This window comes from Actinoplanes octamycinicus (assembly GCF_014205225.1).
GTDB lineage: Bacteria > Actinomycetota > Actinomycetes > Mycobacteriales > Micromonosporaceae > Actinoplanes > Actinoplanes octamycinicus.
On sequence record NZ_JACHNB010000001.1, the window covers coordinates 629,563 to 687,233 of the forward strand.

Here is a 57,671-nt window from a genome sequence, read left to right on the forward strand (position 1 = left end):
ACATCTCGATGAGAGTTTCGTGTAACTGGGAAGGCATGCCATAGACGCTAGCCAACTTGTCGGGCGTGCACTAGTCGTACGACAGGGTGTCACGCGCGTCACAGGTGTGCGGAAAAACGCGAAAGCCGGCGGAGAGGAACTCTCCGCCGGCTTCTCGGTGGTGGGTCAGGCGACTCGGTGGACCCAGCCGAAGGTGTCCTCGGCACGGCCACGCTGGATGTCGACCAGCTGTTTGCGGAGGTCCATGGTGACCTCGCCGGGGCCGCCGTCGGCGACGGTGAAGTCGCCGTCCAGGCTGCGGATGGTGCCGATCGGGGTGATCACGGCGGCGGTGCCGCAGGCGAAGGCCTCGCGGACACGGCCGGAGGCGGCGCCGTCGCGCCACTCCTGGAGGCTGACGGCGCGCTCCTCGACGCGGCGGCCGGCCCGCTCGGCCAGCTTGATCACCGAGTCGCGGGTGATGCCGGGCAGGATGGTGCCGGTCAGCGGCGGGGTGACCAGGGTGCCGTCGTCCAGGACCAGGAAGACGTTCATGCCGCCGAGCTCGTCGATGTACTTCCGCTCCACCGCGTCCAGGTAGACCACCTGGTCGCAGCCGTGCTCGATGGCCTCGGCCTGAGCGGAGAGGCCGGCCGCGTAGTTGCCGCCACACTTCGCCGCGCCGGTGCCGCCGGGGGCCGCCCGGGTGTAGTCCGGGGTGACCCAGACCGAGACCGGCTTGACGCCGCCGGAGAAATACGGCCCGACCGGGGAGGCGATCACCAGGAAAAGATATTCCAGGGCGGGGCGCACGCCGAGGAAGACCTCGCTGGCGTAGGCGAACGGCCGCAGGTAGAGGCTGCCGTCCTCGTCCTCCGGCAGCCACTTGCGGTCGATCGCGATGATCTCGTGCAGCGACTTGAGGAAGATCTCCTCGGGCAGCGCCGGCATCGCCATCCGCTGAGCGGACAGCGCGAACCGGGCCGCGTTGGCCTCCGGGCGGAACATCGCCACGCCGCCGTCGGGCAGCGTGTACGCCTTCAGCCCCTCGAAGATCTCCTGGGCGTAGTGCAGGACCGCGCTGGCCGGGTCCATCGGGATCGGGGCGCGGGCCTCGACCCGCGGCTCATACCACCCCTTGCCGTCGGCATACCGCACGGTGACCATGTGGTCGGTGAAGATCCGGCCGAATCCGGGGTTGGCCAGCAGCGCGGCGCGCTCGGCGTCCGCGACGGGCGCCGGGTTCGGACGGATCTCGAACTCGAGGCTGTCACCACCGCTCATGACAAAGGGACCTGCTTTCTGCGGAAAAGTTCTGAGGGGGCACCCGTAGTGCGCCCATGAATCTACCCCGAACGGTCGTTAAAACCATGACCCGCAGAGGGATTTGGGAACGGGTGCCGTGCCGTCAGAGCGCGGCGGCGACCCGGTCACCGACCTCGTCGGTGCGCAGCGCGGCGCCCGGCGCGCGGGACGCCACCTCGGCCGCGACCGCCTCGGTCACCCGGGCTGCCTCGGCGTGCCTGCCCAGGTGCTCGAGCAGCAGCGCGGCGGAGAGGATCGCGGCGGCCGGGTCGGCGATGCCCTTGCCGGCGATGTCCGGCGCGGAGCCGTGCACCGGCTCGAAGGTCGACGGGAACTTGCGCTCCGGGTTGACCGAGCCGCTGGCCGCCATGCCGATGCCACCGGTGACCGCGGCGGCGATGTCGGTGAGGATGTCGCCGAACAGGTTGTCGGTGACCACCACGTCGAACCGCTGCGGGTTGCTGACCATGAACATGCTGGCCGCGTCGATGTGCTGGTACTCCGTGGTGACCTCGGGGAACTCGGCGGCGACCGCGGCGAAGGCGCGGGACCACAGGTTGCCGGCGTGGGTCAGCACGTTGGTCTTGTGCACCAGGGTGACGTGGCGGCGGTCGCGGCGCTGGGCGCGGGCGAACGCGTCCCGGATCACCCGCTCGACGCCGTGCCGGGTGTTCAGGCTCTCCTCGGTGGCGATCTCGGCGGGGGTGTCCTTGTGCAGGACGCCGCCGGCGCCGACGTAGAGCCCCTCGGTGCCCTCGCGGACCACGACCATGTCGATCTCGCCGGGCTTCACGCCGGCGAGCGGGCTGGTGGTGCCGGGCCAGAGCTTCGACGGGCGCAGGTTCACATACTGATCGAAGTCGAAGCGGAGCTTGAGCAGCAGGCCGCGCTCCAGGACGCCCGGCGGGACGCTCGGGTCGCCGATCGCGCCGAGCAGGATGGCGTCGTGGCCGGCCAGCTCGGTCTGGACCGACGCGGGCAGGACCTCGCCGGTGCGGTGGTAGAGGCGGGCGCCGAGGTCGTACTCGTTGTAGTCCACCCCGGGCAGGACCGCGTCGATCACCTTGCGCGCCTGCGCGGTCACCTCGGTACCGATGCCGTCGCCGGCCACCACCGCGATCCGCGCCACGCTCACGATTCTCTCCCTGCCACGTCCGGATAATCAGCACTCACGGTAACGCTAGATCCCGAAGCCCGGAACGATGGTCCCAGCTTTTGAACGCCCGGGGCGTTTTCGCTGGATGATCTTCGGGTCGGGCGCGGGCTTTCCGGACTTGTTGCGGACGCTCCGCGGAATCCACCGGGCCCGCCGGACCCCGGCGGACCCCTCCCGGGCCCTCCCTCCGGACCTCCCCCGGACGCGAACAACCCCCGGACCGCGGCAAACGGTCACGGGGGTTGATGCGACGAGTACGCGTGGCTCGGTCCCGCCGGAAGCGCGCGGCCCCACGACGGACTCCGTCACCCGAAGACGTGTCCACCCGGGACGTGCGGCTGGGGACAACGCTAGCGATGCGGACTAATGACGCGCAAGACGCATCCCCGCGTGTCGGCCCACGGGTTCTCACCCTGGGGCGGTGGTGATGGCACCATGCGCCGGTGAGTTTCGACCTAGTGGTGTGGGCGATGGACCCCGCGGCGGCGCCGGATCAGGTGCGTGCCGCCAATGCGCGGTGCGCCGAGGGCGTACACCCGCAACGCCCGGCCGACCCCCGTGTCGTCGCCTTCTACGACGCCTTGACCAGTACTTATCCGGACCGCGGGCCGCGTGCGACGGGGCCCGGCTCGCCGTGGGCGAGCGCGCCGCTGCACGCGGCCGCGGACCACATCCAGATGCGGCTCGACGAGAGTTGCCCGGACGTGGTGCTGGAGACGATCGAGCGGCTGGCCGCCGAGCTGAACCTGGACCTGCTGGACCTGCAGGACGGCACGGTCTACCCGCCACCGCTGCGCGTCGGCTAGTCGGCGCGCAGGTCGACCGCGGCTTCGTGGGAGGAGCCGATCTCGGCGGCGACCTCGGCCAGCAGGTCGGGGTCGACCGACGAGTCCACGGTCAGCGTCATCAGCGCCTCGCCGCCGGCCGCCCGGCGGGCCACCTGCATCGCGGCGATGTTGACCCCGGCCCGGCCCAGCGTGGTGCCGATCCGGCCGACCACGCCGGGATGGTCCCGGTAGCGGAACAGCAGCAGCACGCCGTCGGCCGGCAGGTCCAGCTCGAAGCCGTCCACCTCGACCAGCTTGCCGGCCGCCCCGGCTACCGCGACCGGGCGGCCGTCCGGCAGCGCGCCGCGCACCGTGATCAGGCTGGAGTGTTCGCCGGCGTCCTCCGACGTCGCCAGCGCCACCTCGACGCCCCGGTCGGCGGCGAGTTGCGGGGCGTTCACGTACGTCACCCGCTCCTCCACCACCGACGCGAACAACCCTTTCGTGGTGGCCAGCCGGAGCACCGTGACGTCGTGCGCGGCGACCTCCCCGGCCACCTCCACGGTCACCCCGGCGGCCACTCCCCCGGCCACCGCGGTGAACACCCGGCCGAGCTTCTCGGCGAGCGGCAGCAGCGGCGTGACCTCCTCGTCGACCGCGCCGCCGGCCCGGACGTTCACCGCCTCCGGGACGAACTCGCCGCGCAGCGCCAGCCGGACGCTGCGGGCCACCGCCAGCCCGGCCTTGTCCTGCGCCTCGACGGTGGAGGCGCCCAGGTGCGGGGTGACCGTGACGCTGTCGAAGGCGAACAGCGGCGACTCGGTGAGCGGCTCGGTCGCGAAGACGTCCAGCCCGGCGCCGGCCACCCGGCCGTCGGCGATCGCCTCGGCCAGCGCCCGCTCGTCGACCAGGCCGCCGCGGGCCGCGTTCACGATCCGCACCCCCGGCTTGACCTCGGCCAGTTCCTTCTCGCCGATCAGGCCGACGGTCTCCGGGGTGCGCGGCAGGTGCACCGAGATGAAGTCGCTCTCCCGGATCAGCTCGTCCAGGGTGACCAGCCGGACGCCGAGCTGGGCGGCCCGGGCCGGCTGCACGTACGGGTCGTAGGCGACCAGGTGGGCGCCGAACGCGGCCATCCGCTGGGCCACCAGCACCCCGATCCGGCCCAGCCCGACCACGCCGACGGTCTTGCCGTAGATCTCGACGCCGGTGTAGGCGGAGCGCTTCCAGCGGCCGGCCTTGAGCGCGGCGCTGGCGCTCGCGGTGTGCCGGGCGGTGGTCAGCAGCAGCGCCACCGCCTGCTCGGCGGCGGAGATGATGTTGCTGGTCGGCGCGTTCACCACCAGCACGCCCCGGACCGTCGCGGCCGGGATGTCGACGTTGTCCAACCCCACCCCGGCCCGCGCCACGACGCGCAGGTGCGGTGCGGCCGCCAGGGCCTCGGCGTCGATCCGGGTCGCGCTCCGGACGATCACCGCCTCGGCCTCGTGCAGGGCGTTCAGCAGCGCGGGCCGGTCCGTGCCGTCCACCGTCCGGACCTCGAAGTCCGTGGTGAGCACGTCGATCGCGGCGGGCGCCAATTCCTCGGTTACCAGGACGATGGCAGTCATCGACTCTCCATCCAGGTGCGTCGGTATTGACGGACCCAAATGGTACGGAGCTTCCCGGACACCGGTTCAGTTCATTCACGCGATCGAGGGTTTCCGGAACCACCCGCGGACCGTGAAGAGGGCGGCGATCGCTCTGGACGCGCCAGCGGCCAGATCGCCGGCCTCGGCCCGCGCTACTTAAAGAGAATTTGGTGTACGACCGCGGCCCGGCCAGGCTTGGTCGAGGTGATCGGTAGGGTGCTCAGGCCCGCGCTGCCCACTCATATGGCGGGGTGTGGCTCTCTCCCGGCTTGGACCCTGCCGGTCACCGTGGCGCGGAGTGGCTGAAGAGGGGTTTGCCCAGCTGTAAGTAGCGTTGCCCTCCCGCTGGTGTGGTTCTGCCGCGACGACGGGAAGGTCAACGGGTACATGGGTCAGCTGATCATTGGAGTCGATCCGCACAAGCGGTCCGCGACGATCGAGATCATCAACGAGCGTGAACAGGTGCTGGCCCGTGGCAGGTACGGCACCGACACCGGTGGCTACCAGCAGATGCTCGCCGCCGGCCGCCGTCACGCCGGCCGGGTGTGGGCGGTCGAGGGCTGTAACGGCATCGGCCGGCACCTGGCCCAGCGGCTGGTCGCCGACGGCGAAACCGTGCTGGACGTCCCGGCGAAACTCGCCGCGAAAGCCCGCAACTTTGACACCGGGCACGGCCGTAAAACCGACGGTCACGACGCGCACCACATCGCGGTGACCGCCCTGCGCACCCCGGGCCTGCGCCGCGTTCACGCCGACGGCGCCACCGTCGCGCTGCGGCTGCTGGCCGACCGCCGCGACCAGCTCGGCGCCACCCGCACCGAGACCATCAACCGGCTGCACCAGCTACTGCTCGAACTGATCCCCGGCGGCGCGAAGAAGAACCTGACCACCGACCAGGCCCGCACCCTGCTCGAACGCGTCAGCGTCCCGGCCGGCGACATCGTCACCGCCACCCGCTATCAGCTGGCCGGCGACCTGGCCGACGAGCTCACCACCCTGGACACCAAGATCAAAGCAGCCAACCGGCAGCTGAAGACCGTGCTGGCCGCCACCGGCACCCAGCTGACCAGCCTCAACGGCATCGGCCCCTCCGGCGCCGCCCGCCTGCTCGGCGACATCGGCGACATCAGCCGCTTCCCGACCCGCGGGCACTTCGCCACCTGGAACGGCACCGCCCCCATCGACGTGTCCTCCGGCGACAACCATCATCACCGGCTCAACCGGGCCGGGAACCGGCGCATCAACCGGGTCCTGCACATCATGGCCATCACCCAGCTCCGCTTCGACACCCCCGGCCGCGCCTACTACCAGCGCAAACGCGCCGAAGGCAAAACCGCGATGGAAGCCATGCGAGCGTTGAAACGACGCCTGTCCGACACCGTCTACCGCCAAATGATCAAAGACGACCACACGGCACAACAGACAGCGACGGGTCCGGGAGGACACACGGGGGCGACTCTGAACTCCAGCGCGGCCGACCCAAACCCCAAGATCGACACTTCGGAAAAGTCACAACCCGGACCCGCCAACCACCACCCTAAAACACCCCTCACACCAACCCCTTGACAGAGGGGTGCCGGGAGCATGCGATCCGCACCCCGCCGGGCCTGCGTATATGAAGAAATTGACCTTGATTTTGGGCAGAGAAAAGCGCCTGGCCGACATCGACCAGGCGCTGATCCGACAAACTATGCGGTTTCGGTGATCGGGCGGTCGACCCAGCTCATCATGCCGCGCAGCTTCTTGCCGGTGACCTCGATCGGGTGCGCCTCGCCCTGCTCGCGGTACTTCTTGAGCTCGGCGCCGCCGTTCTCGTCGTCGGCGATCAGGCGGCGGGTGAACTCGCCCGACTGGATGTCGGCGAGGATCGCCTTCATCTCCTTCTTGGTCTCCGCGTTGATCACGCGGGGGCCGGAGACGTAGTCACCGAACTCGGCGGTGTCCGAGACGCTGTAGCGCATCCGGGAGATGCCGCCCTCGTACATCAGGTCGACGATCAGCTTGAGCTCGTGCAGGCACTCGAAGTACGCGATCTCCGGGGCGTAGCCGGCCTCGGTGAGCACCTCGAAACCGGTCTGCACCAGCGCCGCGGTGCCGCCGCAGAGGACAGCCTGCTCGCCGAACAGGTCGGTCTCGGTCTCCTCCTTGAACGTCGTCTTGATGACGCCGGCGCGGGTGCCGCCGATCGCCTTCGCGTACGACAGGGCGAGCGCCTGGCCGGTGCCGTCCGGGTCCTGCTCGACGGCGATCAGGGCGGGCACGCCCTTGCCGTCCACGTACTGGCGGCGGACCAGGTGGCCGGGGCCCTTCGGGGCGACCATCGCGACGGTCACGTCGGCCGGCGGCTTGATCAGCTCGAACCGGATGTTCAGGCCGTGGCCGAAGAAGAGCGCCTTGCCCGCGGACAGGTTCGGCGCGATCGACTCGGCGTAGATCTTGCGCTGCGCGGTGTCCGGCGCGAGCACCATGATCACGTCGGCCCAGGCGGACGCCTCGGCCGGGGTCTTCACCGTGAGGCCCTGCTCCTCGGCCTTCGGCCGGCTCTTCGAGCCCTCCTGCAGACCGACCACGACCTCGACGCCCGAGTCACGCAGCGACAGCGAGTGGGCGTGGCCCTGGCTGCCGTAGCCGATGACGGCGACCTTCTTGCCCTGGATGATCGAGAGGTCGGCGTCGCCGTCATAGAAAACTTCCGCGGTCATTACTTGCCTTTCTAAGCGGCGCGGAGCGCCGGGCCGGTGGTGATGGAACGAGAGCCGCGGCCGATGGCCACGAGACCCGACTGGACCATCTCTTTGATGCCATAGGGCTCGAGGTCACGCAGCAACGCATCAAGTTTGTCGGGGTTGCCGGTGGCCTCGATCGTCAGGGTGTCCGGAGCGACGTCGATCACTCGCGCCCGGAACAGCTCGACGGTCTCGAGCACCTGGCCGCGCTGCGCCCGGTCGGCACGCACCTTGACCAGAAGGAGCTCCCGCTGGACCGACTGCGCCGGGTCCAGCTCCACGATCTTCAGGACGTTCACCAGCTTGTTGAGCTGTTTGGTGACCTGCTCGAGCGGCGACGACTCGGCGTCGACCACGATCGTGATGCGGCTGACGTCCGGGTTCTCCGTCTCGCCGACCGCCAGGGAGTCGATGTTGAAGCTGCGCCGGGAGAACAAGCCGCTGACCCGGGCCAGCACACCGGGCTTGTTCTCGACCAGCACGCTCAGCGTGTGCTTGCTCGTCATCAGAGGTCGTCCTCTTCGAAGGTGGGACGCACGTCCCGGGCGAACATGATCTCGTCGTTGCTGGTGCCGGCCGCGACCATCGGCCACACCATGGCGTCCTTGCCGACCGTGAAGTCGATGACCACCGGCGCGTCGTTGATCTCCATGGCCTGCTGGATGACCTTGTCGACGTCGTCCTTCGACTCGCAGCGCAGGCCGATGCAGCCGAGTGCCTCGGCCAGCTTCACGAAGTCCGGGATCCGGTGCTTGTGCGTGCCCAGCTCGGTGTTGGAGTAGCGCCCGTCGTAGAACAGGGTCTGCCACTGCCGGACCATGCCCAGGTTGCCGTTGTTGATCACGGCGACCTTGATCGGGATGCCCTCCAAGGCGCAGGTGGCCAGCTCCTGGTTGGTCATCTGGAAGCAGCCGTCGCCGTCGATCGCCCAGACCTGGGTGTCCGGCTGGGCCACCTTGGCGCCCATCGCGGCCGGGACGGCGTAGCCCATGGTGCCGGCGCCGCCCGAGTTGAGCCAGGTGCCCGGCTTCTCGTACTTGATGAACTGGGACGCCCACATCTGGTGCTGCCCGACGCCGGCGCAGTAGATCGCGTCCGGGCCGACCAGCGCGCCGATCCGCTCGATCACGTACTGCGGGGCCAGGGTGCCGTCGGTCGGCTCCTCGTAGCCCAGCGGGTACCGCTCGCGGATGTCGTTGAGCGTGGTCCACCAGGCCGGGTACTGCTCGACGCCGCCGGCGGTGGACGACACCGCGGCGATCAGCTCGTCGATCACGTGCCGGGCGTCACCGACGATCGGGACGTCGGCGTGCCGGTTCTTGCCGATCTCGGCCGGGTCGATGTCGGCGTGCACCACCTTGGCGTCCGGCGCGAACGAGTCCAGCTTGCCGGTGACCCGGTCGTCGAAGCGGGCGCCCAGGGTGACCAGCAGGTCCGCTTTCTGCAGCGCGTAGACCGCCGGGACGGTGCCGTGCATGCCGGGCATGCCCAGGTGCTGCGGGTGCGAGTCGGGGAACGCGCCGAGCGCCATCAGCGTGGTGACCACCGGCATGCCGGTGAGCTCGGCCAGCTTGCGCAGGCCGTCCGTGGCGCCGGCCTTGAGGACGCCGCCGCCGACGTACAGCACCGGGCGCTTGGCCTGGGCGATCAGCCGGGCCGCCTCGCGGATCTGCTTGCCGTGCGGGTGCAGGGTGGGCCGGTAGCCGGGCAGGTCCAGGGTGGGCGGCCAGGTGAACGTGGTCTGCGCCTGCAGCACGTCCTTCGGGATGTCGACCAGGACCGGGCCGGGCCGGCCGGTGGCCGCCAGGTGGAACGCCTCGGCGACGATCCGGGGCAGCTCCTCGGCGGTCTGGACCAGGAAGTTGTGCTTGGTGATCGGCAGCGTGATGCCCTGGATGTCCGCCTCCTGGAAGGCGTCCGTGCCGATCGCCGGGCGGGCCACCTGGCCGGTGATCGCGACGATCGGGACCGAGTCCATGTAGGCGTCCGCGATCGGGGTGACCAGGTTCGTCGCGCCCGGGCCGCTGGTCGCGATGCAGACGCCGACCTTGCCGGTGGCCTGCGCGTAGCCGGTGGCCGCGTGCCCCGCGCCCTGCTCGTGCCGGACCAGGATGTGCCGGACCTTCGAGTCGAACAGCGGGTCGTAGGCCGGCAGGATCGCGCCACCCGGAATGCCGAACGCGACCTCGACGCCGAGCGCCTCGAGCGACCGGACGAGCGCGCCGGCGCCGGTGGTGGCTACCGGCGCCGTGACGGCCGGAGCGGAGTTCGCAGCCGCCGCGACGGTGGCCGGAGTGACTCGGTGGGCGAGGGTTTCAGGCGTGGGTCTCGTCATGGCAGTTCAGACCTTTTCGGGTTGGCGTCCAGCACTTGAGCAACAAAAAAGGCCCACGTGCAGAAGCACGGGACCTAGCGCACCCTCCTGATGGTCAGGAGCGGTGCGCTTTAGATAAGTACTCGGGACGCGAAGCACATGCGGCTAACCTTGCCTCATCTCACGGTCCGAGTCAACTGATCCCACATTTTGATCACCAACCGACGCGGAGAATTCCGGATCGGTCGGCAACAACGCTCTGAGCTGCCGCATCCCGGGACCGAGGCGGACCAGCTGGCTACGGGCCGCGGCGTTCGCCGACGGCGCCGGGCGCGGCGCCGGAAGCGGCCGCGGGCCGCTCGGGCGCAGCGACAGCAGCCGCGACTCCAGGTGCTCGGCCGGCACCCCCCAGCCGAACAGCGACCCCTGGCCCAGCCGGCAGCCCGCCTCCTCGACCACCTCACGCTGGGCCGGCGTGCCGATCCCCTCGGCCAGCACCTCCAGCCCGAGCCGGTGCCCCAGCCGGACCACCACGTCGACCAGCGGGGCGGCGGTCCCGGTCCGGGACTCCGGCTCGGCCACCAGCGCGTGATCGATCTTGAGAATGTCCACCGGAAGAGTGCGCAGCTGGGTGAGCGACGAATAGCCGGCGCCGAAGTCGTCCAGGGCGATCCGCACCCCGGTCTCGCGCAGCTCGGCCAGCCGGCGGACCAGCTCCTCCATGTCGGTGGCGACCGCGTGCTCGGTCACCTCCAGCACCAGGCGCTGCGGCGGCACGCCCAGCTCGGTGAGGATGTCGGCGACCTGGGCGGCGTAGTCGGCGTTGTGCAGCTCCTTGGGCGACAGGTTCACCGACATCCAGATGTCGTGGCCGGCCGCCAGCCAGTCGGCCAGCTGCCGGCAGGCATTCTCCAGCACCCAGGCGCCGATCCGGTTGATCAGGCCGGACTCCTCGGCCACCGGGATGAACTCGTCCGGGCGGACCGGGCCCAGCTCCGGGTGGGTCCAGCGGAGCAACGCCTCGCAGCCCACCGGCCGCATCGACGGCAGCGCCACCACCGGCTGGAAGACCAGGCGCAGCTGGCCGCGGTCGATCGCGTGGCGCAGCTCGCCGGTCAGCGTGCCGCGGCGGCGCAGCAGCTCGTCGTAGCCCGCCTGGTACTGCTCGACGCGGTTCTTCCCGCGCTGTTTCGCGTAGCGCAGCGCCAGGTCGGCGTCGTGCAGCAGCTCGCCGGTGGAGGCCACGCCGACGCTGGCGGAGAGGAAGATCTGACCGCCGTCCACCTCGTAGGGCTCGCCCAGCACGGCGAGCAGCCGGTGCGCGGCCAGCACCGCCTCGTCGGCGTCGCCGTGCATCAGCACCGCGAACTCGTCGCCGCCCAGCCGGGCCGCCACGTCGCCGGCCAGCAGGTTGCGCTTGAGCCGGGCGCCGACCTCGGCCAGCACCGCGTCGCCGACGTCGTGGCCGCGCAGGTCGTTGACCGTCTTGAAGCCGTCCATGTCGATGCCGATCAGGGCCCGCTCCTGGCCGCCGGCGAGCAGGGCCAGCCGCAGGCCCCGGCGGTTCGCCAGGCCGGTCAGCGGGTCGGTGTGGGCCAGGTCGCGGAAGTGTTTCTCCCGCTGCCGCAGCTGGACCGTGTAGCGCCGGACGTCGTCCAGCGCGAGGAACTGCCGGGCCACCAGGGCCAGGCCGACCACGCTGATCCCGAAATATCCGTACGCGTCGAGCGTCCCGCCCCGCGCCAGGTGCCAGCCGAGGGCGCCGACCACGCCGAGCATCGGGATCACCGCGTACGCCCCGCCGCGCTCCAAAACGTCGCCGGTCGCCTGGACCGGCCGGTCGGCGGCCCGCACCGCCCAGGCCACCAGGATCAGCCCGGCGCTGAGCAGCAGCACCGAGGTGAGCACCAGCTCGTCGCCGCGCCGGCAGATGCCGCCGGACACCCCGGCCGAGGCGATCGCGGTCAGGCTCACCCCGGCGCCGACCCGGACCGAGTGCCGCCGCGGCCGGTGCCCGTGCAGCGCCAGCACCCCGGTCAGGCCCAGCCCGAGCACCGCGAGCAGGGCCGGCAGGATCACCGCGACGCACTGATAGGGGGTGGCCGAGCCGAGGATCCGGGTCGGGCGGGCCAGCAGCACCCAGCCGACGAACCAGATCGCCGCGGCGATGACCAGCCCGTCCAGCACGTGCCGGAGGGCGGCGGCCGGGCCGCGGGCCGCGCCGGGCAGCGCCACCGTGCCGGCCAGCAGGGTCAGGGTGCCGAACGCCATGCCGACCGCCATCGCGGTGGCCAGCGTCCGGCTGCCCGGCGCCGTGTCGTGGTGGTGCTCGGTGAGCAGCGCGGTGGCCAGGCCGGCCAGCGCGGCCGCGGTGACCAGCGCGCCACCGGCGGCCAGCAGCAGGTGGGCGCGGCGGGCCACGCCGGTGTGCCGGCGGCCCGACTGCCCGAGCAGGGCGACCGCCGGGACGGCGGCGAGCAGGCCGGCCAGGCCCGCAAGCTCCATACCGGACGGTGAGTGCACGGACCACACTTTGCCGGATCTCTGTCGATCGCGAAACCCTTCGCGTCCCGCGCTGTGGACGTCCGTGGCGATCCCGGCCCTGGTCGGTGGCACTATGGGGAAATGCCTGAGCTGCGCTCCCGGACCTCGACCCACGGTCGGACGATGGCCGGTGCCCGCGCCCTGTGGCGCGCCACCGGCATGACCGACGACGACTTCGGCAAGCCGATCGTCGCCATCGCCAACAGCTACACCCAGTTCGTACCGGGGCATGTGCACCTCAAGGACCTGGGCGGCCTGGTCGCCGAGTCGATCGCCGCGGCCGGCGGCGTCGGCCGCGAGTTCAACACGATCGCGGTCGACGACGGCATCGCGATGGGCCACGGCGGCATGCTCTACTCGCTGCCCAGCCGCGAGCTGATCGCCGACGCGGTGGAGTACATGGTGAACGCGCACTGCGCCGACGCCCTGGTCTGCATCTCGAACTGCGACAAGATCACCCCGGGCATGCTGATCGCCGCGCTGCGGCTGAACATCCCGACGGTCTTCGTCTCCGGCGGCCCGATGGAGGCCGGCAAGACGGTCGCCATCGAGGGCATCGTCCACGAGAAGCTGGACCTGGTCGACGCGATGAGCGCGGCCGCCAACGACAACGTCACCGACGCCCAGCTGGACACCATCGAGCGGTCCGCCTGCCCGACCTGCGGCTCCTGCTCCGGCATGTTCACCGCCAACTCGATGAACTGCCTGACCGAGGCGATCGGCCTGTCGCTGCCCGGCAACGGCTCGACGCTGGCCACGCACGCCTCGCGCAAGGCGCTCTTCACCGAGGCCGGCCGGCTGATCGTGGAGATCGCCAAGGAGTACTACGAGAAGAACGACGAGTCGGTCCTCCCCCGCTCGATCGCCAGCCTGAGCGCCTTCGAGAACGCGGTCGCCCTGGACGTCGCGATGGGCGGCTCCACCAACACGGTGCTGCACCTGCTGGCCGCGGCCCGGGAGGCGGAGCTGGACTTCAGCGTCTCCGACATCGACGCCATCTCGCGCCGGGTGCCCTGCCTGTCCAAGGTCGCGCCGAACAGCCCGAAGTACCACATGGAGGACGTGCACCGGGCCGGCGGCATCCCGGCGCTGCTCGGTGAGCTGCACCGGGGTGGCGCGCTGAAGACCGACGTCCGCGCGGTCCACTCGCCGTCGCTCTCCGCCTGGCTGGACAAGTGGGACATCCGGGGCGGTTCGCCGTCGGAGGAGGCGCTGGAGCTGTTCCACGCCGCGCCCGGCGGGGTCCGCACCACCGAGCCGTTCAGCACCACCAACCGCTGGGCGAAACTGGACACCGACGCGGCCGAGGGCTGCATCCGCTCGGTCGAGCACGCCTACACCGTCGACGGCGGGCTGGCCATCCTCTTCGGCAACCTCGCCCCGGACGGCTGCGTGGTCAAGACCGCCGGCGTCGACGAGTCGATCTGGAAATTCACCGGCCCGGCCCGGGTCTACGAGTCCCAGGACGCCGCGGTCACCGGCATCCTCGGCAAGGAGGTCGTCGAGGGCGACGTGGTGATCATCCGCTACGAGGGCCCCAAGGGCGGCCCCGGCATGCAGGAGATGCTCTACCCGACGTCGTTCCTCAAAGGCCGCGGCCTGGGCAAAGCCTGCGCGCTGATCACCGACGGCCGCTTCTCCGGCGGCACCTCCGGGCTGTCCATCGGCCACGTCTCCCCGGAAGCGGCCGGCGGCGGCCTGATCGCCCTGGTCGAAACGGGCGACGAGATCATCATCGACATCCCGGGCCGCAGCATCACCCTGAACGTGCACGACGACGTGCTCGCCCAGCGCCGGCACGAGCAGGAGCGGCGGGCCAAGCCGTACACGCCGGTGGACCGGCAGCGGCCGGTTTCGGCGGCGCTGCGGGCCTATGCGTCGATGGCTACCAGCGCCAGTGATGGGGCTTATCGGCGGGTGCCTGAGTAAGGGCCTCTTGGCGGCCGGTGTCGGGCAGGGCGGGTCTTCGGTTCCGCGCCGCTGCCCGGTGCCGGCCGTTTCTCTTTTTTGGTACGGATGGGTGCCCGGTGGGCGTTTGTGTCTCCGCACCTGTTCGGGCCTTTGCTTTGTCTGTGGCTTTGCGCCGTTCGGGCGTTTGCGCCGTTCGGGCGTTTGCGCCGTCGCGCTCTCGCGCCGTTCGTGCCTTTACGCCGTCGCGCTCTCGCGCCGTTCGTGCCCTTACGCCGTTCGGGCCTTCACGCGGTTCGCACCGAATGCCGTCCGCGCCGAATGCCGATTGGCGTCCCGCCCCACCACAGAGTCCCGCCCTCCCAGGGGGTTGCCCCCGCTGCCAGTGTGGCGAAAAAGCTCGGACCCCGGCCAGCGGATTGTGGACAAGTAGCTGGTGTGGAAAACACCGGGTGACCGGCTCAGCCACCACCGGTCCGCGGACTCCGCCGTCAGCGCCGGTCAAGCCGCTGACGGCACGCGGGACGCCGGTCGATCTTGGCGGATGTGGCATCGGGCCGGACCGACGGGCTGGATCAGCGGCATGACAGACGAGCCGGTCCGGCTCTGGAACTTCGTCTGGCGCAGGAGGCCCGGACATAGGGCTGTTGTCCACGGTGATGCCCATCGTGACCAGCGCAAAGAACCGGCATCCCCGGATGATTTCCATCCACCGACACACCCGTTCCAGACCAACGTGATGAGACCGGGTGGACCGGGGGTCAGCGGGCGGCCTGGTATCCGGAAAGACGGGGAGGGATGGGTGCACGGGAAGGGGCGGGCCGAAATGCGCGCGCCTGGGCACGTGGAGGGACCGACCGGGATGAGCGCACGGAAAAGAGCGGGCCGAATGGGGGGCGGGAACGAACGCGCGGGAACGGGTGCGCGGGAACGAACGCGCGGGAACGGGTGCGCGGGAACGGGTGCGCGGGAACGAACGCGCGGGAACGGGTGCGCGGGAACGGGTGCGCGGGAACGGGTGCGCGGGAACGAACGCGCGGGAACGGGCGCGCGGGAACGGGCGCGCGGGAACGGGCGCGCGGGAACGGGCGCGCGGGAACGGGCGCGCGGGAACGGGCGCGCGGGAACGGGCGCGCGGGAACGGGTGCGCGGGAACGGGTGCGCGGGAACGGGTGCGCGGGAACGGGTGATGCCGGCCTCTCCGAGGAGGGCCGGCATCACGGGTGAGTGGGTTGGTCAGCGGGCGGGGGCGGTGGTGGCGCGGGACGGGCTGGCGCCGGCGGCGTTGACGGCCTGGACGGTGAAGCGGTAGCGGGTGTTCGGTCGGGTGCCGGCCGGCGCGACGAAGGTCGTGGACCGGGTGGAACTCCGGAAGGCGATCACCATCGGGCTGCCGGTGGGCTGGCCCTTGCTGGTCAGGCGCTGGACCGTCAGGCGGTAACCGGTGAGCGGGAGGCCGCCGGTGGTGGACGGGGTGGTCCAGCGAAGGGTGGTGGTGACGGCGCCGCCGGCCCGGCCGGGGGTGGCCTTGAGGGAGCGCGGGCCGGACGGGACGGTGTGCGGGGTGACCGCCCTGCTGATGGCGGACCAGGCGGCGGCGCCGATCCGGTTCACGGCCCGGACCTGGAAGCGGTAGGCGGCTCCGTTGGTCAGGTGGGTGACGGTCAGGGCGGAGGCGGTGGCCGGAGCGGTGCGGATCGTGCCGACCTGGTGGTTCCGGGCATCCAGGACGCGGATCTCGTAGCGCAGGATCGGGGAGCCGCCGTTGCTGGCCGGGGCGGTCCAGCGGACCACGGCCAGGGCCTTGCCGGCCGCCGGGGTGCCGATCCGGGCGGGGCCGGGGACGGTTCGGACGGTGGTCGGCGGGGTGGTCGGGTCGCTGGGGGTGGTCGGGTCGGTGGGGGCGGTCGGGGAGGGATTCGGGCCGTTGGTCGGCGAGGTGGTCGGGTGCGGAGTGCCGGTCGGGGTGCCGGGCGTCGGGCCGCCGGTGGGCGACGTGGTCGGAGTGCCGTTCCCGGGGTTACCCGTGCCGGGCCCCGAGCCGGTGCCGGATCCCGAACCACTGCCAGAGCCGGAGCCGCTGCCCGTGCCCGATCCACTGCCAGTGCCAGTGCCAGACCCAGTCCCTGAACCGGAGCCGGTGCCAGTTCCGGAGCCGGTGGACGGGGAGGTGATGGCCGGGCCGGGGATGACGCGGTTGGAGATGGCGGAGAACTCGCTGGCTCCGGCGGCGTTCACGGCGCGGACCCAGAAGGCGTAGGGCAGGCCGTTGGTGAGGCCGGTGAAGGTGAGTTCGGTCGCCTCCGGGCCGGTCGCGTCGACGCCGACCACGATGCCGGTCTCGTCGTCGAGGACCTGGATCTCGTAGCCGTAGATCGGGCTGCCGCCGTCGTTGCCCGGAGCGGCCCAGCGCACCACGGCGCTCTCGTCCCCGCCGGTCGCCACCCCGATGATCGGCGCCCCCGGAGCCACCGGCGTCACCGGCCGCGGCGGAACAACCGTCGGAACCGCGGTCGTGGGAACAGGAACCGGGATCGTGGGAACAGGAATCGCGATCGTGGGGACCGGGATCGTGGGAACAGGAACCGGGATCGTGGGGACCGGGACCCTAGGAAGAGGAGCGGTCGGTGCGGGGAAGGTCGGTTCCGGAGTGGTGACAACGGGAGGCGCGGTGGTCGGGGTGGCAGCACCAACCGGATCGCCACCGCCGGCGCCCAAGACCGGCGTCACCGCCGCCGACCCCGCACTCCAAGCACCCGGCCCGGCCCCCGTCTCAGCCCGCACCTGGAACGTGTAGGCCACCCCGTTCGTCAGCCCGGGCACCACCACACTGCGAGCCCCGGCCGGCAGCGAAGTCTCCACCGTCCCGGCCGAGCTGGCCCGCCGCAGCGTCAGGCCGGTCAGCCCGGCACCGTCCGGCACGGTGATCAGCACGGTGGCCGACCCGTCCCCGGCGAACGCCGACACCCCGAGGAACGCCGACAGCCCGGTGACGTCCACCGTCTCGTCGTCGAAGCGGAGCAGTTCCACGTTGCGGACCGTGTCGGTGCCGTCCGGCCCGGCGACCTGGACGCCGCCGGTGACCGGCGTGATCGCGTACGCCGCCCGGCTGCCGGCGAAGACCGCCGTGTCGCTGCCCGGGGTCGCGGACGTGACGATCTCCCGTACCGTGACGATGTCCTTGGGGTTGATCTTGCCGGCGAAGACGTCGGCCTGCAGCTCGGTCATGCTCCGCGCCGAGCGGATCTCGTCGCCGTCCGCGTCGCGGACGCTGAGGCGGACCGTGAGGTAGCGGTCGCCGTCCAGGAGGTCGTCGCCGCCGCGTCCCCGCAGGGTGTCGTCGCCGGGTCCGCCGAGCAGGATGTTGCCCGCGCCCCAGACATCGCCGTGCAGGTCACAGGCCCGGCCGGTCTGATTGCCGACCGCCGAGACCGGGGTGGTCAGCGACGTGACGACCTGGTCGAGGCCGTGGATCCGGGCGACGCCGGCCGCGTCCAGGGCGTCGCAGCCGAGGAAGCCGCCGCCACCGAGGTCGGACGGGGTGAGGTCGTCGCCGCGCAGGATGTCGTCACCCGAGCCGCCGGAGAGGGCCTCGACCTCGTTGTAGCGGTCCCGGACACCGATGGTCAGGTTGTCCAGCGGCGCGAGCGGCAACGCGAGGTCGGCGTCCACGGAGTCAGCACCAGCGATCGACCAGTCATAGCCGGAACCGCCGGCGTTCTTCTCGATACCGGGGCCCTGGACGCCGATGTCGTCGCCGCCCTCCATGTCGTAGTCGTCGTCGCCGCCCTGGCCGATCAGCACGTCGTGGCCGGGTTTGTTGGAGTCGTCCAGGAAGAACAGGTTGCCGCTGTCGCCCTGGAGCAGGTCGGGCGAGTTGCCGCCCTCCACCCAGTCGTCGCCGGCGTCACCCCAGACGCTGTCCTCGCCGTCCCCGGCGATCACGAAGTCGTCGCCCTCGCCGGCGAACGTCTCGTTGGCGTTGGCGCCGCCGTCGGTGAAGTCCTTGCCGTCGCCGGCGACCACGATGTCCAGGCCGGGTCCGGCGTCGATGGCGTCGTTGCCGGGGCCGCCGCGGGGCAGGTCGTCGCCGCTCGCGTCGGTGAGGATGTCGTCGCCCTCGCCGCCGATCACCGAGTCCGCGCCGGGACCGCCGTCCAGCCGGTCGTCGCCCTCGGCGCCCCACACGGTGTCGTTGTCGTTGCCGGCGCTGACCCGGTCGGCGTCCTCGGTGCCGGTCCAGACCGACTGCGGGTTGGCGACGCCGCGGCCGCGGTGCTTGATGGTGCCGTCCGGGAGGCGGATCAGCAGCTCGGACTCGTCGCAGTCGGTGGCCGGGTCGTCGGCGACCAAGTTGCCGAACCGCTCGAAGCCGGCCGTGGTGCCGGCCAGGCGGGCCAGCTCGAAGCTGCAGTCGGCGGTGGCGAACGAGTCGGTGCGCAGCCCCTGGGCGGTGGTGTTCCGCATGATCATCTCAGCGAAGGCGTTGCCCTCCAGCTGGCTGCGCAGGTTCATGCCCGGGGTGCGGGCCAGGTAGTAGAAGCGGTCGCCGTTCTGCAGCGCGGTCAGCTGGGTCTCGAACACGTAGTCGAACGTGCTGCCGAGCAGCCCGCCGAAGAAGTCGGGGGTCTCGGCGAGCCCGCCGATCCACAGGTCGATGTCGTCGACGCCGGAGGTGGCGGCCGGAGCGTTCAGGAAGGCCGCGCCGGCCGGGGTGTCCAGCAGCTTCTGGGCGGCGGCGCGCTTGGCAGCGACCCCGGAGGCGGCCTTGATCGACGGATCGGTCCCGTAGGCGGCGACGAAGTTCACCAGCGACGCCGGGTGCTTCAGGTTCTCGCCGAAGTCGACCCAGCTGACGTACGGCGCGAGCCGCCCGTCATTGGTCTTGTCGAACAGCGCCCGCCGGAACACGTTCAGCGGCGGCACGCCCTCGGACCGGCCCCGGGCGATGTTGATCGCGGCCAGGTCGGTGGGCAGGCCGAGCAGCTTGTTCCGCAGCGTGTCGGTGACGAACTCGTCGATGTCGTTGCCGACCTGCCCGGTCATCCCGGTGACGATCTCGCCGGCCGCCTGCTCCGGGCTGAGCGTGCCGTTGTTGGTGAAGGCGGCCGGGTTGAGGAAGCCGTCGAGCAGCGGGATCGAGTCGTCGGCGCCGTCGGCGGTGGTCCGGGCGATGGTCTCGGTCAGCATCGAGTGGCCGAACCGGTAGACGGCGTGCGCGAACTCGGCGTAGACGGCGGGGTTGATCTCGGACTGGGTGAAGGCGAACGGCTGGAACGGGTTGATCGCCGGCGAGATCTTGCGGGCGAACTCCTCGAAGACGAGGTGCTGGTACTCCATCTCGTTGATGAACTTGGCGGCCTGGAAGAGCCGGGCGCCGGTCCACTCGGCCGCGGTCCCGGCGTCGTCGGCGACCCGCTGGACGTCGCCGACCAGGCGGTTGTGCTCGGAGTGGAAGATCTGGTGCACCGCGGTCAGGCCGATGTTCTCGTTCACCCGGCCGTCGCCGGCGATGTAGTGCCGGTCGAGCAGCGCGGCGTCGTAACCCGGCTTCGACGGGTCGGCGGCGTGCGCGATGTCGGTGAGGAACGGCGTGTCGAAGCGCAGCGTGTTCGCCGGCACCGCGACCGGGGCGGCGGTGTCGCCCTCGACCAGCCCGGTGCTGGTGACGTACTGCGGGAGGCCGCGGGCCGGGCCGGGGACGAAGTTCCCGTACGCGTCGGCGAGCACCGTCGGCACGCTCAGCGCGTCGGCGTCGGTCAGGCGGAGACCGAGGGTGGCGGCGGCCTGCCGCTTGACGTCGGCCCAGGTGGGCAGGCCGCCGTCGGCGCCGGTGAGCAGGCGGCCGGTGTCGGTGGCCCGGGCGTCGTACTCACGCAGGAAGACCTGGTGGGCGGCGTGCGAGGTGTAGGTCTGCGAGTTGTCGACGTAGGGCGTGTCGGTGTTGCGGGCCTCGGTGCCGCCGGCCGCCCGGGTGAGCACCATGAACCGCAGCTGCGGCGGCAGGTTCTCGCTGATCACCAGCGGGTCGTCGGCGGACAGCGGGATCAGCACCGCGGTGCTGCCCTTGACCGTCTGGTCGACGCCGTGGTCGAAGAACTGCCCGAACAGCGTGAACCAGGAGTTGTACGGCGCGGACAGCCCGAAGTCGGTGGTCACGTTCGGGATGCCGGCGGCCGGGTCGGCGATCGGCGACGCGGCGACCGCGGCCGGGTTGGCGGCGCTCTGGTCGGCGATCAGGTTGCTGATCAGGCGGGGCTGCGCGTCGGAGGCGTTCGCCCCGGTGTAGCCGGCCCGCATCCGGGCCGGGACCAGCCGGGGGAAGACCTGGTCGGCGGCGCCGTACTTCTCCTCGCCGGCGCTCAGGTGGTTGCAGCTGCCGTCCACGGTCCGCAGGCCCATCGCGAGCAGCGGGCTGGCCAGCTGGTTCGGCCCGGTGCCGAGCAGGGCGCCGCACGGGCCGGTCGCGCTGGTGGTGCCGGCGACGTGCGCCTCAGCGATCTTGATCTGCTTGAGGATGTAGGCCAGGTCGGCTGCGGTGACGGTGAATCCCTGACCGATCGGGGCGGCCTGCGCGGCGGCGGGCGCCACGAGGACCGCGGTGACCAGCAGGGCCACCATGGCGACGACGGAACGGAGCTTCGGCAACGGACGCCCTCCCAGGACGACGCGAGATGCCCGTTTAGCACGGGAATTTCGTACATGCTGGGATGCGCGGCTGAGGTCCAGCTCTAGCCGAACTGAAGCAGGCCACCCCGCTCCGCGAGATGGCCTGCCTGAGGTGCCTGGTTCCGTTGAGGTCCGCTGCACGCACGGTCCGCTTGCGGCTTTCGTACGCGAAAAGCGGGTCAATGTCCGTGGTGTTCTCCGGTGGAATTCAGCTCCGGAACCCCGGCGGAGAGATCGACCCCGTCTCCCGGCGAGGTGGCCGAGACGGTCACCCGGTCGGCCGTGGTCCCGGCCGCCCGGGCCATCGCCTCCCGGACCGCGCCGATCTGCCCGTCGCTGAGCAGCGCCCCGAAGTAGCGCACGGTCAGCCCGGCCGGCTGCACGGTGGTCACGTAGTGGTTCAGCGAGTCGGCCAGGATGCCCTCCGCGTCCTCGCGCTCCTTCGCCTGCGCCGGGGTCACCCCGTTGGTCACCACGGCGAACGTGAGGTCGTGCACCAGCACCGTCTGGGTGACGTAGAACGCCACGTCATCCGGCTGGTGGTCGCGCATCAGCGCCTCGGCCTGCTGCACCGTGACGCCCTCCGGCAGCACCAGCGTGACCTCGGGCACCAGGTAGGTGAGCATCTCCTCGCTGAACACCGCGAAGGTGGCGTCGGTCAGCTGGCCGAGCCGCTCCGCCTCGGCCGCGGCGCGCAGCTCGCTCCGGACGTGCTCGCGGTCCGCGTCCCGCCGCGGGTGCACGGCGATCGCCGCCCGCTTGCGCACCATCGGCCCGTCGAACGTGGTGGTCGCCCAGTCGTCGCCGGCGTCGTCACTGATCGTGGCGGCGGCCGCCGGCGTCCCGGCCGGGGGCGTGCCGAACCAGCCACCCGACCAGGCCGCCACCGCGACCGCGACCAGCACCAGGGCCAGGCTGAGCGCGGCGCCGCGCAGCTTCCCGATCATCACGTGCCCAGCGGGTAGCTCGGCGCGTAGCTCACCGGCATCTCGGTCTCGGTCTCGTCCACGCACGGATCCGAGGTGATCGGGTCGTTGGTCTCCAGGTCGCCGACCGCGAACTGGATCATCATGTCGCTGTCCTCGTGGATCAGGTTGTGACAGTGCGTCATGTACCGGCCGCCGGCGTTGCCGTCCCCCGTCGTGAACTGCATGAGCGCGGTGACCGTCTCGTTCTCACCCAGGTAGAAGACGTCCTTGCCGCCGCCCTCCCACGGGTGTGCCTTGCCGTTGGACGTGGTGTTGCGCCCGATGATCTGGGCGTCGATCAGGTGGATGTGGAACGAGTGGAACCAGCCACCGGACTCGTTGACCAGGTCCCAGATCTCCACGTCGTAGGGCTTGGGGTTGCCGAGCACCCGCTTGAAGCCGGAGTGCTCGACGTCCGCCCAGGTCTCCCCGTTGACGGTCCACTGGCTGTTCTTGCGCTCGACGCGCAGCCGGCGCCGGGCGGTGGCCATGTCCGGGGTCAGCTTGTTGACCTCGATCGCACCCCGGTTGGCGAACGGCTGCGGCCCCAGGTCCAGGGTCTTCGGGATCTCGTAGGGGTCGGCCGGGCCGGAGTCGGCGACCACCTCGAACTGCATGACCTTGCCGGTGTTGGCGAAGTCGACGTTGTTCTTGTTGCTCAGGTTCTTCAGCTCGATCTTCGTGCCGGCCTTGTACTTCCGGAAGTCGATCAGGATCTCGTAGCGCTCGGCGCCACCCTGCCGGAACGACGACACCGCGGTCACCTTCGGGGTCATGCCCGCGTCGGTGCCGACGATGTACATCGGGTCGCCGGTGCTCAGCGCGTACCGGAACGACCGGGAGATGGTGGCGGCCAGCACCCGGAACCGGTACACCCGCGGCTTGACCTTCATCTTCGGCCACGGCACGCCGTTCACCAGGATCACGTCGCCCATGTAGCCGGCGTTGCCCTCCGGCTCGAACGAGGCCGAGCCGTCGGCGTTGAACGAGATGTCGCTGACCACCAGCGGCACGTCGAATTCACCCTGCGGCAATTGCGCCGTCTCGTAGGGATCTTTCAGGTGGTACTGGGCGGCCAGACCGGAGTACACGTTCTCGGCGGTGTCCCCATGGTTGTGATCGTGGTACCAAAGGGTCCGTCCCTGCTGCCAGTTCGGGTACTTGTACGTCTTCACCTGACCGGGTTTTGTCTGATCATTGGCGTAACCGTCGTACTGCGGCAGAGAGGCCGACCCGTGCAGGTGGGTGACCGTGCTGAACGGGCGCCCGTTGAGGGTGTTCGTGCTCGGCAGGGCGTTGCAGATCCGGACCTCGGTCCGGGTGCCCTGCTGCACCCGGATGGTCGGGCCGGGGAAGATGCCGTTGTAGCCGGCGACCGTGGTGGTCAGCCCGGGCAGGATGCTCGCCTTGCCCAGCTTCTGGGTGAGCCGGTACCGCTGGTACGGGCCCTGCTCGTCCACGCCCTCCTCGGCCGGCAGCAACACCGGCGGCCGGCGGAACAGGTTCGTGTAGGGCGTCGGCATGTTCCTGGACGACAGCCTGCTGGACGACGCCACCACCTCGCCGCCGGCGGTCATCACGATCAAGCCGCCACCACCGACCGCGAGCGCGCCCTTCAACAGGTCGCGCCGGCTCAGACTCCCGCGTGCCATCGGACACCTCTTCTTCGCACGGTTTGCACAGGGAGCAGCAACCTAGAAACAAGCACTGAGGGGTTCCGTTGGCGATGCTGAGGCCGTCCGCTCAAGTCCGGCGCGAATCGGGCGATCTCCAGAACGTGGGACTGCGCGTCAGCGTTCTGGGACAACTCACCGTCGTCGACGGTGCGGGCGAGGTGCTGCCCGCCGGTGAGCTGCCCCGCCGCGCGCGCCAGGTGCTGGCCGTGCTGGCCGCCCGGCACGACCGGATCCAGTCCAAGGACGCCCTGGCCGACGCGGTCTGGGGCGAGGACCTGCCGGGCAACCACGCGGGCGCGCTGGAGCACTACGTCTCGGTGATCCGCCGCCGGCTGCAGCCGCACGGCTCCCCGGCCAACTGGTTCATCGTGACCCGCAGCGGCGGCTACCTCTTCGACACCTCCCGCGCCGGGCTCGACCTGGCCGACCTGCGCCAGCTGCTGCGCCGGCTGGACTCGCTGCCACCCGGCGACCCGCGGCTGCCGGTGCACGAGCAGATCCTGAAGCTGGCCCGGGAGCTGCCGTTCCCGGAGGACCCGTACGCCGAGTGGGCCGGCCCGGTCCGCTCCGAGGTCTCGGTGGCCGCGGTGAACGCGCTGCTCAAGCTGGCCGACGCGGCCCTCGCCGAGGACGCCCCGCGGTCGTTGCGGCTGGCCCAGGAGGCGATCGAGCTCAACCCGTTCCTGGAGTCCGGCTACCAGGCCGCGATGACCGCCGCGGTGGCGATGGGCCGCCCCGACGACGCGCTGCGCATCTTCGAGCGGTGCCGGCAGGTGCTGGACAGCGAGCTGGGTGTGGCCCCGTCGGCCGAACTGGCCCAGATCAAGCGGGCCGTGCTGGCCAGCCGCTCGGTGGAGGCCCCGCCGCCGGCCGCGGTGGTCGCGCCGCTGCCCGCGCCTCCGGTGCCGGCCCCGGTCGTGCCCAGCGAGCGCTTCCTCGGCCGGGTCGCCGAGATCCGGCTGATGCTGGAGCCGGAGACCCCGGCGGTGGTGCACATCGTCGGGCCGAGTGGCTCCGGCAAGACGGCCTTCCTGGCCGAGCTGGGCCGGCACGCGCCCGGCCGGGTCGGGATCGGGGACGCCGGCCCGGCCGTCGGCGTGCTCCGGCTGGCCTGGCTGCGCAGCGTGCTGACCGACCTGGACGCGAAGCCGGAGGCGGTCGAGGCGGTCGAGCGGGCGCTGCCCGACCAGCCACTGGACCAGGCCGCCCTGGAGCTGATCGCGACCACCTTCGACCGGCCCGAGCAGATCTACCTGGCCGTGGACGACGCCCGGGACCTGGACGCGGCCAGCGTCGCCGAGCTGGCCTGGCTGAGCCGGCACTGCCCGGCGCTGCGGCTGGTGCTGGCCTACGACTACCCGTCGCAGATCACCGGGCGGCCGCTGGCCGGGCTGGGCACCCCGGTGGTGCTGCGGCTCAGCCCGCTCACCGCCGACGAGCTGGAACCGCTCGGCGATCCCGGCCTGCGGGAGCTGACCGGGGGCATCCCGGCCCTGGTCGCGGTGGCCCGGCGGCCGCACGAGGTGGCCGGCGCGGTGGCCATGCAGATCGCCCGCCGGCGGACCGAGTGGATGCCGGCGCTCGCCTGGGAGGTGCTGCGGGTCACCGCGGCGCTCGGCGACCTGGGTGCCGCCGAGTTGGCCGCGCTCACCGGGCATCCGGTGACCGAGGTGCTGTCCGCCGTCGACGCCCTGGTGCACGCCTGCCTGTTGCGCGAGGGCCCGAACGGGCAGGTCGGGCACGCCAGCACCCTGGTGCGCGAGGCGGTGGCCGCGCAGATCTCCGCCGCCACCTGCCTCTACCTGCGCAAACAACTGGCGGCGGCCTCCTGAGCAGGAGACCGCCGCCGGTTGCGGGTGGTGCGTGGACTAGTTGGTGACGGTGACCGCCTGGGCCAGGATCACCCCGCCGGTCGTGGTGACCAGGCTGATCGTCCGGACCGCGCCGGGCGCCGGGCCGGTGACCCGGATGCTGAACGCGCCGGTGGCGTCCATCGCGGCGGTGCCGATCACCCGGCCGGTGAGCGTGTCACCCAGCACCGCGGTGATCCGCTGACCGGCGATCAGGCTGCTGGTGCCGCTGATCCGCCATTCGTTGTTGCCGGTCCGGTAGCGGACGGTGATCCCGCCCGGGAAGCTCTCCGCGGCCGGCCGGACGGTGACCCGGTCGGTGGTGACGCCGCTCGGGTTCGTCGTGGTCAGCTCCAGGACCACCGGGTCGTTGGTGTAGACGTAGCCGGCGTTCGGGCCGGGCGAGGCGGGCAGGACCTGCGCCGGGTAGGTGAAGCTGGGCTTCGCCGAGGCGGCGCCGGCCAGCGTCACCGCCGGTCCGGAGACCTGCTTCCAGGAGTACGTCTCGACCCCGGTCGAGGCCGACCCGTCCAGGGTGACCGTCTTGCCGCGGACCACGGTCTGGTCCGGTCCGGCCTCGGCGACCGGCGTCGCCGCCTCGCCCACCGTCACCTCGACCGTGGCGGGCAGGCTCGGGCCGCCCGGACCGGTCACGACCAGCTGGAACGCGTAGGTGCCGGGCTGCGCCGGGACGAACGACGCGGACGCCGTGCTGTCCCCGGTCAGGGTGACCGCCGGGCCGCCGGTCTGGGTCCACCGGTACGAGTCGATCTCGCCCGCCGAGCCGGTGCCGTCCAGCTTGACCACCTGGTTGACCACCGAGGTGCGGTCCGCGGTGGCGCCGGCGATCGGCTTGTCCGGGCCGAAGACGCCGCCCGAGCCGACCAGCGACGCGGTGGCCGTGCCGCCGGCCGACGAGGTCACCGTGATCGCGGCCGGCGGGGCCAGCACGCCGGTGAACGGCTGACCGGTGATCGGGCCGTACCCGGTCACGCTCAGCACGCCCGGGGTGGCGTCCCGGTCGCTGCTGGCGGCGGCCACGGTCAGGGTCTGCGCGTCGGCGTCGTACTCGGCCTTGGTGACCTGCACGACGTCGACCAGCTTGCGGGTCTTCTTGGCGACCGGCCGGTCCGAGGCGTTGACCACCTCGATGACCGGGTCGGCCGGCAGCGGGCCGGTCAGCGGGAACCGGCCGTAGTAGTGGCCGTTGCCGGAGCTGCGCAGCGGGGTGCCGTGCAGGCCGAGCGCGGCGTTGGCGACGATCTCGATGGCCTGGCCGGGCTCGCTGGTCGCGTACACCTCGACCACGCCGTTGCCGTCCGAGCCGGTGGTGTAGGTGGCCTGGTCGACGTCGACGCCGGCGTTGGTGGCGTACCGGCCCTGCACGCTGAACACGTCGGTGAACCCGAGCTGGGCCAGGGTGGCGCCGGTGGCCGGGTTGAGCTCCTCGATCCGGACGAAGTTGGTGCCGTACGGGCTGCCCACCACCTTGTGGTCGACGCCCGGGTCACCGGTGTAGCCGGCCGGGGCGGCCGGCGCGACGGCCGGGTCCCACTTCAGGAACGGGCCGATCCGGCTGTTCATCGCCTGTCCGAACGCGCCGGGCGTGGTGCCGATGTCCTCGGTCATCCGGACGCCCTTGTCGGTGGCGGTGAGGTCGTCGATGCCGTACGGGTGGGTGATCCGGAAGCGCCGGCCCTCGGCGGCGTCGAACCGGATCCGGACCCGGCCGAACACCATCTGGTCACCGTCCCGCACCTCCTCGGCTGCCCAGGCGCCCTCCAGGTCCATCCCGATCGTCGCCTGGGTGCCGTCGGTGAGGGTCACCTCGGCGCCGGCGAGCTGGTAGAAGAACTCGCCCGGGAAGTTGTCCGGGTAGGAGACCGGCAGGTCGGGGTTGGGCACCTCGTCCGGCAGCGTGGAGCAGAGCGGGTCGTCCAGGGTCGTGCAGGCCTCCAGCCGGGCGCCGGTGCTGTCCCGATACCAGGACGGGAAGCCGTGCTCGGCGAGCGGGCCGACCTGGGTGAGCCGGCCGTTCCGGGGATTGTCAGGCGTGATGACGGTGGCGGCGGCACTCCCGGCGAGCGGCGCTACGACCGCCAGCGTGATCCCCGCGGTGACCGACCATCGGACCAGATGGGTTTTCATCGGACTCCTAGGTTGTGTCAAGGCTGGCCACCCTGACGGCACCCACCGAGGACCGGCTCATGGAAAACTGAGTGATTCCTGAGTCCTCTCTGGCAAATCCCTTGGCGCCGGGAATTCGTACCTTTCCCGTTGAGCAACGATCTGGCGCCCCCGCCGCTCGATAGATTGATCTCCCACCGACTTAACCGGTCAAGTACACTGTTTCCCACCACGTCGGCTGCTTAGACTCGGCGGGACTTGAGGAGACTGAGTGAAACGGCCCACGATCGCCGACATCGCGCGGCGCGCGGGAGTGTCCAAGGGAGCCGTCTCCTACGCCCTGAACGGTCAGCCCGGCGTGTCCGAGGCGACCCGCAAGCGGATCCTCGCCATCGCGCAGGAGATCGGCTTCAACGCGAACAGCGCCGCCCGGGCCCTCTCCGGCGCCCGTGCCCGCGCGGTCGGGCTGACCCTCTGCCGGCCCGCCCGGATCCTCGGCATCGAGCCCTGGTTCATGGGCCTGATCAGCGGTTTCGAGGCCGAGCTCGGCGCCCAGTCCTACGCCCTGACGCTCCAGGTGGTGGCCAGCCCGGAGCAGGAGGTCGAGGTCTACCGCCGCTGGTGGGGCGAGCGCCGGATCGACGGCGTGATCGTCACCGACCTCCGGGAGAACGACGTCCGGATCCCGGTCCTGCAGCAGCTCCAGCTGCCCGCCGTGGTGCTCGGCGGCTCCGGCGAGGCCGGCGGGGTGACCCAGATCTGGTCCGACGACGGCGGGGCGATCACCGAGGCGGTGCGTTACCTGGTGGCGCTCGGCCACTCCCGGATCGCCCGGGTCAGCGGTGTGCCCGACCTGCTGCACACCCAGGTCCGGACCAAGGCGTTCGACCAGGTGTGCGCGTCGCTCGGGCTCGGCGAGGCGCTCACCGTGCCGGCCGACTACACCGGCGAGGAGGGCAGCCGGGCCACCCGCCGGCTGCTGATCGGCGGCGACCGGCCGACCGCGATCATCTATGACAACGACGTGATGGCGGTGGCCGGGCTGGCCGTGGCCCAGGAGATGGGGCTGTCCGTGCCGGGCGACCTGTCGATCGTGGCCTGGGACGACTCGCCGCTGTGCAGCCTGGTGCACCCGTCGCTGACCGCGCTCAGCCGGGACGTCTCCGGTTACGGCGCGCAGGCGGCGCGGGAGCTGCTCAACGCGATCGACGGCAAGAAGGTCGGGAACGTCAAGGCGCAGACAGCGCATCTGACGCCGCGTGGGAGCACGGCGCCGCCGCGCTCCTGATCCTCTTGACCCGGCCGCTTCCGCCGGGCCTCTCCCTCAGGTTTCGGTCGTCCTGCCGGGTTGCGGTCCGCTCACCAGCCGCGGTCCGCGCGATGGCTTTCCAGGTACGCCTCGATGCGCTCGGCCGGCGCCGGGTTGGCCAGCGCGAAACCCTGCCCGAGCCGGCATCCCGCCGCGACCGCCCGGTCGATCTGCTCCGGTGTCTCCAGCCCTTTCGCCACCACCTCCAGGCCCAGCCGCCGGGCCAGCCCGACCACCACCTGCAGCACCCCGGCCTCGGACGCGTCACCGGCCAGCGCGGCGTTCAGCTTCAGCATGTCCACCGGGAGCCGCCGCAGGTGCGACAGCGAGGTCTGCCCGGACCCGAAGTCGTCCAGCGCGGCTCGCACCCCCAGCCGCCGCAGCCCGGTCAGCGCCGCCACCACGGCCGGCACGTCCTCGGCGATCCAGGTCTCGGCGACCTCGACGACCAGGCGCTCCGGGGCGATCCGGTGCCGGCGCAGGATGCTGGTCACCTGCTCCGGGAACCGGGCGGTGAGCAGCTCCCGGGGCCGGACGTTGACCGACAGCCAGAAGTCCTCGTCGCCGCCGGCCCAGGTGCTCAGCTGCCGGCAGGCCGCGTCCAGCACCCACTCGTCCAGCTCGGCGGTGACGCCGAGCGCCGCGGCGATCGGCATCAGCTCGCCGGGCAGGATTGTGCCGAGCTCCGGATGCCGCCAGCGCAGCAGCGCCTCCACCCCGGCCGGGTGGCCGTCGCGCAGCCCGGTCACCGGCTGGAAGACCAGGTCCAGCTCGCCCCGGCCGGCGGCGCCGAGCAGCTGCCGCTCCAGCTCCATCCGGCGGTGCAGCTGCAGCTCGACGTCCGGGTCGTACCACTCCACCCGGTCCCGGCCCAGCTGATGGGCGCGCTGCCGGGCCAGGTCGGCGTGCCGCACCACTTCGTCCGGGTCGGCCGCCCCGGCCAGCTCGGCCAGGCCCACCGTGGTGTGCAGCACCACCCCGGCCCCGGGCAGCGCGTAGGGCTCGCCGAGCGTGGTCACGATCCGGCTGGCCAGCGCGTAGGCCGGCACCGCCGAATCCGGGGTGAGCACCGCGAACTCGTCACCGCCGAGCCGGGCCGGCACGTCCTCGCCGCCGAGCAGCCCGCGCAGCCGCCGGGCCACCTCGGTGAGCACCGCGTCGCCGACCTCGCGGCCCCGGGAGTCGTTCACCTCGGCCACCCCGTGCAGGTCGACCACCAGCAGGGTGCCGTGCCGGCCGGGCCGGTCATGGAAGGCGTGCAGCTCGCGCATCAGCGCCCGCCGGTTGGCCAGGCCGGTGAGCTGGTCCAGATAGGCCAGCTTGTGCAGGGTGCGCTCCAGGTGACGGCGCTCGCCGACGTCCCGCACGTGCACCACCAGGGCGGCCACCTCGGGCACCGCACGCTGGTCGGAGATGGTCGACTCGGTGTCCCGCCAGAGCTGGGCGCCGTCCCGCATCCGGGCGTTGACCAGCACCGGCGGGCCGCCCTCGTGCTCGCCGGCCAGCACCGAGCCGATCACCGCGAGCGCGTCGCCGGCGTCTTCCGGGTGGATCAGCTCGCCGAACGGGCGGCCCAGCACCTCGGCGTCGCGCAGCCCGAACAGCCGGGCCGCGGCGGGTGACTGCCACTGGACGGTGAGCTGCTCGTCGAGCACCAGGGTCAGGTCGGTGGCGCCGGCCACCAGCGAGCGGAAGTGCGCCTCGGCCACCCGGAGGCGGCCCGCGTACCGCCGGATGTCGTGCACCACCAGCAGCTCCCGGAGCACCAGCACGGTCACCATCACCAGGCCGAAGAGGATCGCCTGGGTGTCGAAGCCGGGCGAGGTCAGCAGGTGCCAGACCGCGGCGACCACGCCGACCGCGGCCGGGATCCCGAGCAGCGGGTAACTCGCCAGGAACTGATCCGGGTTGCGCGGGCCGGCCGGGGGCGGCGGCAGGTCCCGGCGGGAGCCGCCGGCGGCCGCGGCGGCCAGGCCGGCCACCATCGGCAGGCCGAGCAGCGGCACGATCGGCCCGGTCACGCCGAGCGCCAGCACCTCGGCCAGCGTGGCGAGCGCGGCCAGCACCACCGCCGCGCCGATCCCGCACCAGACCGCCGGCACCGGGCGCGGCCGGGCCCGCAGCACCACCACGGCCACGATCGAGACGCCGCCGGCGGCGATCAGCACCGCGGGCAGCGCGGCCGGCCGGGGCTGGCCGTCCGGCGGGACCAGATAGGCCGCGAAGCCCACACTGACCCCGAGGCCCAGCCCGTCGAACCCGCGGCGCAACCGGACCGGCCAGGTCCGGGCGGCGCCGGGCAGCAGGGCGGCGCCCACCACGTAACACCCGGCGGCCCCGCCCAGGCCCACGGTCAGCCAGGTCACCGCGCTCGCCGGGAACCACCACGGGACCAGCACGGTCAGTGCGGTGGCCAGCGCGCCCATCCCGACGAAACCGGCGCCCCGGCAGGCCGCGAAGGCGCGCTCGGTGTGATGGATGGCGAGCGCCGTGTCCACCAGGTAAGCGGCGGCGCAGAGACCGGTGACGCCGACCGCCACGGCCAGCGCGACCGGGCCGGGCAGCAGGCCGGCAGCGCCGGCCAGGAGCACCAGCACGGCCGCCGGAGCGACGGCGAGCAGCACCGCCCGGCCGGTGTCCCGGGGCCGGACCGGCGCGAGGGGCGGCACAGCCACGACAAATCCTCCGTGTTCGTGCCCGGGGGAAGGCGGCTCCCGGCGGGCGGGGCGGAACAAGAGGTCGGTGCACCCGGTCAACGACCGTGGCCGGGCGAGGTTACGGGGCGGTAGGAAATCGGCCTCTTCCCGGATCGTCGAGCATGGACGGACACCGGTCAACTCGGGTCTGTGGAAAACCTGCGCCCGGCAGGTGGGAGAATGTGCGGGTGAGCCAACGCCCCGTACTCCGCGTCCGCAAGTCCGGCACCGCTCTGGTGGCTGCCGTGATCGCGTTCGTCAGCGCCGTGCCCCTGGCCGGCGCCTCGTGGGCGCTCACCCCGGTGCTGCTGATCCCGCTCGCCGTGTTCGCCTGGGCGTGGCGGGCCGGCACCGACGTCTACCCGGACCGGCTGCGCGTCCGTGCCCTGTTCGGCGGCAACGTGGTGCCCTGGAGCCGGATCGTCGAGCTCGCCCCGGACCAGCGGGGCCGGGTCTCCGCGCTGCTGGACAACGGCAACGTGATCCGGCTGACCGGGATCACCCGGGACAACCTGCCGGTGGTGCTGGAGGCCATCGGGCAGACCCCGGCCACCGACGGCGAGCCGGCCGCCACCGAGCAGTGACCGCTTCCCCCGGGAACTGTCAGGGGCCGCGGTTACCCTGGTCGGCAGACAAGCTAGGGGGTGGTTCAGCCGTGCGTTCCCGCCGGGGCCGTGCCGCGATCGCGACACTCGCCGTCGTGCTGGCGCTGACCTCCGGGTGCAGCTTCGGCCCGCCCGGGCCCGACCAGGCCGGCACCGCGCCCAACCTGCCGGGCCCGTCGGTCGCCGCCACCGCCAGCGCCAGCCCGGGCGGCGAGCAGGAGATCGCGGTCACCGTGCTGGCCAAGGGCCTCGAGGTGCCCTGGGGCATCGCCTTCCTGCCGGACGGGTCGGCCCTGGTCACCGAGCGCGACACGGCCCGGATCCTGCGGGTCGGGCCCGGCTCCGACGCCGACGGCCTGCAGGTCAGCGAGGCGGCCCGGCTGACCGAGGTGCGCGCCTCCGGCGATGGCGGCCTGCTCGGCATCGCCGTCTCGCCGAGATACGCGACCGACAAGACCGTCTTCGTCTACTACTCCACCTCCACCGACAACCGCGTCGGCAAGCTGGTGCTGGGCAAGCTGGTGCAGCCGATCGTCACCGGCATCCCCCGCTCCGCCCAGCAGAACGGCGGGGCCCTGGCCTTCGGTCCGGACGGCTTCCTGTACGCCGGGACCGGTGACGGCACCCCGGCCGGCAGCCAGGCGCAGGACCCGAAAAACCTCGGCGGCAAGATCCTGCGGATGACCACGGCCGGCAAGCCGGCCCCGGGCAACCCGGTGAAGACGTCGCTGGTCTGGTCCTCCGGGCACCGCAACGTGCAGGGCCTGACCTGGGACAAGACCAAGCGGATGTTCGCAACGGAGAACACCCAGCCGCAGTTCAGCGAGCTGAACGTGGTGCAGAAGGGCAAGAACTACGGCTGGCCCAAGGCGGACGGTGCCGGCACCGCGAAGAAGTTCACCAACCCCCTGGCCGCCTGGCCCACCGCCGATTCCTCGTGCGGCGGGGTGGCGGCGCTGGAGACGCTGGTGGCCACCGCCTGCCTGCTCGGCAAGCGCATCTACATGATCGACGTCACCGGCAACGGCACCGTCCTGGGCAAGGCGCAGGAACTGCTCACCGGCAAGTACGGGCGGCTGCGCGCGCTGGTCGCCGCGCCGGACGGCTCGCTCTGGGTGAGCACCTCCAACCAGGAGGACGCCGGCGAGCCGGATCCGGAGGACGACCGGCTGATCCGGCTCGTCTTCTCGGACGGCGGCGCCGGCCGGAGCTGAGACGGGCATGACTGTTTCGCGGCGAGCCCGGCGGGGCAGGTGAGCGCCGATGAGTGAGCTCCCGGCCCCGGTCCTCGCCCCTTGGCGCCGACGCCTGCAGGCCACGACCGCCCGGTCCGGGCGGGTGTGGCGGCACCGCTGGTTCCGGCGCGTCCGGGTGGCCACCGCGGTCGGCCTGGTCAGCATCACCGCCGCGATGATCGGGGTGATGCTGTTCGCGCACACCGGGATCAACGTGGGCCCGTTCCGCGCCGAGATGTCGATCAGGCCGAGCCTGGTCGGCGGCACCGAGGTGGACATCCCGCCGCTCGGGTCGCTGCACCTGGACAGCCACCGGGGCACGCTGCACCTCAAGGTGGCGCTCGGCTCGCTCGACCAGAGCCGCACCGAGGAGCTGATCGACAACCCGACGGCGATCAGCTCGGCCGGCGACCGCGCGGTCGACGAGGTGACCGCCGGGGTGACCCGGCTGGCTCTGCGGACGGTCGGGCTGGCCGTGCTGAGCGCGATCCTGGCCGCCGCGCTGATCTTCCGCAGTGTCCGGCGCACCGCCGCGGCCGGGCTGACCGCGCTGGTGGTCAGCGCCGGCAGCATCGGCCTGGCGGCGGCCACCGTCCGGCCGGACGCGATCAGCGAGCCGCGCTACGAGGGTCTGCTGGTCAACGCGCCGGCCGTGGTCGGTGACGCGCGCCGGATCGCGGACAACTACGGGCGCTACGCCGAGCAGTTGCAGCAGATCGTCAGCAACGTGAGCCGGATCTACACCACCGTGTCGGCGCTGCCGGTCTACGAGCCGGCCGGCAACACCACCCGCCTGCTGCACGTCTCCGACCTGCATCTGAACCCGGCCTCGTGGGGCCTGATCCGGACCGTGGTGGAGACCTTCGACATCGACGCGGTGGTGGACACCGGCGACATGGTCGACTGGGGCAGCAGCGCCGAGACCGGTTTCGCGGCGTCCATCCCGTCGGTCAAGGTGCCCTACATCTACGTGCGGGGCAACCACGACTCGGTGAGCATCCAGTCCGCGGTGGCCCGCCAGCGGAACGCGATCGTCCTGGACGACAAGGTGACCACGGTCGACGGGGTGACCATCGCCGGGATCGGCGACCCGCAGTTCACCCCGGACAAGAGCGAGACCAACAAGGCCGGCGACAACTCCGGCAGCGAGCTGCTCACCGCCACCGGCGAGCGGCTCGCCAGGACGATCCGGGACTCCGGCAAGAAGGTGGACGTCGCCCTGGTCCACGACCCGGAGATGGCGCCGCCGCTGTCCGGGGTGGTGCCGCTGGTCCTGGCCGGGCACAAGCACCAGCGCTCGGTGGCGATGCTGCCGGTCCCATCGGCGCCGGCGCCGGGCGCGTCCGGCTCGCCGTCCGCCTCACCCACCCCGTCCGGCGCGGCCGTCGAGGGCCCGATCCCGACCCGGCTGATGGTGGAGGGCTCCACCGGCGGCGCCGGCCTGCGCGGACTGGAGCACGAGGAGCCGACGCCGCTGTCCCTCTCGGTCCTCTACTTCGACGAGAACCACACGCTCAAGGCCTACGACGACATCCAGCTGGGCGGCACCGGCCAGTCCAACGTCGAGATGCAGCGCAACGTCGTCGGCCTCGGCGACGACGAGCCCGCCATCACCCTCACCCCGTCCACCCCACCGTCGTCCCTCCCGGCCACCCAGCCCAGCCGCTGACCCGCCGCCCCCACCCCGCGCCGGCTCCCCACGCCCTGCCCCCCCTGCCCCTGCCCCGGCTCCCGGTCCCCGGCTGGCTCTCACGGGTCTCTCGACCGCCTTGAAACACCCCTGAGAACCAGCCAACGACCACGACCGACGCCACCACCCGTGACCGCCGACTCGCATTGCGGTCACAGCCCCGGCCGCGACCGCCGACTCGGGCTGCGGGGCACGGCCCCGGCCGCGGCTCACGGTCCCGGCTGGCTCTCACGGGTGTCTCAACCCTCTTGAAACACCCCTGGAAGCCAGCCAACGACCACGACCGACGCCACCACCCGTGACCGCCGACCCGCATTGCGGTCACGGCCCCGGCCGCGACCGCCGACTCGGACTGCGGGGCACGGCCCCGGCCGCGGCTCACGGTCCCGGCTGGCTCTCACGGGTGTCTCGACCGCCTTGAGACACCCGTGAGAGCCAGCCGACGACCGTGACCGGCGCGGCCACCGTGACCAGCGGCTTCGTAGGCTGGCAGGCCGGCTCCACCCGGCATCCGCGCCGCGGTATGCGGCACGAGCGGTCAGCGGCACGGGCGGTCAACGGCACGGGGGTCAGGGGTGGGGGAGGAGGCGGCGCTGGACGGCTGCGGTGCTGGCGGTGGTGAGGAAGGCGGTCAGCAGCAGGACGCAGAGGACTCCACCGCCGCCGGTGCCGGAGAGGATCAGCGGGGCGGCGACGTAAGCGGTGGCGGCGAGCGGGGCGGTGAGGAAGGCCCGGTTCGGCAGGGGGCGGACCGGAGCGCCCCGGGTGCCGACCGTCCAGCGGAGGACCGCGGCGAACAGCGGCAGGCAGGCGAACGCGGCGAAGACCCCGAAGGTGGTGGCCGAGGACGCGCCGGCCAGCATCAGCGCCAGCACGCCCAGGATCAGCGCGGCGGGCAGGGTGGTGGCGACGACCAACGGCATCCAGCGGGCGATCGGCGAGGGGTTCGCGGCGATGACACGCAGGGCGCCCGGGTGGCCCGGGGCGATGGCCAGGGCGGCGCGGGCGGCGGTCAGGGCGTCCTCGGCACGACCCTGCAGCCGCAACGTCTCGGCGAGCAGGGCATGCGCGTCCGCGGCGCCCGGGTCGAGTTCGAGCGACCGGGTTGCGGCCTGTTCGGCCTCGGCCGGGCGGTTCAGGAAGAGCAGGGCGATCCCGCGCATCCGGTGCGCCGGAGCGCTTTCCGGGTCGAGTGCGACGGACCGGTCGGCATCGGCCAGGGCCGCCCCGAAGTCGCCGAGGCCGACCCGGGCACCGGCCAGCCGGTGCCAGCCGCGCACGTCCGCCGGGTGCTCCCGGAGGAACTCCTCCAGCATCCCGATCGCGTCGGTGAATCGTTCCTCGTGCACGGCCACGTGGGCGGCGGCGATCAGCGGCGGCTCCCCCGCGGCGATCCAGTAGGCCTCGTCGGCCCGGAACACCGGTTGCGGTTCCGCCGGCCCGTAGGGCATCGGCAGGACCGGGGTTTCCGCGACGAACGGCACAGCCGGCCCGTGCAGGCCGGAAGGGGCCGGCCAAGCTTCCACCCCCGCACCCGGCGTTTCCGCGACGAACGGCACAGCGGGCCCGGGCGGGCCGGAAGGGGCCGGCCAGGCCTCCACCTCCGCACCCGGCGCCTCCGCGACCAGCGGCGCAGCAGGCCCGGGCGGGCCGGAGGGAGCCGGCCAGGCCTCCGCTCCCGCACCCGGCGTGACCGCATCGGCAGGACCAGCAGCAGACGCGACCGGCGCCGCCGACGAGACGGAAGCGGGAGCGGCGGGCGCCGGGACAACAGGACCCGGAACAGCAGGGCCCGGAACAGCAGGGCCCGGAACAGCCAGGCCCGGGACCGCAGGGCCCGGAACAGCAACTGGGCCCGGGACACCAGCAGGCGCCGGGACACCAGCAGGGGCCGGCGTCACAGGGTCGGGCTCGGCGCGGCCGGTGGACGGCGTGGCGTCAGTCATGTCAGTCCCCCGTGATCGAGCGAGCGCCGACGCACTCTAATCGATGATCACGAGTACCCGCGAACGGCACCGCCCGGCGCCGTGGAGCCACGGGACCGGGCGGTGATCGTACCGAAAATGGGGTCTAGGAAGCGCCGAGCCGGGACAGGATCAAGTCGCGGACGGTCTTGGCGTCGGCCTGGCCTCGCGTGGTCTTCATGACCGCGCCCACCAGCGCGCCCGCCGCCGCCACCTTGCCGTCACGGATCTTGGCGGCGATGTCCGGGTTGGCGGCGATCGCCTCGTCGACCGCGGTCTGCAGCGCGCCGGTGTCCGACACCACCTCGAGACCGCGGGCGGCCATCACCTCGGCGGGCGAGCCCTCGCCGGCCACCACGCCCTCCAGCACCTGGCGGGCCAGCTTGTCGTTGAGCTTGCCGTCGTCGACGAGTTTCTGCAGCTCGGCGACCTGGGCCGGGGTGGCGCCGACGGACGACAGCTCGATGCCCAGCTCGTTGGAGCGGCGGGCCAGCTCGCCCAGCCACCACTTGCGGGCGCCGGCCGGGGACGCGCCGGCCGCGATCGTCTCCTCGATCAACTCGATGGCGCCGGCGTTGACCGCGGACTGCATGTCGATCTCGGTCATCCCCCACTCCTCGCGGAGGCGGGCACGCTTCACGCTCGGCTTCTCCGGGAGCTCGGCCTTGAGCTGCTGGACCCACGCCGGGTCGGGCGCGATCGGGACCAGGTCGGGCTCCGGGAAGTAGCGGTAGTCGGTCGCGGTCTCCTTGGACCGGCCCGGCCGGGTGTCGCCGGTGGTCTCCTGGAAGTGCCGGGTCTCCTGGAAGATCCGGACACCCTCGTCGAGCAGGCCGGCCTGCCGGATGATCTCGGAACGGACCGCGCGCTCGACCGAGCGCAGCGAGTTCACGTTCTTGGTCTCGGTGCGGGTGCCCCACTCCTCGCCCGGCTTGTTCAGCGAGGTGTTGACGTCGCAGCGCATCGAGCCCTGCTCCATCCGCACGTCGGAGACGCCCAGCGCGCGGATGATGTCGCGCAGCTCGGCGACGTAGGCCTTGGCGATCTCGGGAGCGAGCGCGCCGAGGCCGGGGACCGGCTTGGTGACGATCTCGACCAGCGGGATGCCGGCCCGGTTGTAGTCGACCAGCGACTCGGTGGCGCCGTGGATGCGACCGGTGGCGCCGCCGACGTGCAGCGTCTTGCCGGTGTCCTCCTCGATGTGCACCCGCTCGATCTCGACCCGGTACTCCTTGCCGTCGACCGTGACGTCGACGTAGCCGTCCACGCAGAGCGGCTCGTCGTACTGCGAGGTCTGGAAGTTCTTCGGCATGTCCGGATAGAAGTAGTTCTTCCGGGCCATCCGGCACCACGGCGCGATGTCACAGTTCAGCGCGAGGCCGATCCGGATGGTCGCCTCGATGGCGGCCCGGTTCATCACCGGCAGCGCGCCGGGCAGCGCCAGGCAGACCGGGCAGACCTGAGTGTTCGGCTCGGCGCCGAACTCGGTCTTGCAGCCACAGAACATCTTGGTCTGGGTGCCCAGCTCGACGTGCGTCTCCAGGCCGATGACCGGCTCGTAACGGCTGATGGCGTCGTCGTAGGACGGCAGCGCGATGGTCGTCATGTGGTTCGGCTCCGGCTCACTGCGGCATCGGGTATTCGAAGACCTAGCCTAGTCGCCCGGTATGACGCTTCGTCGGCGGGTTTCCGCACGCCCCCACGGCGAATGATCCTCACGATAGCGTCGGGCCATGCATCGCTTTCCCGCCGTCGTGGCGCTGGCCGCGACGGTCCTGTGCGCAGCTTGCACGGATAACCCCGCGAAACCCACGCCGACAGTCGCACCGTCGTCGGCGCCGTCCGCCGCTCCCGCCGACGACTACTCCGCATGGCAGGCCGGCCGCTCCACCCCGGTCGCCGACAAGCTCTACCCGGAGCACGGCAATTCCAAGATCGACATTTTGGGGTACGACCTCGAACTCGACTGGCAGCCCCCGAAGAAGCTGCTCACCGGCACCGCCACGATCCGCCTGCGCCCGGTCGCCGCGGCCACCGAGATCAGCCTGGACTTCGCGAACCTGACCGTCGACAAGGTCACCGTGGACGGTGCGCCGGCCACCGGCACACTGGCCGGGCAGAAACTCACCGTGCCGGCCACCCTGATCGCCGACCAGCCGGTCACCCTGGTGGTCGACTACCACGGCACACCCAAGCAGGTCAGCTACCCGTCGCACCGCGGCGACGCCAAGGAGGGCGTCGGCCTGCGCCCGGCCAAGAACGGCGGCCTGTGGACCATGCAGGAGCCGTGGGGCGCGATGACCTGGTACCCGGCCAACGAGCTGGTCTCCGACAAGGCGCTCTACGACATCGCGGTGACCGTCCCGGCCGGCTGGGCCGCGGCGGCGAGCGGCACCCCCGGCCCGGTCGAGGGCAACACGTACCGCTACACCTCGGCGGTCCCGGTCGCCGCCTACCTGACCACGCTGGCCGTGGACAAGTACCAGAAGATCACCCAGACCGGCCCGCACGGGTTGCCGCTGACCTACTGGGTGCTGCCGAAGACCGACGCCAAGCTGGTGCCGTCGCTGAAGAAGTCGCCGGAGATCCTCACCTGGCTGGAGCAGAAGCTCGGCACGTACCCGTTCGAGACGGCCGGCGCGCTGATGAACGGCTCGATCTCGGCGATGGAGACCCAGCAGATGCTGAGCATGGGCCGGTCGCTGAAGTGGGATCCGGCCTTCTTCGAGGAGACCCTGGTCCACGAGTACGCCCACCAGTGGTTCGGCGACGCGGTCACCCCGAGCACCTGGACCGACCTGTGGCTCAACGAGGGCTTCGCGCAGTACATGCAGTTCCTCTGGGAGCAGAAGGTCCAGAAGTTCAGCGATGCCCAGTTGGAGGTCTTCCTCCGCCAGCGGGACGCCGAGCTGCGCAAGACGGTCGGCCCGCCCGGCAAGCCGAAAGCCGCCAACTTCGCCGAGAGCAACGTCTACCTGTGCGGCGCCGCGATGCTCAAGGAGCTGAACGACGCCCTGGGCGACGCGAAGTTCTTCGCCCTGATGCGGGCGTGGGTGGCCGAGCACCAGGGCACCAACCAGGACCGGGCGTCCTTCATCGCCTTCGTGAAGACGAACACCGGCAAGGATTTCAGCCAGCTGATCAACGCCTGGCTGGACTCCCCGAAGACCCCGAAGTAGCGGTTCGCGGAGGCCGGCGCCGAGCGGCACCGGCCTCCGCCACCGATCAGAGCGCCGGCGGGGTCAGCGTGCCGATGGCTGACTCCAGGGCGCCGGCGACCCGGTACATCCGGTCGTCGGCCATGGTCGGGGCCATGATCTGGAAGCCGACCGGGAGGCCCTCGGAGAGACCGCACGGGACCGAGATGGCCGGGCCGCCGTACAGGTTCGTCGGGATGGTGAACAGGTCGGCCAGGTACATCTGGTACGGGTCGCTGGTCCGCGAGCCGAACGGGAAGGCGACGAACGGCGTGGTCGGCGAGACCAGCACGTCCACCTTCGCGAAGGCGGCCTCGAAGTCGCGGGTGATCAGCGTACGGACCTTCTGCGCCTGCCCGTAGTACGCGTCGTAGTAGCCGCTGGACAGCGCGTACGTCCCGATGATGATCCGGCGCTTGACCTCGGGACCGAAACCGGCCTCGCGGGTCAGCGACATGACCTCCTCGAGCGAGTGCTTGCCGTCGTCGCCGGAGCGCAGGCCGTACCGCACGCCGTCGAAGCGGGCCAGGTTGGACGAGCACTCGCTGGGGGCGATCAGGTAGTAGGCCGGCAGCGCGTACTGGAAGTGCGGGCAGGACACCTCGACGATCTCGGCGCCCAGCTTGACCAGCGCCTCCAGCGACTCCTTGAAGGCCGCGACGACGCCCGGCTCGGAGCCGTCGCCGGCGAACTCCTTGACGATGCCGAGCTTCACGCCGGTCAGGTCGCCCTGCAGGCCGCGGCGGGCGGCGGCGACCACATCCGGCACCGGCTGGGCGATCGACGTGGAGTCGCGCGGGTCGTGGCCGGCGATCACCGCGTGCAGCAGGGCGGTGTCCTCGACCGTGCGCCCGCACGGGCCGGGGGTGTCCAGCGACGACGAGAAGGCGATCAGCCCGTACCGCGAGGTGCCGCCGTAGGTCGGTTTCGCGCCGACGGTGCCGGTGACGGCGCCCGGCTGACGGATCGAGCCGCCGGTGTCCGTACCGATGGCCAGCGGCGCCTCGTAGGCGGCGAGAGCCGCGGCCGACCCGCCACCCGAACCACCCGGGATCCGGCCCAGGTCCCACGGGTTGTTGGTCGGGCCGTACGCCGAGTACTCGGTGGACGAGCCCATCGCGAACTCGTCCATGTTGGTCTTGCCGAGGATCGGCATGCCGGCGGCCTTGAGGCGCTCGACGATGGTCGCGTCGTAGGGCGGTTTCCAGCCCTCCAGGATCTTCGACGCGGCGGTGGTCGGGACGCCCTTGGTGGTCACCACGTCCTTGACCGCGATCGGCACGCCGGCCAGCGGGCCGGTGACCTCGCCCTTGTCGACGCGGGCGGCGGCGGCCAGCGCGCCCTCGCGGTCGACGTGCAGGAACGCGTGGACGCGGGACTCGACGGCCTCGATGCGGTCCAGGTGAGCGGTCGCCACCTCGACGGCGGAGACCTCCTTCGCGTCGAGCAGCCCGCGCAGCTCGACCGCGGTCTTCCGGGTCAGGTCGCTCACGATCAGTCCTCCTCGTCCAGGATGCGCGGCACCCGGAACCGGCCCTCGTAAGCGTCCGGCGCCCCGGAGAGGGCGGCGTCCTGCGTGAGGCTCGGCTGGGGAACGTCGTCGCGGTACACGTTGGTCAGCGGGACCGAGTGCGAGGTCGGCGGAATGTCCTCCGCGGCCACCTCACCGACCCGGGCGACCGACTGCAGGATCACGTCGAGCTGCCCCGCGAATCGGTCGAGCTCCTCTTCGGTCACGGCGAGCCGCGACAGGCGCGCCAGGTGCGCTACCTCTTCGCGGGAGATGGCGGCCATCCTGCCCCCTCATTCTTTTCATCGACTCCGTGTGTGCAGTCACCGAGTCTATTTCGCCGGGGTCCACGGGCCGCGAAGAACCCCGGGCCGCACCGGCCGATAGCGGGAAAGCCACTCCGCCAGCTCGGCGGCGGGCATCGGCCGGGCGTGGAACCAGCCCTGCGCCGCGTGGCAGCCGGCCGCCGCGAGCAGCCGCCAGGTGAGCTCGTCCTCGACGCCCTCGGCCACCGCGCGCAGGCCGAGCGACTCGGCCAGGCCGATCACCGAGCGGACGATCGCGGCGTCGCCCCGGTCGTCGGCCATGCCCAGCACGAACGAGCGGTCGATCTTCACCTCGGCGAGCGGCAGGCGGCGCAGGTGCTGCAGCGACGAGTACCCGGTGCCGAAGTCGTCCAGCGAGATCGCCACCCCCATCCGGTCCAGCCGGGTGATCGTGTCCAGCACCCGGTGCGGGTCGGCCATCAGCGCGCTCTCGGTGATCTCCAGCTGGAGCAGGTCGGCCGGCACCTCGTGGTCGCGCAGCAACCGGCCGACCCGATCGGCGACATCGCCGGCGTGCAGATCGCGGGCCGACACATTGACCGCTGCCCGCAGGGGCCTTCCTTCGGTACGCCACCGCGCCAGCTGCGCCACCACCTCGTCGAGCACCCGGGCGGTCAGCAGGCGCATCACCGGCGTGGGCTCGGCCACCCGGATCAGCTCCTCCGGCCCGACCAGCCCGCGCCGCGGGTGCCGCCAGCGCAGCAGCGCCTCCACGCCGACCACCTCGCCGGTCGCGATGGCGATCTGCGGCTGGTAGTAGAGCACTATCCCGTCGCCGGGCGGGTCGCGGCGCAACGCGGCGCGCAGGTCGGCGAGCAGCGCCAGCCGGTCCGGCGAGGCGTGCGGGGCGTCCGGGCCGTGCACCGCGACCTGGTCGCCCCGCTGTTTCGCCTCGTACATCGCGGACTCCGCCTCGCGCAGCAGGGTGCCGCCGTCGCGGCGGCCGGACTGCAGCGCGATCCCGATCGACGCGGTCAGCTCGACCGGGGTGCCGTCCAGCGGGAACGGGCGGCTCAGCGCCTCGGACAGGTGCTCGGCGATCCGGCGGGCCGAGGCGGCTCCCTCGACCCGGGTGGCGAGCACCGCGAACTCGTCGCCGCCCAGCCGGACCAGCAGGTCGTGCCGGGGCACCGCGGCGGTCAGCCGGTCGGCGACCCGGGCCAGCAGCCGGTCGCCGGCGCCGTGGCCGAGCGCGTCGTTGACGGTGCGGAACCGGTCCAGGTCGAGCAGGAGCAGCGCGCGCTGCCGGTCCGCACCGCGTTCGGACATCGTGGACTGCAGGGCGCGCCGGTTCGGCAGGCCGGTGAGCGGATCGACCCGGGTGGCCCGCTCCGACTCGCCGGCCCAGCGGACCATCCGGTGCACGGCGTGCAGGGCGAGCAGGGCCAGCGGCAGCAGGGCCGGGCTGACCCGGGCCGCGACCAGCAGGACCGGGGCGAGCAGCAACAGCGCCGCGGTGGCCAGCAGGTCGGCGTGGGCGCGCCGCCGATGCCGGGTACGGCGCTCGGACGCCCACCACCCGACGACGGCCGCCACGGCGTACCGGCCGGCGATCCAGGCGGCCGCCGCGGCGCAGGTCAGCGCGGCGTCGCCGAGATCCGGGCGGACGTCGATCGGGCCGGCGGCCAGGCCGGCCACCAGCGCGGCCGCGCCCAGCCCGGCGGCGTGCTGGACGGCCAGGTGGATCGAGCGCGGCACCGGGTGGCGCAGCCGCACCCCGGCGACCGTGACGGCCACCAGCTGCACCGCCAGCGCCGGCAGCAAGCCCCAGGCCAGCGTGATGGCGAAGGTGAAGCAGATGGACGGCAGGACGACCCGGCTGGCCCGCCGCCCGGGCAGCGGATGCGGCCGGGCGTCGGCGACCACGGCCAGGGCGGCCATCATCCAGTACGCCGGGGGCAGCGCCCGGAACGTCCCCGGGGCAGCCGCCCAGAGCACCAGGTCGATCCCGACGGCCAGGCACGCGGTGACGATCAGCGCGCGCCGTCGCCGGGGCCCGGAGGCAGCCGTACGCGGGCGAACGGCATCCATGCGACCTCCACGACTGGCCTCGATCACCGATCGCCTACACCATAGATCCACATGGTGCGAATGCCGCGAAACGCTTACCCGTTATTAATTTCGCATAAGCAACCAACCCCCCAATTCACCCATTGGAGGGATCGGTCACCCACTCGCCGCCCCGGCCATACCCGCGGAGCGCAACGCCGCCGCGTCGAGTGGCAGGCCCCACGGCGAGCCGGACGCCTCAGCCCTCGGGCGCCACCTCCGCGACCGCGCGAGCCGCCTCCGGGCCCTCGGTGAGCAGGACGGCGAAGGCGGCCTCGTCGAGGACCGGGACCTTGAGGCCGATCGCCTTGTCGTATTTGCTGCCCGGGTTGTCGCCGACCACCACGAAGCCGGTCTTCTTCGACACCGAGCCGCTCACCTTGCCGCCGCGGGAGGTGACCGCCTCGGCCGCCTGGTCCCGGGTGAAGCCGGCCAGCGTCCCGGTGACCACCACGGTCAGCCCCTCCAGCGGGCGCGGTCCGCTCTCCGCCCGCTCGTCGGCCATCCGCACGCCGGCCTCCCGCCACTTGCGGATGATCTCCCGGTGCCACGGCACGGTGAACCACTCCCGCAGGCTGTCCGCGATGATCGGCCCGACCCCGTCCACCGCGGCCAGCGGATCGATCGCTTTCGCCCGGCGCTTGGCCTGCTCGACCGCCGCCTCCGAAGCGCCGTCACCCGGGTCCGACGCGACAGCCGCGCCCTCCGGGTCCGACGCGACAGCGGCGGCCTCCGAGGATGAGGCGGCGTCGGAGGAACCGGCTGCGGACGACGCGGCGAGCGCCGCGGCCTCGGCGCTCGCCGCGACCACCTCCGGCTCCGCGGCGGTGCGGGCGAGCACCTCCTCCAGGGCGGTCATCGACCCGTACTCCAGGGCGAGCGCCTCCGCCGCGGTCGGCCCGACGTGCCGGATCGAGAGGGCGATCAGCACCCGGGCGAACGGGCGGGATTTCGCCTCCTGCAGGCTCTGCAGCATCTTGCCCGCGTTGCTGCCCAGCTTGCCGTCCTGGTTGACGAAGAACGGGACGCGGAGCAGGTCCTCCTCGGTCAGGGAGAACAGGTCGCCCTCGTTCTTCAGCACGCCGGAGTCGAGCAGCGCCCACGCGGCTTTCTCCCCGAGCACCTCGATGTCCAGCACTTTCCGGCTGCCGAGGGTGGCCAGCCGCTCGCGCAGCTGGCCGGGGCAGGACTCGGCGTTGGGGCAGCGGATGTCGACGTCGCCCTCCTTGGCCGGGGCCAGCGGCGTGCCGCAGGCCGGGCACTCGGTCGGCATCACGAACGCCCGGGCGTCGTCCGGCCGCAGGTCGACCACCGGCCCGAGGACCTCCGGGATCACGTCGCCGGCCTTGCGCAGCACCACGGTGTCGCCGATCAGCACGCCCTTGCGGGCCACCTCCTGCGCGTTGTGCAGGGTGGCCTGGGCGACCGTGGACCCGGCCACCTGGACCGGCTCGAGCACCGCGAACGGCGTGACCCGCCCGGTGCGGCCGACGTTCACCGCGATGTCGAGGAGCTTGGTGGTGACCTCCTCGGGCGGGTACTTGAACGCGATCGCCCAGCGCGGCGCCCGGCTGGTGGAGCCGAGCCGGCCCTGGATCGCCACCGAGTCGACCTTGACCACCACGCCGTCGATCTCGTGCTCGACGGAATGGCGGTTCTTGCCGTAGAACTCGATGAACTCGCGGACCCCGGCCATGTCGTCGACCAGCTTCCACCGGGTGCTGGTGGGCAGGCCCCAGCCTTTCAGCGCCTCATAGGCGTGCGACTGGGACGCCGGGCTGAACCCCTCCCGCGCGCCGATCCCGTGCACCACCATCCGCAGCCCGCGGGACGCGGTGATCCGCGGATCCTTCTGCCGGAGGCTGCCGGCCGCGGCGTTGCGCGGGTTGGCGAACGGCGCCTTGCCCTGCTCCACCAGCGACGCGTTGAGGTCGGCGAACGCCTCACCCGGGAAGTAGATCTCGCCGCGCACCTCGAGCAGGTCGGGCACGTCGTCGCCGGCCAGCCGCTCCGGGATCTCCCGGATGGTGCGCACGTTGGGCGTCACGTCGTCGCCGGTGCGGCCGTCGCCGCGAGTGGCGGCGCGGACCAGCCTGCCTTTCTCATAGGTGAGGTTGATCGCCAGGCCGTCGACCTTGAGCTCGCAAAGGAACTGCACCGGACCGCCGGCGTCGCGGACGGTCCGCTCGGACCAGCTGGTCAGCTCGTCGAAATTGAACACGTTGTCCAGCGACATCATCCGCTCGAGGTGCTGCACCGAGGCGAAGTCGCTGGAGAAGGTGCCGCCGACGGTCTGGGTCGGCGAGTCGGGCGTGCGCAGCGCCGGGAACTCGGTCTCCAGCGCCTCCAGCTCACGCAGCAGGGTGTCGAACTGGCCGTCCGAGATGATCGGCGCGTCGAGAACGTAATAACGATACTGATGATCACGGATCTCGTCGGCGAGCTCGGCGTGCCGGGCGCTGGCCTCTGCGCTGGGTGAAGTCACCGGAACCTCCGTGTCGTACGAACCTACGAGCACGGTAGTCGCCCCCACCGACAAAACCGGGAATCACACCTCGGTGATCCGGCGCCCCGCCTCGTGACACGCCTTGAGCAGCGCCCGCACGTAACCCGGGGTGGCCCCGGCGAGCCCGCAGGCCGGGGTGATCACCACCTGCCCGGGCAGCCGCGCGGCCGGGAAGCCGAGGCGCTGCCAGAGCCGCTGCACCCGCTCGGCGATCTGCTTGGACTCCGGCCGCTGGCCGGCCACCGGCCGGGTCGGCGCGGCGCCGACGAACAGCCCCAGGCCGGCCTCGATCGCCTCGCCGACCGGGTCCAGATCCTTGATCAGCGAGAGGTCGAAGGCCGCCGCGGCCGCCTGCGCGTCGCGGATCACCTGCAGCGGCAGGTCCGGCGCGCAGCAGTGCACCAGCACCGGGGCGCCGGCCGCCTCCACCACGGTCCGCAGCCGGGTCGCCGCGTCCGGGCCGTCCACCGCCTTGTACGCACTGAGGCCGCTCTCCGTCGGCACGTGCCCGGCCAGCACCGCGGGTAGCGACGGCTCGTCCAGCTGGAGCAGCACGGTGGCGCCGGGCAGCCGCTTGCGCACCTCGGCGACGTGCCGGCGCAGCCCCTCGGCGAGCGAGTCGGTGAGATCCCGGACCGCGCCCGGGTCACGCAGCATCCGGCCGCCGATCGGCAGGTCGACCGAGGCCGCCAGGGTCCACGGCCCGGCCGCCTGGACCTTGACGGTGCCGGTGAAGCCGTCGCCCTGCTCGGTGAGCTGGTCCAGGTCACGTTCCAGCAGGTCGGCGGTCCGCCGCAGGTCCTTGCCGGGCCGCCCGGCGATCTGCCAGCGGCCGGCGTAGAGCTGGACCGGCAGCTCGACCAGGAACCCGGCGCCGCGGCCGATCAGGTCGGCTCCCGGCCCGCGCTCCGGCAGCTCCGGCAGGTGCGGCAGGTCGGGCAGCTCGCCCAGGACGATCCGCTGGGCCTCGGCGATGTCGGTGCCGGGCAGCGAGCCGATGCCGGTGGCCGCCCCGGCCGGCCAGGGGAAGTCAGGCATGTGCCGACGCCCGGGTGCCGGCGGTGATGGTGGCCGAGCCGAGCACGACGTCGCCGTCCGGGTCGGGCCGGTAGGCGACGATGGCCTGCCCCGGCGCGACGCCACGCGCCGGAGTTTCCAAGATCGCGGTCAGCGAGGAGCCGACGATCGACACCGTGGCCGGGACCACCTCGCCATGCGCCCGAAGCTGCACCTCACAACGGACATCTCCGGAAACCTCATGCCAGATCGGCCGAGACGCCGTCACGGTGTCCACCTCAAGATCCTCACGGGGCCCCACGGTCACCGTATTGGTCACGGGAGTGATCGACAGCACATAGCGCGGACGGCCGTCGGCGGCCGGGACACGCAGGTCGAGGCCCTTCCGCTGCCCGATGGTGAACCCGTACGCCCCGTTGTGGGTGCCGAGTTTCTCGCCGCTGCGCCCGTCGACGATGTCGCCGGGCGCGGATCCGAGCCGCCGCTCCAGGAATCCCCGGGTGTCGCCGTCGGCGATGAAGCAGATGTCGTGCGAGTCCGGCTTGTCGGCGACGGCCAGCCCGCGGGCGGCCGCCTCGGCCCGCACCCGCTCCTTGGTCCAGTCGCCGAGCGGGAACATCGCGCGGTCCAGCTGCTCGCGGGTCAGCACGGCCAGCACGTAGGACTGGTCCTTGGCCAGGTCGACGCTGCGGCGCAGCAGGCCGTCGGCGCCCAGCCGGGCGTGGTGCCCGGTGACCACCGCGTCGAACCCGAGGGCCACCGCCCGGTCCAGCACCGCAGCGAACTTGATCTTCTCGTTGCAGCGCAGGCACGGGTTGGGCGTCCGGCCGGCCGCGTACTCCTCGACGAAGTCGTCGACCACGCTCTCGTGGAACTCGTCGGCCATGTCCCACACGTAGAACGGGATGCCGATCACGTCGGCCGCCCGCCGCGCGTCCCGCGAGTCCTCCAGCGTGCAGCAGCCGCGCGCGCCGGTGCGGTAGGTCTGTGGGTTACGCGCCAGCGCCAGGTGCACACCGGTGACGTCGTGCCCGGCCTCCTTGGCCCGGGCAGCGGCGACCGCGGAATCGACACCGCCGGACATGGCCGCAAGAACTCGCATGCCGCAAGCCTATCTGGGACTCTTCCAGGCCCCGGCCCGGCGGGCGCGCTCGACCGCCCCGGGGAGCGCGCCGAGCAACGCGTCCAGGTCCGCCTCGGTGCTGTCGTGGCCGAGCGAGAAGCGCAGCGACGACCGGGCCCGGGCGTCGTCCGCGCCCATCGCGAGCAGCACGTGGCTGGGCTGCGCCACCCCGGCGGAGCAGGCCGAACCGGTCGAGCAGTAGATCCCCTGGGCGTCCAGGAGCAGCAGCAGCGCGTCGCCCTCGCAGCCGGGGAAGGAGAAGTGCGCGTTGCCGGGCAGCCGGTGGTCCGGATCACCGTTGTAGATCGCGTCCGGGATCGCCGCGAGCACCCGGCGGACCAGCTCGTCGCGCAGGGCGGCGACCCGGTCCGCGTAGTCCAGCCGGGCCCGCACGGTGGTCTCGACGGCGACCGCGAACGCCACCACGCCCGGGGTGTCCAGCGTGCCGGACCGGACGTCGCGCTCCTGCCCGCCGCCGTGCAGCAGCGGGGTGCAGGCCACGTCGCGGCCCAGCACCAGCGCGCCGACGCCGACCGGCCCGCCCAGCTTGTGCCCGGTCAGGGTGAGCGCCGCCACCCCGCTCGCGGCGAAGTCGACCGGCACCTGGCCGACCGCCTGGACCGCGTCGGTGTGGAACGGGATGCCCGCGCCCGCCGCGACGGCCGCCAGCTCGGGGACCGGCTGCACCGTGCCCACCTCGTTGTTCGCCCACTGCACGCTGACCACGGCGATCTCCTCGCCGTGCGCCTGGACCAGCTCGGCGAGGTCCGCCGGGTCGACCCGGCCGGCGCCGTCCACCGGCAGGTAGCTCACCTCGGCGTCCTCGTGCCGGCCGAGCCAGTCGACCGCGTCCAGCACCGCGTGGTGCTCGACGGCCGAGGCCACCACCCGGCGCCGCCCCTTGTCGGCGTCCCGCCGGGCCCAGTAGACCCCCTTGGTGGCCAGGTTGTCGGCCTCGGTGCCGCCGCCCGTGAAGATCACCTCCGAGGGCCGGGCGCCGATCACCGCGGCGATCCGCTCCCGCGACTCCTCCACCATCCGGCGGGCGCCCCGCCCGGCCGCGTGCAGGGACGAGGGATTGCCGATCTCCCGGGCCGCGGCCGCGTAGGCGTCCAGCGCGGCGGAGAGCATCGGCGTGGTCGCCGCGTGATCGAGGTAGGCCATTTTTCCCACTCTAGAAGGTGTTACTCGAAGCAAGCATCCGCGCTGGTCGGTGGGCCACCATCAACGTCACAATCCTCATATACATATACGCGCGTCCGCTTGAGTACGGATCGCACGCTCCCGCGCGGGCCGGGCACGGCGATCTGGCCGCTGGCGCGTCCAGAGCGATCGCCGCACCCTTCATTGTCCGCGGGTGGTCACCGAGAACCCGCGCGCGGCCCCGCGCGTACCGAAAGACGGAAACGGCCCGGCGGAGGACCGCCGGGCCGTGACCAGAAACTGCCTTACTTGCGCTTGCGGATCTCGTCGGCGGCCTGCGGGACGACCTTGAAGAGGTCGCCGACCACGCCGAAGTCGGCGAGCTCGAAGATCGGCGCCTCCGGGTCCTTGTTGACCGCGACGATCGTCTTCGAGGTCTGCATGCCGGCCCGGTGCTGGATCGCGCCGGAGATGCCCAGCGCCACGTAGAGCTGCGGGGACACCGTCTTGCCGGTCTGCCCGACCTGGAACTGGTGCGGGTAGTAGCCGGAGTCGACCGCCGCGCGGGACGCGCCGACCGCGCCGCCGAGCAGGTCGGCGAGCTCCTCGACCAGCTTGAAGTTGTCCGCGTTGCCGACGCCGCGGCCACCGGAGACGACGATGCCGGCCTCGGTGAGCTCGGGGCGCGAGCCCTTCTGCTCGGCGACCCGCTCGACGACGGTGGCCAGCTTGTCCTTGTCGGTCACCGACACGGTCAGCGCCTCGGTGGCCGGGGTGGCCGGCGCGGCGACCGGGGTGGTCGAGTTCGGGCGGATGGTGACGATCGGCAGGCCCTTGGTCACCTGGGACTTGACGATCGTGGAACCGGCGAAGACCACCTGGGTGGCGGTGCCGTCGGCGGCCAGCTCGACCGCGTCGGTGAGCAGCCCGTTCTCCAGCTTGACCGCCAGCCGGCCGGCGATCTCCTTGCCCTCCTGGGTGGAGCCGAGCAGCACGGCGGCCGGCTGCACGCTGCGGACCAGCTCGGCCACCGCGGTGGCCTTGGGCGCGGCGCCGTGGTTCAGCACGTCCTCGCCGGAGGCGGTGTAGATCTTCTCCGCGCCGTACTCGGCGAGCTTGGCGGTGTCGGCGTCGCCGAACACCACGGCGGACACCGAGCCCAGCCCGCGGGCGATGGTCAGCATCTCGAGCGTGACCTTCTTGACGCCGGCCTCGACGACGACCAGTACCTCAGCCATGTCTAATCAACCTCTCCGGCTCAGACGAACTTCTCGGTGGTGAGGTACGCGACGAGCTGCTCGCCGCCGTTGCCCTCGTCGGTGACCTTGGCGCCGCCGGTGCGGGCCGGGCGCTTGGCGAACTCCAGCACCTGGCTGGTGGCGCCGGCGAAGCCGACCTCGTCGGCGGAGACGCCGAGGTCGCCCAGGGACAGGCTCTCCAGCGGCTTCTTCTTGGCGGCCATGATGCCCTTGAAGGACGGGTACCGCGGCTCGTTGATGGTGTCCCAGACGCTGACGATCGCCGGGGTCGCGGCGGTGACCACCTCGTAGCCCTCGTCGGTCTGCCGCTCGATGGTCAGCTGCCCGCCGTCCACCGTGAGCTTGCGCGCGCCGGTCAGCGCGGCCACGCCGAGCCGCTCGGCCAGCATGTGCGGGATGACCTGGACGCGGCCGTCGGTGGACTCGGCGCCGCACAGGATCAGGTCGGCGTTCAGCCGGCCCAGGGCGGCGGCGAGCACCTTGGAGGTGGCCACCGCGCAGGAGCCGTGCAGGGCGTCGTCCTGCACATGGACGGCCTTGTCCGGGCCCATGGAGAGCGCCTTGCGGATCGACTCGGTCGCGCCGGACGGGCCGACCGTCAGCACGGTCACCTCGCCACCGTGCGCCTCCTTGATCTTCAGCGCCTCCTCGATGGCGTACTCGTCCATCTCGTTGATGACGTTGCTCGCCGAGCCGCGCTCGACCGTGTTGTCGCTCGCGCTCAGGGTGCGCTCGGCACCGGAGTCGGGCACCTGCTTCACCAGTACGACGATGTTCATCGCGCTACTACGACCCTCCTGTATGGAACGCACCGTTGCGGTCGACCTGGTCCGTCGGCCGGCCTCGCCTGGCCGCGGACATGTCGGCAAGGTTACCCGCCAGTAGCTTCCCTGTTGCCGGCCACTCAGAGTGACACACCTCACTAGCATGCCCAGGAGGAGGTGTCATGACATGTCCGGCACGGTTCACCTGCCCGGCCCCCATCCTCTCGCAAACCGTCGGGAAGCGGAGCCGCACTCCCATGGCCGATCCGCCCCTGACTATCCGTGGTGCCGCTGCGGCCGTTTACGGGAGGCCTGCGTGAGTGACGAAGTACGCAATCTCTGGCACCACCTTCTCGATCCGATCGGTCGATAATCGGCGGGTGTCGGGTGGCCTCAAACACTGGTTCGATCCGGAGAGCGCCCATACCGAGGGCACCACTCCGGACTACCGGTTCTCGCTGGCCAACGAACGGACCTTCCTGGCCTGGATCCGCACCGGGCTGGCGCTGATCGCCGGCGGGCTGGCCTGCGCCCAGTTCCTGCCGCCGCTGCCGATCGCCCGGTTGCGCGAGATCATCGCGATCGCGCTGCTGGTGCTCGGCGGCGGCGTCGCCCTGCGGGCGGTGGATCACTGGGCCCGGGCCGAGCGGGCCATGCGGCTCGGCGTCGACCTGCCCCGCTCCCGGTTCCCGGCGATCCTGGCGATCGCCGTGGCGCTCGGCGCGGTGGTGCTGGTCGGCACGGTCCTCTACCGGATGGTCACGTGACCGCCCGTGATCCCGGAGCCTCGCCGGAACGCACCCGGTTGGCCTGGCGGCGCACCGGCCTGTCCGCGGCCGCGGTGGCGCTGCTCGCCGCCCGCCCCGCGTTCCACCCCGGCGCCGGCCCGGCCGAGTGGCTGATCGCCGCCGCCGCGATGGGCGGCTGGGCCGCGCTGGCCGCCCTCGCCCTGCACCGCGCGCCCGGCCTGCGGGCCCGGCCGCCCCACCCGGCGCCCCGCTCGATCCGGGCCTACGCGCTGATCACCGCGGCGCTCGCGGTCATCGGCGGGCTGGTTGTCATGCTCTGATCGTCGCCAGAGGCCCGCGGGCGGGGCATCATTGCCCCATGGTCCGGTTGTTCATCTTCGTGGCCGCGGTCGCGCTGGTCCTGCTGATCCTTGCGCTCATCGCCTGCCTGTCGGCGGAGCGTGTGCGGGTCATGCCGCGACTGCTCTGGGTCCTGGTCGTGCTGTTCCTCCCGCTGGCCGGGCCGATCGCCTACTTCCTGTGGGGCCGCCCGGTGAGCCGGCCGGCCCGCCGCAGGGCCGCTCGCCCGTCCGCGCCGGACGACGATCCGGACTTCCTGCGCTCGATGGACACCGAGCAGTCCCGCCGGGACCGGGAGATGCTCGCCCGGTGGGAGCGCGAGCTGCGGGAGAACGACGAGCAGCAGCCGTGACTTTGTGCAGATGGCGTAATCAGGCCAGGACGGAGCTGCGCGGGTAGGCGTCGGCCGGATCGGTCAGCACGTTGACCAGATAGGGCACCCCGGCGTCGAAGGCCCGCCGCAGCGCCGCCCCGACCTCGGACGCCTTCGCCACCGTCTCCCCCGCCCCGCCCAGCGCCCGGACCACCTCGTCGTACCGGATCCCCGGCTGCAGGTCGGCCGCCACGTCGAAGCCGTACATCGCCCGCATCGGGTGTTTCTCCAGGCCCCACATGCCGTTGTTGCCGACCACCAGCACCACCGGCAGCCCCTGGCGGACCAGCGACTCCACGTCCATCAGCGAGAACCCGGCCGCGCCGTCGCCGAGCAGCACGCAGATCTGCCGGCCCGGATGGGTCACCCGGGCGCCCATCGCATAGCCCAGGCCGGTCCCCAGACACCCGTACGGCCCCGGGTCGAGCCAGGTGCCCGGCTGAGCCGGCTCCAGGAACCGCCCGGCGTAGGAGACGAAGTCCCCACCGTCACCGATGGTCACGGCGTCCGGCGCGAGGATCCGGCGCAACTCGCCGTAGACCCGGGCCGGCTTGATCGGATCGCTCTCGGCGGCCATCAGCTCGGCGTCGCGGACCCGGGCGGCGTCCTCGGCGACCCGCAGCCCGGCGATCCACTCCGCGTGGTCCGCGCCGGACGCGGCCAGCCCGGCGAGCGTGGCCCGCAGGTCGCCGGCCGGGGAGACCGCCGGGGTGACGTGGGTGGCCCGCTGCCCGGCCGCGTCGACCACGTGCACCACCCGGGCCGCGCCGAAGTCGCCGAAGCCCAGCCGGAAGTCCAGCGGGGTGCCCACGACGGCGACCACGTCGGCCTGGGCGAGCGCGACCCGGCGGGCCCGGGAGAAGGCCAGCGGATGCCCGGGCGGCAGCGCGCCGCGGCCCATCCCGTTGGTGAAGACCGGCACCTGCAACGCCTCCGCGGCGGCCCGCAGCTCGGCGATCGCGTCGCCGGCCCAGACGTCCGAACCGGCCACGATCACCGGGCGGGCCGCGTCGCGCAGCAGGACGGCGGCCCGGCGCACCTCGTCCGGGTCGGGCTCGACGACCGGGATCGCCGGGACGCCGGGGACGGCCGCCGCCGAGGTGGAGAAGATCACGTCGAGCGGGAGGTCGAGGAAGGCCGGGCCGCGGTGCGGGGTGAGCGCGGCGGTCAGCGCCGCGCCGATCTGCCCGGGGATCTCGGCGGTGTCGGTGACCGTGGCGGCGTACCTGGTCACCGGGGCGACCAGCGGGACGTGGTCGAGCTCCTGCAGGCTGCCCGCGCCCCAGCGGAAGGCCGGCGCCCGGCCGCCGAGCACCAGCACCGGGGAGCCGTTGAAGTGCGCGCTGGTCAGGCCGGAGATGCCGTTGGTCACCCCGGGCCCGGCGGTGAGCACGGCCAGGCCGGGCCGGCGCTGCAGCTTGGCCACCGCCTCGGCGGCGAACACCGCGGACTGCTCGTGCCGGACGTCGTACAGCCCGAAGCCGGACTCGTGGGCGGCCGCGTAGAGCGGGAAGACGTGCCCGCCGGAGAGGGTGAACATCTCGGTCACCCCGAACGCCCGGAGCGCGGCCAGCGCCAGCTCCCCGCCGTGCCCCTCGATCGGCATGCTCACCTTCCGCGTCTACAGGTGCACCAGGCTCGCGATCTGCTTGAACACGTCGACGGCGTCCTCCTGCCAGGTGCCGGGGTTGCCGTAGCCGTACGCCACGATCAGCGCGGCCACCGGCACGCAGATCATCGTGAGCAGGCTCAGCAGCACCTGGAAGAAGCGCAGCAGCCGGCTCCGGCGCCGTTTCGGCTTCGCCTTCTTCTGCTGCTTGACCTGCGGCGGCGCGGATTTCGGCGGCTTCCGCGCCGGTTGCTGCGGCACGCTCGGCGGGCGCGGCGCGGCGACCACGGCCCGCCCGGAGACCGGGCGCGCCGACCCGGTGACCGGGGAGACCGGGCGGGCATGCGCCACCACCGGGTTCGCCGGCCGGTTCGAGGTGGTCTTCGGTCCGGGTTTCTCTCCGCGTACGGCCGGGGTGCGCACCTCGTGGTGGGGTGGGCTGGTCGGCATCGTCGCGTCCGGATCGTGCCGCCAGTGCGGCGGCTCGGCGTCCGGCCACGGGTCGACCGGCGGCCGCATGTGCGGCGGGACCACCAGCTCCGGGCGGATCTCGGTCTCCCGGTCGTCCACGCTGGGCTGCGGGCCGGACCGGGCCGCCGGCTGGTCGGGCTCGGCGGTGGTCCGCTCCGGCGCCGGACCGGCGGCGGCCGGCAGCGGACCGGCGGCGGCGCCCGGCACCCGGGCCGGCAGGGCCGACCCGGCCGCCTCCGGGATCGACTGCGCCGCGACCGGCTGGGTCATCACCGGCAGCTCCGGCTCGGCCGTCACCTCCGGTTGCGCCGGCTGCTCCGGTCTCTCCCGCGCGGACGGCGTCGTCGGCTCGCCGAACTCCGGCACCGACGGCGACCCGAACTCCGGCGATGACGGCGACCCGAACTCCGGCAACGACTGCGACGGCAGCCGCAGCTCGGCGGTCGGCCCGGGCGCGGCCGGCTCGGACGCCAGCAGCGCCGCCCCGGCCAGGATGCTGCCCTCGGCCACCACCAGCTCGGGCTGCTCGATCACCACCGGCGGCTCGCCCAGCTCCCGGTGCAGCAGCGTGGCCATCAGCGGGATCCGGCTCGCCCCGCCGACCAGGAAGACCCCGGCCAGCCGCCCCTCCGGCAGGTCGGCGAAGGTCAGCAGGTTCCGGGTGATCCGGACGGTCTGCTCCAGCACCGGGCGGGCGACCTGCTCCAGCTCGTCGCGGGTCAGGTGCACCTCGGTGTCCAGCAGCGGCACCACGAAGTCGGCGGCCTGGGCCCGGGACAGCCGCTCCTTGGCGATCCGCACGTCGTCCCAGAGCTGCCGGCGGGCCCGGCGCTCCTCGACCGTGGACGGCTCCAGCAGCCGCTGCCACGCGTCCGTCCGCAGGTGCTCGACCAGGGCCGCGTCCACGTCCAGGCCACCCAGGTCGTCCCGCCCGTCGACGGCGAGCACCTCGAAGCCGGTGGCGGTGCGGGAGACCAGGCTGGCGTCGAAGGTGCCGGCGCCGAAGTCGTGCACCATCAGCACCGAGCCGATCGGCACGTCGCGGCCGAGCACCTCGGCGAAGTAGGTGGCCGCCGCGACCGGCTCGGCGACCAGCCGGGCGCCGGACAGCCCGGCCCGGGCGGCCGCCTCGGCGAGCAGCGTGCGCCGGGTCGCGCCCCAGGTCGCCGGGCAGGTCAGCGTGGTCTCCGGCCGGTACGGCCCGACCGCCCGGTGCCACTCCTCGACCACCCGGGCGAGCACCCCGGTGATCAGGTCGACGACGTCGAACTCCTGCTCGCCGAGCAGGACCAGGCCGTCGTCGACCCGGCGTTTCGGGTTCGGCTCGAAGCGGGCCGGCTCCAGCCGGGCGCTGTGCACCGCGTCCCGGCCGACCAGCAGGTTGCCCTCCGCGTCGGCGTAGACCGCGGACGGCAGCAGCGGCGAGCCGTCGACCAGGATCGGCCGGGCACGTCCGTCCGGCCACCGCGCGACGGCGACGGTGTTGGAGGTGCCGAAGTCGATGCCGAGGGCATACTTCGGACCACCCTGGTCGATGGACATGTCGGCAGTCTAGGCGGTCCCTGTGCGAGGTAGGGCCGCCGTCACTGTCCGGTGAACTCGGGCTTCCGCTTCTCGACGAAAGCGGTGGTGCCCTCCACCCGATCGTCGGTGGCGAACAGACCGGCGAACAGGTGCGACTCCAGCGCCAGGCCGGACGCCAGGTCCATGCTGAGCCCCGCGTCGATGGCTTGCTTGGCGGCACGCAACGCCAGCGCCGGGCCGGTCACGAACGGGCGGACCAGCTCGACGGCGGTCTCGTAGACCCGGTCGGCCGGGACCACCCGGTCGGCGAGCCCGATCCGCTCCGCCTCGGCGGCGTCCACCATCCGGCCGGAGAAGATCAGCTCCTTGGCCCGGGCCGGGCCGATCAGCCGGGCCAGCCGCTGGGTGCCGCCGGCGCCCGGGATCAGGCCCAGCTTGATCTCCGGCTGGCCGAGCTTGGCGTCCTCGGCGACCACCCGCCAGTCGCAGGCCAGGGCCAGCTCGCAGCCGCCGCCCAGGGCGAACCTGGTGATCGCCGCCACCACCGGCTTGGGGATCCGGGCCACCGCGTCGATCGCCCCGGTGAGCGCCGA

The 57,671-nt window shown here is 72.4% G+C and carries 39 protein-coding genes (2 of these 39 only partly in view); 12 read left to right on the forward strand and 27 right to left on the reverse strand.

From position 1 onward, the window contains the following. The 3 genes from BJY16_RS02725 to BJY16_RS02735 all read right to left on the reverse strand — a co-directional run. Positions 1-37, reverse strand: partial view of a hypothetical protein gene (locus tag BJY16_RS02725; protein WP_185037545.1) — the 5' portion only. Its footprint begins 863 nt before the window's first position; the window shows 37 of its 900 coding nt (coding positions 1-37); the start codon lies at positions 35-37; its stop codon lies beyond the left edge, outside the window. A gap of 128 nt (positions 38-165) precedes the next feature. After that, positions 166-1,263 (reverse strand): branched-chain amino acid aminotransferase, encoded by a 1,098-nt coding sequence (locus BJY16_RS02730; RefSeq protein WP_185037546.1) that lies wholly within the window; start codon positions 1,261-1,263, stop codon positions 166-168. 124 nt (positions 1,264-1,387) lie between these two features. Then, positions 1,388-2,413 carry a 3-isopropylmalate dehydrogenase gene (locus BJY16_RS02735; RefSeq protein ID WP_185046234.1) on the reverse strand — a complete coding sequence of 342 codons (1,026 nt, stop codon included), beginning with the start codon at positions 2,411-2,413 and terminating at the stop codon, positions 1,388-1,390. Positions 2,414-2,910: 497 nt separating this feature from the next. On the opposite strand from BJY16_RS02735, the gene BJY16_RS02740 reads away from it, so the two are divergent. Continuing rightward, positions 2,911-3,246 (forward strand): hypothetical protein, encoded by a 336-nt coding sequence (locus BJY16_RS02740; protein WP_221502215.1) that lies wholly within the window; start codon positions 2,911-2,913, stop codon positions 3,244-3,246. On the opposite strand, the gene serA is transcribed toward BJY16_RS02740, so the two are convergent. Beyond that, on the reverse strand, positions 3,243-4,817 hold the full coding sequence (gene serA / locus BJY16_RS02745; RefSeq protein WP_185037548.1) for a phosphoglycerate dehydrogenase: 1,575 nt from the start codon (positions 4,815-4,817) through the stop codon (positions 3,243-3,245). The two genes, BJY16_RS02740 and serA, sit on opposite strands and share 4 nt — an antisense overlap. Before the next feature lie 369 nt (positions 4,818-5,186). On the opposite strand from serA, the gene BJY16_RS02750 reads away from it, so the two are divergent. Continuing rightward, on the forward strand, positions 5,187-6,404 hold the full coding sequence (locus tag BJY16_RS02750; RefSeq protein WP_311775284.1) for an IS110 family RNA-guided transposase: 1,218 nt from the start codon (positions 5,187-5,189) through the stop codon (positions 6,402-6,404). A 122-nt stretch (positions 6,405-6,526) separates the two neighbouring features. On the opposite strand, the gene ilvC is transcribed toward BJY16_RS02750, so the two are convergent. From ilvC to BJY16_RS02770, 4 genes are all read right to left on the reverse strand, one after another. Continuing rightward, complete coding sequence (ilvC, locus tag BJY16_RS02755; RefSeq protein ID WP_185037549.1) at positions 6,527-7,540, reverse strand: ketol-acid reductoisomerase; 1,014 nt, start codon at positions 7,538-7,540, stop codon at positions 6,527-6,529. Between the two features lie 11 nt (positions 7,541-7,551). Further along, positions 7,552-8,070: an acetolactate synthase small subunit gene (gene ilvN, locus BJY16_RS02760; RefSeq protein ID WP_185037550.1), complete on the reverse strand. Its 519-nt coding sequence runs from the start codon at positions 8,068-8,070 to the stop codon at positions 7,552-7,554. Beyond that, the gene (locus BJY16_RS02765) at positions 8,070-9,899 is read right to left on the reverse strand and encodes an acetolactate synthase large subunit (RefSeq protein ID WP_185037551.1); all 1,830 of its coding nucleotides are present in this window, start codon (positions 9,897-9,899) and stop codon (positions 8,070-8,072) included. Before BJY16_RS02765 ends, ilvN begins: the two co-directional genes overlap by 1 nt. Before the next feature lie 144 nt (positions 9,900-10,043). Then, complete coding sequence (locus tag BJY16_RS02770) at positions 10,044-12,383, reverse strand: putative bifunctional diguanylate cyclase/phosphodiesterase (protein WP_185046235.1); 2,340 nt, start codon at positions 12,381-12,383, stop codon at positions 10,044-10,046. A gap of 120 nt (positions 12,384-12,503) precedes the next feature. On the opposite strand from BJY16_RS02770, the gene ilvD reads away from it, so the two are divergent. Further along, the gene (gene ilvD, locus BJY16_RS02775) at positions 12,504-14,351 is read left to right on the forward strand and encodes a dihydroxy-acid dehydratase (protein WP_185037552.1); all 1,848 of its coding nucleotides are present in this window, start codon (positions 12,504-12,506) and stop codon (positions 14,349-14,351) included. Positions 14,352-15,566: 1,215 nt separating this feature from the next. Here the strand turns inward: ilvD and BJY16_RS48250 are convergent. The 3 genes from BJY16_RS48250 to BJY16_RS02790 all read right to left on the reverse strand — a co-directional run bounded on the left by BJY16_RS48250 (position 15,567) and on the right by BJY16_RS02790 (position 23,619). Continuing rightward, complete coding sequence (locus BJY16_RS48250; RefSeq protein ID WP_185037553.1) at positions 15,567-20,978, reverse strand: peroxidase family protein; 5,412 nt, start codon at positions 20,976-20,978, stop codon at positions 15,567-15,569. A 200-nt stretch (positions 20,979-21,178) separates the two neighbouring features. Then, positions 21,179-21,949, reverse strand: coding sequence for a hypothetical protein (locus BJY16_RS02785; protein ID WP_185037554.1), 771 nt, complete (start codon positions 21,947-21,949; stop codon positions 21,179-21,181). Then, positions 21,946-23,619, reverse strand: a complete 1,674-nt coding sequence (locus BJY16_RS02790; RefSeq protein WP_185037555.1) for a multicopper oxidase family protein — start codon at positions 23,617-23,619, stop codon at positions 21,946-21,948. Before BJY16_RS02790 ends, BJY16_RS02785 begins: the two co-directional genes overlap by 4 nt. 125 nt (positions 23,620-23,744) lie before the next feature. Between BJY16_RS02790 and BJY16_RS02795 the strand changes: the two genes are divergently transcribed. Next, entirely contained in the window at positions 23,745-25,475 is a 1,731-nt protein-coding gene (locus tag BJY16_RS02795) for an AfsR/SARP family transcriptional regulator (RefSeq protein ID WP_185037556.1), read from the forward strand. Between the two features lie 36 nt (positions 25,476-25,511). Here BJY16_RS02795 and BJY16_RS02800 read toward each other — a convergent pair whose 3' ends face one another. Next, a complete protein-coding gene (locus BJY16_RS02800; RefSeq protein WP_185037557.1) occupies positions 25,512-27,641 on the reverse strand; it encodes a PKD domain-containing protein in 2,130 nt (709 codons plus the stop codon). A 250-nt stretch (positions 27,642-27,891) separates the two neighbouring features. Between BJY16_RS02800 and BJY16_RS02805 the strand changes: the two genes are divergently transcribed. After that, positions 27,892-28,908 (forward strand): LacI family DNA-binding transcriptional regulator, encoded by a 1,017-nt coding sequence (locus BJY16_RS02805; protein ID WP_185037558.1) that lies wholly within the window; start codon positions 27,892-27,894, stop codon positions 28,906-28,908. A 71-nt stretch (positions 28,909-28,979) separates the two neighbouring features. On the opposite strand, the gene BJY16_RS48255 is transcribed toward BJY16_RS02805, so the two are convergent. Next, positions 28,980-31,604, reverse strand: a complete 2,625-nt coding sequence (locus BJY16_RS48255) for a putative bifunctional diguanylate cyclase/phosphodiesterase (protein ID WP_185037559.1) — start codon at positions 31,602-31,604, stop codon at positions 28,980-28,982. A gap of 209 nt (positions 31,605-31,813) precedes the next feature. Between BJY16_RS48255 and BJY16_RS02815 the strand changes: the two genes are divergently transcribed. The 3 genes from BJY16_RS02815 (at position 31,814) to BJY16_RS02825 (ending at position 35,134) form a co-directional block, all read left to right on the forward strand. Then, positions 31,814-32,209, forward strand: a complete 396-nt coding sequence (locus tag BJY16_RS02815) for a PH domain-containing protein (RefSeq protein WP_239178026.1) — start codon at positions 31,814-31,816, stop codon at positions 32,207-32,209. Between the two features lie 71 nt (positions 32,210-32,280). Then, the gene (locus BJY16_RS02820; protein ID WP_185037561.1) at positions 32,281-33,444 is read left to right on the forward strand and encodes a PQQ-dependent sugar dehydrogenase; all 1,164 of its coding nucleotides are present in this window, start codon (positions 32,281-32,283) and stop codon (positions 33,442-33,444) included. Between the two features lie 49 nt (positions 33,445-33,493). Then, positions 33,494-35,134 (forward strand): metallophosphoesterase family protein, encoded by a 1,641-nt coding sequence (locus tag BJY16_RS02825; RefSeq protein ID WP_185037562.1) that lies wholly within the window; start codon positions 33,494-33,496, stop codon positions 35,132-35,134. 590 nt (positions 35,135-35,724) lie between these two features. Here BJY16_RS02825 and BJY16_RS02830 read toward each other — a convergent pair. Together BJY16_RS02830 and gatB are read right to left on the reverse strand one after the other, a co-directional pair. Next, on the reverse strand, positions 35,725-36,681 hold the full coding sequence (locus tag BJY16_RS02830) for a tetratricopeptide repeat protein (protein WP_185037563.1): 957 nt from the start codon (positions 36,679-36,681) through the stop codon (positions 35,725-35,727). 544 nt (positions 36,682-37,225) lie between these two features. Then, positions 37,226-38,725 carry an Asp-tRNA(Asn)/Glu-tRNA(Gln) amidotransferase subunit GatB gene (gene gatB / locus BJY16_RS02835; RefSeq protein ID WP_185037564.1) on the reverse strand — a complete coding sequence of 500 codons (1,500 nt, stop codon included), beginning with the start codon at positions 38,723-38,725 and terminating at the stop codon, positions 37,226-37,228. 127 nt (positions 38,726-38,852) lie between these two features. On the opposite strand from gatB, the gene BJY16_RS02840 reads away from it, so the two are divergent. Continuing rightward, positions 38,853-40,298 (forward strand): M1 family metallopeptidase, encoded by a 1,446-nt coding sequence (locus BJY16_RS02840; protein WP_185037565.1) that lies wholly within the window; start codon positions 38,853-38,855, stop codon positions 40,296-40,298. 46 nt (positions 40,299-40,344) lie between these two features. Here the strand turns inward: BJY16_RS02840 and gatA are convergent, their stop codons facing one another. From gatA to BJY16_RS02885, 9 genes are all read right to left on the reverse strand, one after another. Then, positions 40,345-41,808, reverse strand: a complete 1,464-nt coding sequence (gatA, locus tag BJY16_RS02845; protein WP_185037566.1) for an Asp-tRNA(Asn)/Glu-tRNA(Gln) amidotransferase subunit GatA — start codon at positions 41,806-41,808, stop codon at positions 40,345-40,347. A gap of 2 nt (positions 41,809-41,810) precedes the next feature. After that, on the reverse strand, positions 41,811-42,110 hold the full coding sequence (gatC, locus tag BJY16_RS02850; protein ID WP_185037567.1) for an Asp-tRNA(Asn)/Glu-tRNA(Gln) amidotransferase subunit GatC: 300 nt from the start codon (positions 42,108-42,110) through the stop codon (positions 41,811-41,813). 48 nt (positions 42,111-42,158) lie between these two features. Then, the gene (locus tag BJY16_RS02855) at positions 42,159-44,183 is read right to left on the reverse strand and encodes a putative bifunctional diguanylate cyclase/phosphodiesterase (RefSeq protein WP_185037568.1); all 2,025 of its coding nucleotides are present in this window, start codon (positions 44,181-44,183) and stop codon (positions 42,159-42,161) included. 217 nt (positions 44,184-44,400) lie between these two features. After that, positions 44,401-46,734 (reverse strand): NAD-dependent DNA ligase LigA, encoded by a 2,334-nt coding sequence (gene ligA, locus BJY16_RS02860; protein ID WP_373873491.1) that lies wholly within the window; start codon positions 46,732-46,734, stop codon positions 44,401-44,403. A 15-nt stretch (positions 46,735-46,749) separates the two neighbouring features. Next, positions 46,750-47,745, reverse strand: a complete 996-nt coding sequence (locus BJY16_RS02865) for a methionine synthase (protein ID WP_185037570.1) — start codon at positions 47,743-47,745, stop codon at positions 46,750-46,752. After that, complete coding sequence (gene mnmA, locus BJY16_RS02870; RefSeq protein WP_185037571.1) at positions 47,738-48,826, reverse strand: tRNA 2-thiouridine(34) synthase MnmA; 1,089 nt, start codon at positions 48,824-48,826, stop codon at positions 47,738-47,740. Before mnmA ends, BJY16_RS02865 begins: the two co-directional genes overlap by 8 nt. A gap of 9 nt (positions 48,827-48,835) precedes the next feature. After that, entirely contained in the window at positions 48,836-50,011 is a 1,176-nt protein-coding gene (locus BJY16_RS02875; protein WP_185037572.1) for a cysteine desulfurase family protein, read from the reverse strand. 284 nt (positions 50,012-50,295) lie between these two features. Continuing rightward, entirely contained in the window at positions 50,296-51,228 is a 933-nt protein-coding gene (locus BJY16_RS02880) for an electron transfer flavoprotein subunit alpha/FixB family protein (RefSeq protein WP_185037573.1), read from the reverse strand. 20 nt (positions 51,229-51,248) lie between these two features. After that, positions 51,249-52,028: an electron transfer flavoprotein subunit beta/FixA family protein gene (locus tag BJY16_RS02885; RefSeq protein ID WP_185037574.1), complete on the reverse strand. Its 780-nt coding sequence runs from the start codon at positions 52,026-52,028 to the stop codon at positions 51,249-51,251. A 365-nt stretch (positions 52,029-52,393) separates the two neighbouring features. Here BJY16_RS02885 and BJY16_RS02890 point away from each other — a divergent pair, with 365 nt between their 5' ends. The 3 genes from BJY16_RS02890 to BJY16_RS02900 are packed head-to-tail and all read left to right on the forward strand — an operon-like array spanning position 52,394 to position 53,453. After that, on the forward strand, positions 52,394-52,780 hold the full coding sequence (locus BJY16_RS02890; RefSeq protein WP_185037575.1) for a YidH family protein: 387 nt from the start codon (positions 52,394-52,396) through the stop codon (positions 52,778-52,780). Continuing rightward, on the forward strand, positions 52,777-53,082 hold the full coding sequence (locus BJY16_RS02895; protein WP_185037576.1) for a DUF202 domain-containing protein: 306 nt from the start codon (positions 52,777-52,779) through the stop codon (positions 53,080-53,082). Before BJY16_RS02890 ends, BJY16_RS02895 begins: the two co-directional genes overlap by 4 nt. 38 nt (positions 53,083-53,120) lie before the next feature. Beyond that, positions 53,121-53,453, forward strand: a complete 333-nt coding sequence (locus BJY16_RS02900) for a PLDc N-terminal domain-containing protein (RefSeq protein WP_185037577.1) — start codon at positions 53,121-53,123, stop codon at positions 53,451-53,453. Positions 53,454-53,472: 19 nt separating this feature from the next. On the opposite strand, the gene BJY16_RS02905 is transcribed toward BJY16_RS02900, so the two are convergent. The 3 genes in view from BJY16_RS02905 to BJY16_RS02915 are tightly spaced (at most 41 nt apart) and all read right to left on the reverse strand, a layout consistent with a single transcriptional unit that may run on beyond the window. Beyond that, positions 53,473-55,086: an acetolactate synthase gene (locus tag BJY16_RS02905; RefSeq protein ID WP_185037578.1), complete on the reverse strand. Its 1,614-nt coding sequence runs from the start codon at positions 55,084-55,086 to the stop codon at positions 53,473-53,475. A 9-nt stretch (positions 55,087-55,095) separates the two neighbouring features. Beyond that, on the reverse strand, positions 55,096-57,096 hold the full coding sequence (locus BJY16_RS02910; RefSeq protein ID WP_239177884.1) for an Hsp70 family protein: 2,001 nt from the start codon (positions 57,094-57,096) through the stop codon (positions 55,096-55,098). 41 nt (positions 57,097-57,137) lie between these two features. After that, positions 57,138-57,671, reverse strand: the 3' portion of a protein-coding gene (locus BJY16_RS02915; protein ID WP_185037579.1) for an enoyl-CoA hydratase/isomerase family protein. 240 nt of this gene lie beyond the right edge of the window; 534 of the gene's 774 nt are visible here — the last part of the coding sequence; its start codon lies off the right edge, out of view — the gene reads right to left on this strand; the stop codon is at positions 57,138-57,140.

Bases quoted from the DNA above. Each gene is read 5' to 3' on its own strand.
- ilvC (WP_185037549.1), bottom strand. From the start codon at position 7,540: ATGACCGCGGAAGTTTTCTATGACGGCGACGCCGACCTCTCGATCATC.
- gatC (WP_185037567.1), bottom strand. From the start codon at position 42,110: ATGGCCGCCATCTCCCGCGAAGAGGTAGCGCACCTGGCGCGCCTGTCG.
- BJY16_RS02770 (WP_185046235.1), bottom strand. From the start codon at position 12,383: ATGGAGCTTGCGGGCCTGGCCGGCCTGCTCGCCGCCGTCCCGGCGGTC.
- BJY16_RS02825 (WP_185037562.1), top strand. From the start codon at position 33,494: ATGAGTGAGCTCCCGGCCCCGGTCCTCGCCCCTTGGCGCCGACGCCTG.
- BJY16_RS02885 (WP_185037574.1), bottom strand. From the start codon at position 52,028: ATGAACATCGTCGTACTGGTGAAGCAGGTGCCCGACTCCGGTGCCGAG.
- BJY16_RS02800 (WP_185037557.1), bottom strand. From the start codon at position 27,641: ATGAAAACCCATCTGGTCCGATGGTCGGTCACCGCGGGGATCACGCTG.
- ilvD (WP_185037552.1), top strand. From the start codon at position 12,504: ATGCCTGAGCTGCGCTCCCGGACCTCGACCCACGGTCGGACGATGGCC.
- BJY16_RS02790 (WP_185037555.1), bottom strand. From the start codon at position 23,619: ATGGCACGCGGGAGTCTGAGCCGGCGCGACCTGTTGAAGGGCGCGCTC.
- BJY16_RS02740 (WP_221502215.1), top strand. From the start codon at position 2,911: ATGGACCCCGCGGCGGCGCCGGATCAGGTGCGTGCCGCCAATGCGCGG.
- mnmA (WP_185037571.1), bottom strand. From the start codon at position 48,826: ATGCGAGTTCTTGCGGCCATGTCCGGCGGTGTCGATTCCGCGGTCGCC.
- BJY16_RS02865 (WP_185037570.1), bottom strand. From the start codon at position 47,745: ATGCCTGACTTCCCCTGGCCGGCCGGGGCGGCCACCGGCATCGGCTCG.
- BJY16_RS02765 (WP_185037551.1), bottom strand. From the start codon at position 9,899: ATGACGAGACCCACGCCTGAAACCCTCGCCCACCGAGTCACTCCGGCC.
- BJY16_RS02855 (WP_185037568.1), bottom strand. From the start codon at position 44,183: ATGGATGCCGTTCGCCCGCGTACGGCTGCCTCCGGGCCCCGGCGACGG.
- BJY16_RS02900 (WP_185037577.1), top strand. From the start codon at position 53,121: ATGGTCCGGTTGTTCATCTTCGTGGCCGCGGTCGCGCTGGTCCTGCTG.
- BJY16_RS02875 (WP_185037572.1), bottom strand. From the start codon at position 50,011: ATGGCCTACCTCGATCACGCGGCGACCACGCCGATGCTCTCCGCCGCG.
- BJY16_RS02840 (WP_185037565.1), top strand. From the start codon at position 38,853: ATGCATCGCTTTCCCGCCGTCGTGGCGCTGGCCGCGACGGTCCTGTGC.
- BJY16_RS02910 (WP_239177884.1), bottom strand. From the start codon at position 57,096: ATGTCCATCGACCAGGGTGGTCCGAAGTATGCCCTCGGCATCGACTTC.
- BJY16_RS02880 (WP_185037573.1), bottom strand. From the start codon at position 51,228: ATGGCTGAGGTACTGGTCGTCGTCGAGGCCGGCGTCAAGAAGGTCACG.
- gatB (WP_185037564.1), bottom strand. From the start codon at position 38,725: ATGACGACCATCGCGCTGCCGTCCTACGACGACGCCATCAGCCGTTAC.
- serA (WP_185037548.1), bottom strand. From the start codon at position 4,817: ATGACTGCCATCGTCCTGGTAACCGAGGAATTGGCGCCCGCCGCGATC.
- BJY16_RS02730 (WP_185037546.1), bottom strand. From the start codon at position 1,263: ATGAGCGGTGGTGACAGCCTCGAGTTCGAGATCCGTCCGAACCCGGCG.
- ilvN (WP_185037550.1), bottom strand. From the start codon at position 8,070: ATGACGAGCAAGCACACGCTGAGCGTGCTGGTCGAGAACAAGCCCGGT.